This window comes from Bacillus sp. V33-4, assembly GCF_002860225.1.
Taxonomy (GTDB): Bacteria; Bacillota; Bacilli; order Bacillales; family Cytobacillaceae; genus Bacillus_BJ; species Bacillus_BJ canaveralius.
In genome coordinates this window covers 1-56,480 of the sequence record NZ_PGVC01000040.1, presented here as the reverse complement: position 1 = coordinate 56,480, position 56,480 = coordinate 1, and the positions used below count along the sequence as shown (strand labels likewise).

Below are 56,480 nucleotides of genomic sequence, written 5' to 3'. Positions count from 1 at the left end.
TCTCAGCGCCGATGGTAGTTGGGGGTTTCCCCCTGTGAGAGTAGGACGCCGCCAAGCGCATACAAAAGAACAGCCGATGATGGTTGTTCTTTTTTTATTTTCATTAGATACGGAGAAACCATCCGACACACCGTTTCGCTTAATTAATTACGATTATCGCTTAATTCCTGGATTTTCCGCTTAATTAAGCCAAGATTCCGCTTAATTCCTCCGTACTTTCGCGCGAATCACCGGAATTTCCGCTTAATTCTTTTTTATCACTCAATAAATTGTTAGGATTTTCCAATACAATGCCTTGATTTTCTGATTTCTTTAATTCATTCGCAAAAACGCCCAAGTTCGGGAAGTAAGTAACAGTATTTATAAGTACGTCAAAACTAGTTCATGGCAAGATTCAAGGAAAAACTCATCTCCGGCCTGTTATTATTATATTCTGATCGAAGCCGATATGTAGTATAGACATACACTTAATTAGCATGTAATACATACAATGGAGCACTGAGGAATATTCGAAAAATTGTATACAAATACAGTTGTTTGGTGAGAATAGGGGTGTGGAGGTGGAGTATTGAACAATTTGTTAGCGAAGAAACAGACGGGGAAAACATGTGTCGTTTGCGAACAAATAAAATGGAGGGGCATACATCTATACACTTCTTTTATATGTATTGATTGTGAACATGATCTTATTATTACGGATACGGATGATCCTAAATATAAGTACTTTTTGAAACAGTTAAAAAAGATAACTAAACCTGAAATTCATTCATGAAGGCTTCCGAAACGGAGGCTTTCTTTTTTGCCATTTCCATGATGAGGCGTTTGTGCGCCATTTCTTGTGCAGCAAATCTAAACAGAGACAAACGGGTGCGCTCGGGATGTATTATTAAAAAAGGAGCAGCCGAAGGTTTATTTTGATAAAATAGATAAGAATCTTGAATAAGAAATCGGTGATAACATGGATCAAAAAGAAACGCCTTTATTAGAGGCTTTAGTTCGCCATAGTGAAAAGAAGCCGATTTCGTTGCATGTCCCTGGCCATAAGTATGGTTCGTTATTTCCTATAGAAAAAGATTTTGGCTTTGCGAAATTTTTACAGCTTGATGCGACGGAATTGACAGGATTGGATGATCTTCATTCGCCTGAGGGAGTCATTTTGGCGGCAGAAAGGCTCCTGGCTGAATTATACGGTGTCAAAGAGAGCTTTTTTTTAGTTAATGGATCGACGGGTGGCAATCTCGCGATGATATTGGCTGCGATTAAAGAGGACGACATTGTCCTTGTGCAGAGAAATTGCCATAAATCGATTTTAAATGGAATCGAGCTTGCTGGGGGAAATCCCGTGTTTTTAGGGCCGATGCTGGACGAGGAATGGCAGGTTGCCGGAGGAGTATCAATCGAAACTGTAGAAGAGGCCATCTATTTGTATCCGCATGCTAAAGCTATTATCGTCACATATCCAAACTATTACGGTCTTACTTATGACTTAAAAAGTATTATAAATGTGGCTCACCAGCATGATATACCAGTACTTGTTGATGAGGCACACGGTGCTCATTTTATCGCGGGCCGTCCCTTTCCGTTGTCCGCAGTTGAGTTGGGGGCGGATATCACCGTCCAGTCGGCGCACAAGACGCTGCCGGCAATGACAATGGGCTCGTTTTTGCATTTTAATAGTCAACTGTTATCGGTGGACACTTTAAAATATTATTTGCGAGTTATCCAATCGAGCAGCCCTTCTTATCCGATTTTGGCTTCTTTAGACGTAGCCAGGAGCTATTTGGCTTCTTTCAATCAGTATGACCTTGATTACACGGAGAAGGCCGTGAGACTTTTTAAGCAGGAATTATCAAACATAGAAGGGGTAAAGGTTTTGGAGAGCGGCAATGGCGATTTATTAAAATTAACGTTGCAATCAACATGTACCCTGAATGGATTTGATATACAGAAGCGGATGGAGCAGGAAGGTGTATTTGTCGAGCTGGCAGATCCGAATAATGTTCTTTTTGTTCTTCCATTATTAAAACAAGATCAGGAATATCCATTTGCACTGGTTATTGATAAACTGACGAGAGCGCTGAAAAATGAATTCGATCAGGTAAATGAACAAAGGGATGTTTTTTTTAAGAAGAAGCCTGTTTCACCGCTCCTTTTAAGTGGAAAACAGGCAAAAAATTTAGAAATAGAAGAACTGCATTTTAGTGAAGCAGCCGGGCAAATCTGTGCTGAAATGATCGTGCCTTATCCTCCAGGCATTCCTTTACTATATCCTGGAGAATTAATTGATCAAGCAGATATGGAAAGCCTTAACCTCCTTCTCAAAAGTGGAGCGCGGTTCCAAGGGGGAGAGGCTTTGCTGGAAAGAAAAATAAAGGTATACAAAATACAGAAAGAGTTCTCATCTGGGGGTTAAAGAATGAAAAAAGGAATCTTTATTTCGGTTGAAGGTCCAGAAGGGGCTGGCAAGACAACTGTGCTCAGCCTGCTTGCAAAGGAGCTTGAAACGGAAGGCCATAAAGTCATGATGACGAGGGAACCGGGCGGGATTGATATCGCTGAACAGATTCGCAAGGTAATCCTTAATACACATAATACAGCTATGGACCCTCGGACAGAGGCGTTATTATACGCCGCTGCAAGAAGGCAGCATCTCGTTGAAAAAGTGAAACCTGCGCTCGAAGATGGTGCTGTTGTATTGTGTGACCGCTTCATCGATAGCTCGCTCGCTTACCAGGGCTACGCACGAGGACTTGGAATTGATGAAGTATTATCGATTAACCAGTTTGCTATTGAGCAAATGATGCCTTCTGTAACCCTATACTTTGATATTGATCCGGAAGAAGGTTTGGGACGAATCAGCAAAAATGCGGGCAGGGAAGTAAACCGGCTCGATTTGGAAACGATTGAGTTCCATTATAAAGTAAGGGAAGGTTATTATATTTTAATGAAAAGATTCCCTGAAAGAATACACAGAATCGATGCTTCCCAGCCTATTCAAAACGTGTATGAGCAATCAGCAGAAAAAATAAAAAAAACCATCGATAAACCAGTGTGAATTTTTACAGGTTACATATGGAAATAATGAGGGACAGGCATAAAGTTACATTGGTCCAATTTTGTCAATAAAAATTTTCAAGCAGATTTAAGAGCGAAATTCCTATTTTTGTAAAAAGAAGGCTATCAGCAATCGAAATACCTGCTATAATAAGAATAAATGGATTTTCGGAAAAAAATTTGGAAACAAGCCAAACGCTTTTTCCTATTAAGGAGGATGAAAAAATGAAGTTAATCATTGCAGTTGTTCAGGACCAGGATAGCAATCGTTTATCAACAGCTTTAATGGCAAATAATTTCCGGGCTACAAAACTCGCTACAACAGGCGGCTTTTTAAAATCAGGAAATACGACTTTCATGGTCGGTACCGACGATATTCGAGTGGACCGCGCTCTGCAAATCATCAAGGAAAACTGTAAATCAAGAGACCAGCTGGTTGCACCTGTCTCACCGATGGGCGGTAATGCAGATTCGTATGTTCCATACCCGGTAGAAGTTGAAGTAGGCGGGGCAACCGTGTTTGTTCTTCCAGTCGATCAATTTCTCCAATTTTAAGGAAACATCCGGAGGTTTCATTATGAAAATTAACCAAGATATGCGGTTAAATCTCGATAAAGGCCGCCATGAGCAGAAACAGCAAAATGTTGTCGGGATAAAATTCAACGAATACGTTCAAAAGCAAGATCAAAAGATGCAAGTGACACAGCTCCAGCGGCTGATGGGTGATATCGACCAGGCAGGCGACCGGCTGGCCCGGTCACGGACATTTAAGGACTTAGCCAAGTTTAAAGCGCTTGTGAAACGATTTGTTAAGGAAACAGTCGATTTCGGGATGGAACTCAAGCAATCCCACAGTTGGAATCAATTTGGACAGGGCCGTTCCTTAAAAATTGTTGACACGATTGATGACAAGCTAGTCGAACTAACAGACAATGTCATGAAGCAAGAAGAAACATCAATTCATATTTTAGGGAAGATCGGGGAAATCAAAGGACTTCTCATTAATTTATACACGTAAGAGAGTGATTGGATTGGCTAGGACATGGGAGCAATTAGAGGAAATACAGCCGACAGTGTTAAAAATGGTTCAAAACAGCCTGGTAAAGGACCGTGTGGCGCATGCTTATTTATTTGAGGGTGCAAGAGGTACGGGAAAGAAGGACGCAGGCCTGCTTCTGGCGAAAAGCCTTTTTTGTCAAAATCCAGCGAACGGTTATGAACCTTGTGAAAGCTGTTTAAATTGTAAGAGGATTAACAGCGGAAACCATCCTGATATTCATGTAGTTGAGCCTGATGGCCTTTCCATCAAAAAAAGCCAAATTCAAGCACTGCAAGAAGAATTCTCAAAAACGGGCGTGGAATCGAAACGAAAGCTATATTTGATTGTTCATGCTGATCGAATGACTGTAAATGCAGCGAACAGTCTCCTGAAGTTTTTGGAGGAGCCTCATGCTCAAACGTTTGCGATCTTAATCACTGAACAAGCCCAGCAAATATTGCCGACGATTCTCTCTAGGTGCCAAATTATTACATTTAAGCCTTTACCTCCAGAAAAAATGGCGAGCCAGCTTGTTGAAAATGGCGTAACAGCGAGCATGGCGCCGCTGCTTTCCCAGCTGACAAATAATTTAACTGAAGCATTGGAGCTTAGCAATGACGATTGGTTTGCACAAGCTCAAAAAATAGTGTTAAAATTATATGAAGTGCTTAAAAAGAATCCCCTTGAAGCAATGGTCAACCTTCAGGAGAATTGGTTTCTGCACTTTAAAGAGAAAGATCAGCTTGATCGTGGTTTAGATTTACTACTTCTTGTATTTAAGGATTTATTATATATCCAGATCGGAAAGCAGGAGCAGATTGTTTATACAAGCGAAAAATCACGCTTGGAGCAATATGCTTTGCAAACATCGGGACGGCGTCTAATCGAACAGATGACGGCCATTTTAGAAGCAAAAAGAAAGCTGCATGCAAATATGAATCCGCAGCTGTTAATGGAACAGCTTGTGTTAAAATTGCAGGAGGGATCTTCATTTGTATGATGTAGTAGGTGTACGCTTTAAAAAAGCTGGCAAAATATATTATTTTGATCCCGGGGAGCTCTCAATTCAAAAAGGGGACTTCGTTATTGTAGAAACGGTTCGGGGTGTAGAGTACGGGAAAGTAGTGATCGCCCGTAAGCAGGTTGAACAAAATGATGTAGTCCTCCCTCTTAAAAAAGTCTTGAGAATTGCAGATCACAAGGATCGGTTGATTGTCGAAGAGAACAAACAGGCAGCAAAGGAATCATATGATATTTGCTGTGAAAAAGTAAATGGACATCAATTAGATATGAAGCTTGTAGATGTGGAATATACATTTGACCGGAATAAAGTTATATTCTACTTTACAGCGGATGGACGAGTTGATTTTCGAGAGCTAGTCAAGGATTTAGCAGCGATCTTTCGGACTAGAATTGAATTGCGCCAAATCGGTGTTCGGGATGAAGCGAAAATGCTGGGCGGAATTGGCCCGTGCGGAAGAATGCTTTGCTGTTCAACGTTTTTAGGAGATTTTGATCCGGTTTCGATTAAAATGGCGAAAGACCAAAATTTATCGTTAAACCCTACCAAGATTTCCGGTTTATGCGGTCGTCTTATGTGTTGTTTAAAATATGAAAATGATGAGTATGAATTAGCAAAAGAACAGCTTCCGGACTTGGGTGAGTTTATTAAAACCCCTAGTGGACGCGGCAAGGTTGTCGGTTTAAATATATTGGAACGCGTCCTGCAAGTGGAGTTATCTGAACCTGATCGCGTTCTGGAGTACACGCTGGATGAAATTTTAAAAGAAGGCGCTGTCTCGCTACAATCAACAGATTAGTAATAGGAACAAGCGGCTTCAGCTTGTTCATAGGTATCGAGCATTGGAAGCCACAATAGGAACGAGGCTGTTTTTTTAGCCGCAACAAACAAGGCAACACGACAAACATCTTCGAATGACCATCATGGAGCCTTGCAACGGGACGAACATAGTTTCTTCGACTTTGCTATGCTGCAGAAGCATTTTATACTTGGAAGGATGCTTCTGTGACTGGTTTATGACCTTAGGAAGCTAGGAGCCGTAGCTGGACAATGAGGTGGAACGCGTGGATAAAAAAGAAATTTTTGATTCAGTTACAAATATGGAAACTCAGATCGGCCAGTTGTACCGCCAGCTTGGGGAGCTTAAAGTCCATCTTGCGGAAATACTGGAAGAGAATAATTCTTTAAAAATTGAGAATGACCTTTTAAGGCTCCGTCTGGAGAAAACTACAGAAAAAGAGCAGCAAAATGCCGGCAAGGGAAAAGAGGGTGACAGCCATTCGGAACAGGATGGCAAACATCCTCTTGATATTGGTGAAGGCTATGATAACCTTGCCCGCCTTTATCAGGAAGGGTTTCATATTTGCAATTTGCATTTTGGAAGCCCCCGTAAGGAAGGCGATTGCCTGTTTTGTTTATCTTTTTTAAATAAGAAATAAGCTCAGCCTTCCTTATTGCAGGAAGGCTGTTTTTCTCCTGTCATACAACAAAGATCTTTTACATAACAACAAATAGCTCTTGGAGGAACGACGATGGTAATGTTAAAAGATGACGAGAGGCTCGATTATCTTCTGGCAGAAAATTTGCGGATTATTCAGAGCCCGTCCGTATTTTCCTTTTCTTTGGATGCTGCTTTATTGGCAAGGTTTGCATACGTTCCGATCCAAAAAGGGAATCTTATCGACCTCTGCAGCGGGAATGGAGTAATTCCGTTATTTTTGAGTGCACGAACAAAAGGGAGAATTACCGGCGTGGAAATACAGGAACGATTGTATGATATGGCTGTGCGGAGCGTTCGCTATAATAGCCTCGAATCAAGAATCACGATGATACATGGCGATATTAAAGATATGCCAAAGCAGCTCGGCTATGGAAAGTTTGATGTCGTTACATGCAATCCACCTTACTTTCCGACACCATCGAACGCTGAAATCAATGAAAATGAACATTTGGCGATTGCCCGTCATGAAATCCTGTGTACCCTTGAAGACGCTGTGAGCGTTTCAAGCCAGCTGCTCAGGCAGGGAGGAAAGGCTGCTTTTGTTCATCGGCCCGGCAGGCTTCTTGATATAATAACATTAATGAGGCAATACAGGCTCGAGCCGAAGCGGATTCAACTTGTTCATCCGAAGCCTGGAAGTGAAGCGAATACTTTATTGATTGAAGCAACGAAAGACGGGAAACCAGATCTGAAAATCTTGGCGCCGTTATTTGTTTATAATGAGCGAAATGAATATACCCGAGAAGTGAGCGAACTTTTATATGGAGAATAACTGTCATTATTTTTATGTATTAACATGCAATGATGGAAGTTTTTATGGAGGATATACGAACAATTTAAAAAGAAGAGTGAAGCTTCATAATGAAGGGAAAGGGGCAAAATATACAAGAGGCAGAGGGCCGGTGACACTTATTTTTTACAAACAGTTCGCTAATAAAGGTGAGGCGTTGAAAGCCGAATATGATTTTAAAAAATTGCCGAGAAAAAAGAAGGAAGATTTCCTGCTTCAGGAAACAGGAGGGGCATATGTGGCAGCAAAAGAGCTTCCAGAATGAAGAAAGCAAAGGAATCCTGTATCTCGTTCCAACTCCAATCGGGAACCTGGAGGATATGAGTTTTCGGGCAGTTAGAATCCTGAAAGAAATGGATTTCATCGCTGCAGAAGACACGCGAAACACGAAAAAACTATGCCATTACTTTGAAATTGATACTCCATTGATGAGCCACCATGAACATAATAAAGATGTCAGTGGAGAGAAAATTGTGAAACTGCTCAAAAATGGAGCAAAAATTGCCCTCGTCAGTGATGCAGGAATGCCGGCTATTTCGGATCCCGGATATGAACTGGTGAAAAAGGCAACAGAGGAACAGCTTACGGTTGTCTCCCTTCCCGGTGCTAATGCTGCCTTAACAGCCCTGATTGCATCGGGCTTAGCGACTCAGCCATTTTATTTTTATGGCTTTCTGAGCAGGCATAAAAAGGAGAAAAGAAAAGAACTGGAAGAGCTGGGTAAGCAAACAGCTACACTTCTTATCTATGAAGCGCCCCATCGATTAAAAGATACATTACAACTAATGGCAGAAGTCCTTGGCGAGAGAAAGATTGTTCTTTGCAGGGAACTAACGAAAAAATATGAAGAACTGATAAGGGGCACAATCGCTGAAGCGATGGACTGGGCAAACCGTGAAGAAGTAAGGGGTGAGTTTTGCCTTGTGGTTGAAGGCGGATCCGAATCCGCTTCGGATCAACAACTGTGGTGGGATCGCTTAACCATTAAGGAACATATTGAGCATTACATTTCGGAAGGAATGGCTCCGAAAGATGCGATTAAGCAAACAGCGAAGGACAGAAATATTCAGAAACGCGATGTATATCATGTCTATCATATCGAATCATAATAAAAAGAGCTTCTCCATTTATTTGGAGAAGCTTTTGATTATTACTTGGAAAGTTCAAAAGAACTTTGGATTTCTTTTAATAACTGCTCAGCGCCATCACGGCTAAGGATTAATTTTCCGCCTGCAAGAGTTACGTTATCATCGGAAACTTCACCAGTAACATGGCAAGTCATGTTAGGCTTGTACTTTTTCAAGATGATTTTTTCATCATCTACGTAAATCTCTAGAGCATCCTTTTCAGCAATACCGAGCGTACGTCTTAATTCAATCGGAATCACCACACGACCTAATTCATCAACTTTACGAACAATACCTGTAGATTTCATCTTAATTAATCTCCTCTCAACCTTTATCTCTATTTTTATTGGAATTCGTCATAATTCGACAAATTCTTTATTTAATATAATAATACCAGCCTTTCCCATAAACGTCAATTATTTTATTTATAATTCCGAGTGTAATTTTACAACATTTTATAAAAACCTTGATATAAAAAGGTTGTTAACGGTTAAAATTATAAAAAATATAAAAAAAAAATCCTGTAATAAGTAAAATTTATTTATGGCATTTTATCAAAAAAGCTTTAAAGTGTATAATATTTATACTTTTTTCGACAAAAATCTACAAAAATCCGCTTTTCAGACGGCAAGATACAAAAAACTAATGTCATTATATTCCCTCCAGGACGGCTGGTTAAACCTCTAGTCTAAAAAAATATTATTTTTAATAAAAACCAGCGTTATCCATAAAATTTTACATCACATGCTTTGTTGCTTGTAAAGCTCCTTAATTGGTTGCACATTTTCACATTTTTAGGTATATTTTGAGGATATAAGCGGTTATGATGTCTCTAGGCGGACTAGAACATCAGATGGTTGTTAACTTCGCTAAAAAACAGGATAAAACAGCTCAATCAAGGCAGGATATTTAGAGATCTCGTCCCATTGGGCGGGATTTTTTCCTTAGCTGTTCAGGATAGGTTTCATTTATAGTGCTTTTTTAAATAAGGAGGGAATATCCGATGCAGGAAAAATTGAATACATTTTATATTACTACTCCCATTTATTATCCAAGTGGCAATCTCCATATCGGTCATGCCTATACGACAGTTGCGGGCGATGCAATGGCCCGTTATAAACGGCTGCGCGGTTATGACGTGATGTATTTAACCGGAACTGACGAACACGGACAAAAAATTCAGCGTAAAGCTGGGGAAAGAGGGATTACTCCTCAAACATACGTGGACGAAATCGTCGATGGAATCCAGGAGCTTTGGGGCAAACTCGAAATCTCTTACGATGACTTCATCCGTACAACCCAGGATCGCCATAAACAAACGGTGGAAAAGATTTTTGCCAGGCTGGTTGAGCAGGGCGATATTTATTTAGATGAATATGAAGGCTGGTATTGCACGCCTTGTGAATCCTTTTATACGGACAGGCAGCTTGAGAATGGTAACTGTCCCGATTGCGGCCGTCCTGTCGAAAAGGTAAAAGAAGCTTCTTATTTCTTTAAAATGAGTAAATATGCGGATCGGCTCCTCAAATATTACGAAGAAAACCCCGACTTCATCCAGCCGGAATCACGAAAAAATGAAATGATTAATAACTTTATTAAACCTGGTTTGGAAGATTTGGCTGTATCACGAACTACCTTTGATTGGGGCGTAAAGGTACCTGGTGATCCGAAGCATGTTATCTATGTATGGATTGATGCCCTGTCCAATTACATTACCGCGCTTGGCTATGGGACTGAGAATGATGCAAAGTATTTAAATTATTGGCCTGCCGATGTCCATTTAGTTGGCAAAGAGATTGTCAGGTTCCATACAATTTATTGGCCGATCATGTTAATGGCGCTTGATATCCCTCTTCCAAAAAAGGTCTTTGCCCATGGCTGGTTATTAATGAAGGATGGAAAGATGTCCAAATCGAAAGGAAATGTCGTCGACCCTGTTACCTTAATCGATCGCTATGGCCTTGATGCACTCCGTTATTATCTGCTTAGAGAAGTACCTTTTGGGGCGGATGGAGTGTTTACTCCGGAAGGATTTGTGGAGCGAATCAATTTTGATTTGGCGAATGACCTTGGAAATCTCTTAAACCGTACGATTGCGATGATTGAAAAATATTTTGACGGGATTATTCCTTCATATAAAGGTTCCAACGGCGAATTTGACCGGTTGTTGCTCGACGCCAACGTCGATGTGATCGGTAAATATGAAGAAGCAATGGAAAAAATGGAGTTTTCAGTGGCCTTGAGTACAGTTTGGCAGCTTGTCAGCAGAACAAATAAATATATTGATGAAACGCAGCCGTGGGTGTTGGCTAAATCAGAACAGGGCCGGGAACAATTGGCGAGTGTGATGATTCATTTAGCAGAGTCGCTACGCCGGATTGGGATTTTATTAAAGCCATTTTTAACCCGTACACCTGAACGGATTTTTGAGCAACTGAATGTTAACGAAGAAACACTGACTTCCTGGGACAGCCTTGAATCATTTGGCCAAATTCCCGAGGGCACTGCGATAAGAAAAGGGGAGCCTTTATTTCCTCGGCTGGAAATACAAGAGGAGGTCGAGTTTATTAAAGAACAAATGCAAGCCCCATCTGTAACAGCCGAAACTAAGCCTGAAGAAAAGCCGGAGACGGAAGAAATAACGATTGATGATTTTATGAAGGTGGATTTGCGGGTAGCAGAGGTCATTCATGCAGAGCCTGTGAAGAAAACGGATAAGCTTTTAAAGCTCCAGCTTGATTTAGGCTATGAAAAACGCCAGGTTGTTTCCGGGATTGCAAAGTATTATACTGCAGAGGAAATCATCGGCCGAAAAGTCATTTGTGTGACGAATTTAAAACCGGTCAAGCTTCGCGGTGAGCTTTCAGAAGGAATGATTTTAGCTGGAGGAAAAGACGGAGAACTATCCTTGGCTACTGTTGACCAGACTCTCCCGAACGGATCACAGGTAAAATAAAAAAGAATAAAACATAGAATTGTTTCACATGTTACAGCTATAAGGAAACAGTTCTATGTTTTTTATTCTAATATAATAAATTTCATCAATTTAGGCGTCTATATCTTTATATATTCATTACATAAAGTTATTGAATGGATAGTTTTTTAAATTTAATAATTGTAATCAAAAAATAAAATTCTAGTTTAAAGGAGTTTTTAGATTGCTTTTTGACACACATGCCCATTTAAATGCAGAACAGTTTAATGAAGATTTGCCGGAAGTTATTAACAGAGCACTCGAAGCTGGTGTCACAAATATTGTTGTGGTCGGGTTTGACAAACCAACCATCACAAAGGCAATTGAACTTGCTGAAACATATGAGTTTATTCATGCAAGTGTTGGCTGGCATCCGGTTGATGCGATTGATATGACTGCGGAAGATTTACAGTGGCTTGAAGAGCTCGCAGCACACCCAAAGGTTGTGGCGCTTGGAGAAATGGGTCTCGATTATCATTGGGATAAATCGCCTAAAGAGATCCAGAAAGAGGTTTTTCGCAAGCAAATCAGGCTGGCGAAAAAGGTAAAGCTGCCGATCGTTATCCATAACAGGGATGCGACTGCGGACACTGTACAAATCCTTAAGGAAGAGGGTGCAGAGGAAATAGGGGGGATCATGCATAGCTTCAGCGGGAGCGTTGAGATTGCTAAACAGTGTTTGGATATGAATTTTTATATTTCATTGGGTGGTCCCGTAACATTTAAAAATGCCAAAACGCCGAAAGAAGTAGCAGCGGCAATTCCGTTAGACCGTTTGTTAATTGAAACAGATTGTCCGTATTTAACGCCGCACCCATTTCGCGGAAAAAGAAATGAACCGGGTTATGTAAAATTGGTTGCTGAACAAATTGCTGAGATTAAAGGGCTGTCATTGCCGGAGTTTGCTGAGGCTGCAACGGCAAACGCAAAAAAAATATTCGGCATAAATTGATAAGCTTTTTTGTCGATACATGTGAAAGCTTGTCCTATTTTCTTACTATTCTAAAAAGTTCTACATATCTCCTTTCACTCATAGGATAACCATGTCGATAAGTCTTCCTTTCTTTTCCGAAATACATTTTGCATAATAAGAGGTGCGCCCTGAAGGAAAGGTATTTAGGTTGACAGAAGACGAGATAGTTTACTATAATCACTCCGAAGAGAAAAGGAGGCGTTTTTCATCGTAATTGAAACCATGAAAAACCTGTTTTCCAAGTCTTTGAGTAAAAAGAAGTTAGCCGTTATTTCAGCTAGTTTCGTAGTTTTTGCGGCAGCAACCGGATTCTTGTTTTATGAAACTACGAAGAAAACAGTAGCCCTGACGCTGAACGGCGAAGAAAAAGTCATCAAAACACACGCAGCTGAGATAAAAGATATATTCGATGAACTTAACATTGCAGTACGCTCAGAAGACTATGTGTTTCCAGTGGCAAACACAAAGGTTGAAAACAATATAAAAGTGGTTTGGGAACAGGCGAAGCAGGTTCAGATTGTGCAAGGTGAAGAAAACAAGACAGTTTGGACGACAGCCGCGACGGTTGGAGAGCTTTTAAAAGAACACCAGATTGTTTTAAGTGAGCATGATAAGGTTCTCCCAAAGCTTGACGAAAAGATTAAAAATGATCTTGAAATTTCCATTCAAAAAGCCTTTCCTTTAACGCTTATCGATGGAGGTAATAAACTGGAAGTCTGGTCCACTTCGACTACGGTCGCTGACTTTTTAGTGCAGCAAGGTATTCCACTGGCTGATTCAGACCGTGTTGAACCTAATCTAGAAGAGACAATCACAGAAAATGGCGTTGTCAACGTCATTCGAGTTGAAAAAGTCACCGATGTAGTGGAAGAACCAATTAGCTTTGCCATTGAAACAAAGAAAGATGGCAGCCTTGCTCAAGGTACCGAAAAAGTTATTACTGAAGGCGTAAACGGTCTAGTTGCGAAAGAATTTGAAGTGGTGAAAGAAAACGGACAGGAAATTTCCCGAAAATTAATCAGCGAGAAGAAGATTAAAGACAAACAGGATAAGGTCGTAGCCCTCGGAACGAAGATAATCGCCCAGCAAGTATCCCGCCAAGCAGCTCAGTCTGAACCATCAGCGGGCCGGGAGTTTTATGTAGACTCAACAGCATATACGGCCAGTTGCAATGGCTGTTCAGGCGTTACTGCAACCGGGGTTAACCTCAACGCAAACCCAAATGCCAAAGTAATCGCCGTGGACCCAAGTGTTATTCCGCTTGGTACAAAGGTTTATGTGGATGGCTATGGTTATGCTGTTGCTTCCGATACAGGCTCAGCAATTAAAGGCCATAAAATCGATGTCTTCTTTGCTGGAACATCCGAAGCCTATCGCTGGGGCAGAAAAAAAGTAAAGATCAAAATATTAGATTAGGCTTTGATGCAGGGGAGCAATCCTCTGCATTTTGCATTTTAATTAATTTTATTTATAATTGTTAAACAAGCGTAAATGAAGTTTTAGAATGACTTGATCCATGCATTTATGAGTAACACGATGGAGATTTCTTAAATTCTCCATTTCATTTTATGCTGCTTTCTTTTATATAGACGTTTAATGTTACAAAAATGTTTCAGGTTTTTTTCAAAAATAACAAAAAAATTAAAGTTTCAGTGCGGGTTAATACAATCGCGTCTGTAGAGGCGCTTGCGCTTTTCTGTATAATGGAGGAAAAATGAAGATTAAGGAAATTATTGTGGTCGAGGGAAAAGATGATACTACTGCGATTAGAAACGCTGTCGATGCCGATACAATCGAAACTAACGGTTCTGCCATTAATAAAGAAACGATCGAAAAAATTAAGTTGGCCCAAAAAGTCCGCGGTGTCATTGTGTTTACCGATCCTGACTTTCCAGGAGAGAAGATAAGAAAAACGATTGCCGATAATGTACCAGGATGCCGGCATGCTTTTCTCGAAAAATGCGATGCATTGCAAAAGCACGGCAAAGGAGTTGGCGTTGAGCATGCATCACCAGCTGCGATAAGAAAGGCATTAAATGCTGCCCATACAATGAACGGCGAGGTTAGAGAAGAAATAAGCCAGGATGATCTCATCTTAGCAGGTTTAATCGGCGGAGAAGGATCTAAAGAACGTAGAATCAAACTTGGAAAGCTGCTGAAAATTGGCTATACGAACGGTAAACAGCTTCATAAACGGCTAATGATGTTCCAAATTAGCCCGGAGGAGTTCGCCGCTGCGCTGGCAGCAATACGTCAGGAGGAACAACATGAATAAGGATATCGCAACCCCCTTAAGAACACGGGCCATTCTTGAGAAATACGGCTTCTCATTCAAAAAGAGTCTCGGTCAAAATTTTTTGATTGACACCAATATTTTAAAAAATATTGTCGATCATGCCGGATTGACTGACAATACAGGAGTGATCGAAATCGGTCCCGGCATTGGTGCATTGACAGAACAGCTTGCCAGAAACAGCAAAAAGGTAGTCGCCTTAGAAATAGATCAGCGGCTGCTTCCTATTTTGAAAGATACGCTCGGCCCCTATCCGAATACAAAAATAATCCATGGGGACGTTTTAAAAGCCGATGTTAGCAAAATAATTAATGAGGAATTTGCAGGTATTAACGATATTACGGTCGTTGCTAATTTACCGTATTATGTAACTACACCAATTATCATGAAGCTTCTTGAAGAACATCTTCCGATCAGGGGGATTGTCGTCATGCTTCAGAAAGAGGTTGCAGACCGGATATCTGCCAATCCTGGTTCTAAGGACTATGGATCTCTATCAATTGCTGTTCAGTATTATACAGAAGCAGAAACAGTGATGGTCGTGCCCAAAACTGTTTTCGTACCACAGCCAAACGTCGATTCAGCGGTGATTCGTTTAACAAAACGGAATAAACCAGCTGTATCAGTGATTGAAGAAGAATTCTTTTTTTTAGTTACTAGAGCAAGTTTTGCACAAAGGCGAAAAACAATTTTAAATAATTTAACAAGCCAGCTGCCAAATGGAAAAGAGATGAAGGATGAAATTGTGGCCGCTCTCCATGAAGCGGACATTGATCCCGGCCGAAGAGGAGAAACCCTTTCAATCGAAGAATTTGCGCACCTGAGCAACCTACTATACCCGCTTTTCCGCTAAGACCCTTAAGGGTCTTATTTATTTCGGCGTGATAAGCTCCAGCAAAGATGGTTTATCATATGCAGTAGGGTATATGCAGAAAGAACTTCCCTGAACTAAACGCATTTGTCCCCGCTGACTCCCGTAAACAGGCGTTATGAGCTCTATGTCAACCCAATCACAATGAGATAGGAATTTGCATAGCTTATCAGAGAAAGATCTGGGAGTGACGATTATGGATATTAACGTAATGGATATCGTTGGGAGAATTTCTTATCATTGCGACATAATGTTTAGAGTCATCGATATAAAGGAAGAAGCAGGCCGGAAAACAGCTGTGTTGGCAGGAGAGGATGTTCGGCTTATTGCAGATGCTCCCTATGAGGACTTAATCATTATAGATCCATCTAAACGAACAAAATTGGCGCGCGAATTCAGATCGCTTGAAGAACAGTCCTTCAAGCTGTTCCGGCAGGATGTGGACCTGTTGAAACAGAAGCAGGAGTATGATGCAACAGGAGGGTACAGCAAGTCCCACAACTTTTTTCAAATGCCTGGAAGGGTCCTGCATTTAGATGGCGATCCTGTTTATTTAAAGAAGTGCTTACAGCTATATGAAAAGGTTGGCGTTCCTGTATACGGAATCCATTGCGCGGAAAAAGAGATGCCTGACAAAATCGTGCATCTCATTGATTATTACCGCCCGGATATCCTTGTGATAACCGGCCATGATGCTTATTCAAAGGCGAAAGGAAAAATAAATGATTTAAATGCGTACCGGCATTCACGCCACTTCGTCCAAACAGTCAAAGAAGCTAGAAGGAAAATCCCCCATCTGGATCAGTTGGTCATCTTTGCGGGCGCTTGCCAATCCCATTTTGAATCGCTCATCCATGCCGGCGCAAATTTTGCCAGCTCTCCTTCAAGGGTAAATATCCATGCTCTTGATCCTGTCTATATTGTGGCAAAAATAAGCTTTACACCGTTTATGGAAAGAATCAATGTGTGGGACGTGCTGCGAAATACGCTTACCGGACAAAAAGGGTTAGGGGGCATTGAAACGAAGGGTGTATTGCGGACAGGAATGCCATATAAACTCGATCAACTTCAGTAAAAAAATAAGTCGTTCGTTTTAACTAACGACTTATTTTTTGAATAGAACGCACATATTCTTTGTCGAAAAAGGTCAACCTAAAATTGTTGAAATATCGAAGAAAAAGTCAGAGAAAATATATTGACAATCATTTTGAATGACTGTTATAATTTATCTTTTTGTTTGACTTAATTATGTCAGCGTGTTATACTTTACATAGTGAGGTGGACCGAATGCCAAAAACATTATCGGATATTAAAAAAGCACTCGATTCGAATCTAGGTAAAAGACTTTTGCTCAAGGCAAACGGCGGACGCAGAAAAACGATTGAGCGTTCCGGTGTTTTAGCAGAAACATACCCTTCCGTTTTTGTGATTGAATTAGATCAAGATGAAAATGCATTTGAACGTGTATCTTACAGTTATGCGGACGTTTTAACTGAGACAGTTCAAATTACCTTCTATGAAGATGCTTCAAGAAATATTGCCTTAAGTTAATAAGGCCCAAAGCAGGCAGTAAACAATTGTTTACTGTCTTTTATTTTGCCTTTTTTCTGTTCTTGTAAACAAGGCATCAGGGTAAATAAAGGTTCACATCAAATAAACGGGTTTATCAATACTAATAATGCCGCGTGTAAAGAAAGGGGTTGTTTTTCTTGGGCAGAAGAAGAGGGATTATGTCAGAGGGTTTTAAAGAGGAGCTTGCTAAAGATCTTGGGTTTTATGATGTTGTCCAAAGGGATGGTTGGGGCGGAATTAGGGCCAAAGATGCTGGGAACATGGTAAAGCGGGCAGTTGAGCTCGCCCAGCAGCAGCTAGCTGCACGACGATAACACTTCTTACGTTTTGTACCAAGCAGAAATTGTGGATTTACCGCGGTGAAGCCAGGGCGCATGTCCTGGCTTTTTATCATATTGATCGGGCTATTTTGCTTTATCACACGATCAATATGATAAAAGCCAAAGGCTCTTGCTAACCATTTACTTATATTTCGCCATTTTTTTCGGCTAATTTAGTCTTTTTTCAAATACAGAAAAATGATAAAATAAGGTATTTGTGATGATTGTCGGGAATAACGTCTTGAGTTATCCCATTTGTGGTAGAATAGGACAAAATACGGAGATCGTCGAATTTTGTAAAAGTAGGTGGACATAAGTGAAGCTTTTAGTAAAAGCGCCCGCGAAGATTAATTTATCTTTAGATGTTTTACATAAAAGGATGGATGGTTATCATGAGGTGGAAATGATCATGACCACGATTGACCTCGCAGACCGGCTTGAACTGTCCTTATTAGAAAAAAATGAAATTAAAATTATCTCGCATAACCGGTTTGTGCCGGATGACCAGCGGAACCTTGCTTATCAAGCGGCGCGATTATTAAAAGAGCGATACGATGTGAAAAAGGGAGTTTCGATTGCGATCGAAAAGGTTATACCTGTTGCTGCGGGCCTGGCAGGCGGCAGCAGTGATGCTGCGGCAGCGTTAAGAGGTCTAAACAAGCTTTGGGGCCTTGGTCTGACAATGGATGAACTGGCCGAGATTGGCTCAGAGATCGGATCGGATGTTTCTTTTTGTGTATACGGAGGAACGGCCCTGGCGAAAGGCAGAGGAGAAATAATCACGCAGCTGCCTGCACCTCCTACCTGCTGGGTCATTTTAGCGAAGCCGTTCATCGGAGTTTCGACTTCGGATGTTTACCGCCGTCTTGATCTAAAAGGAAAGAAACATCCAAATATTGATAGCATGGTTAACGCAATTGAAAGAAATGACTATAGCGGGGTTTGCCAAAATGTCGGCAATGTTCTTGAGGAAGTGACTTTAAATCTGTATCCGGAAGTAGCCCATATTAAGGAACAAATGAGGCGTTTTGGAGCCGATGCTGTATTAATGAGCGGGAGCGGGCCGACCGTTTTTGGGCTCGTTCAGCATGACTCAAGAATGCACCGGATATACAATGGCTTGCGGGGTTTTTGTGACCAGGTATTTGCCGTTCGAATGCTTGGTGAACCGAACACCCTTGATTAAATCCGTATAATAATGGTATATTATCGGTAGAATATTCGGGTTTGAGGAGGTTCCATTTTGAAATTTCGTCGCAGCGAGCGCCTTATAGATATGACGAACTATTTGTTAGAACATCCGCGGCAGTTAATTCCTTTGACATTTTTTGTGGATCGTTATCATTCTGCCAAATCTTCTATTAGTGAAGATCTGACAATTATTAAACAAACCTTTGAAAAAAGAGGCATCGGATCCCTTCATACTGTTCATGGGGCAGCAGGGGGAGTTAAATACTACGTAAAAGTCAGGAAAGATGAGGCGAAGCCTTTTATAGAGGATCTATGTGCTCTGATCGCAAGCCCGGAACGGCTCCTGCCCGGCGGTTATCTGTACATGACCGATATTTTAAGCGATCCTTCTATCGTCCAAAAAGTCGGGCGTTTATTTGCTTCTGCCTATGCGGAGGCTAATATTGATGTCGTTATGACAGTGGCGACAAAAGGGATTCCGCTTGCCTATGCAGTGGCAAGCCAGCTCAATGTACCGGTAGTGATTGTGAGAAGGGATAATAAAGTTACCGAAGGCTCAACAGTGAGCATTAATTATCTGTCAGGCTCAGCGAAAAGAATTCAAACAATGGTCCTCTCAAAAAGAAGCATGGCAGAGGGGTCAAAGGTATTGATTGTGGACGACTTCATGAAAGCTGGCGGAACGGTTAATGGGATGATCAGTATGCTTGATGAGTTCAAAGCAGAAGTAGCCGGTATTGCCGTTTTAGTAGAATCCGAAAACATAGAAGAGCGGCTGGTAGATGAATATCTGTCGCTTGTCAGGCTCTCTGATGTCGACGTAAAGGAAAAACGGATTAATGTTGGTGAAGGCAATTTTTTTACGATGAATTAGAAATCCTTACAAGGGGGAAATCACATGAAAATTGTACAAACACATGAAGCACCCGCAGCAATTGGTCCTTATTCTCAAGGTATTGTTGTGAATAATTTGTTTTACAGCTCCGGGCAAATCCCGTTAACTGCTGCAGGGATGATGGTCGAAGGTGATATTAAAGCACAGACCCACCAGGTTTTTGCGAATTTAAAAGCTGTATTGAAAGAAGCAGGAGCTTCATTGGAAACAGTTATTAAAGCGACAGTTTTTATAAAAAACATGGATGATTTTGCAGATATAAATGAAGTATATGGGGAGTATTTTTCGCACCATAAGCCAGCTCGCTCTTGTGTTGAAGTAGCAAGACTGCCAAAGGATGCTCTAGTTGAGATAGAAGTAATTGCGCTTGTCAAATAGCTGACAGGCGTTTTTTTATTAATGGAATGAATTTCATAAAGCAATTCTTTAACTGAAAAACGAACAGTTATTGAAAATTAAGATAGTATTATTCGTTTCCTATCGCAATACTCGTGTTTATGTAGACAACTTCATTCTATTTTCGGTTTAGCTTATTACATTGTGAAATTTACTCAATTGCGCGAATTCACCCCAATTTTTAAAAAATTTTTTATTCGCAAAGCAGGAAATTGGGAAGTTTTGTTGAATAACTTAACTAGTTTTCTATCTAGGGAAAAAGGTGGTGAACATTATGGAAGTTACTGACGTAAGATTACGCCGCGTTAATACGGATGGCCGCATGAGGGCTATTGCCTCAATCACTTTGGACAATGAATTCGTTGTTCACGATATCCGTGTTATTGATGGAAACAATGGTTTATTTGTCGCAATGCCAAGCAAACGTACTCCGGACGGGGAGTTTCGTGATATTGCACATCCGATCAATTCGGGAACTCGCGGGAAGATCCAAGAAGCTGTTTTAGCAGAGTACCACCGATTAGGTGAATTAGAAGTCGAATTTGAAGAAGCTGGAGCTTCCTAAAAAGATAAACAGCAAGGGCCTACTTCATGAGTCAGGCTCTTTTTGATGAATAAAACTTCTTATTTATCTTAATTGCGTTTAGCTTCAAATTATAAATACCGATGCCGAAAATTGGCTAAGATAGGAACAAGCGGTTTTAGGCTTGTCTCCGCGATAGGAACAAGCGGTTTAGGCTTGTCTCCGCGATAGGAACAAGCGGTTTAGGCTTGTCTCCGCGACGGGACTAACGGCTTTAGGTTTGTTTTTAAAACACATTCACTTTTCTTTTCAATTTCCCCTGTGACACACCTTTAAACATCATTCCCGCAAAATTTTAAGGCTCACCAGTTTGTTTTATTTCCCATTTCCTGATGACAAAAATATGTACTTTCTGTTCCATCCTTGAAATAAGCCGCTTTTTAAGATATATTCTTAATGGGTAAAAAGGTAAATTGGAGGCTTATAAATGTTAACTAGATATGCCGTAATTTTAGCGGCCGGCCAGGGGACAAGAATGAAATCAAAGCTCTATAAAGTGCTTCATCCTGTTTGCGGCAAACCTATGGTGCAACACGTTGTAGATCAAGTATTAAAACTTAATATAAAAGAAATGGTAACAATCATTGGCCACGGTGCTGAAGACGTCAAGAGCCAGTTGGGTGAAAAAAGCAGCTATGCATTGCAAGCGGAGCAATTAGGGACAGCGCATGCTGTTATGCAGGCGAAAGAAATCTTAAGCGGCAAAGAAGGGGTAACCGTTGTCGTCTGCGGTGACACTCCATTAATAAGGTCGGAAACAATTGAAGCCCTTTTCACGCACCATGAACAGACGGAAGCGAAAGCCACGGTGCTAACTGCCTGGGCCAACGATCCAACCGGGTATGGGCGGATTATCAGAAACGGGGAAGGGTTTGTCGAAAAAATTGTTGAGCATAAAGATGCTTCATTAGAAGAACGAAACATTCACGAAATTAACACTGGTACCTATTGTTTTGACAATAAACATTTGTTTGAAGCACTGCAAAATGTTTCAAATGATAATGTCCAGGGTGAATATTACTTGCCTGATGTGATTGAAATTCTCAAAAAACAAGGCGAAACGGTAAGCGCATATCAAACCGCTGATTTTGGTGAAACACTTGGTGTTAATGACCGGGTTGCACTCGCAGAAGCAGAGCGGCTCATGAAGCTGAGAATTAATGAAGCCCATATGCGAAACGGGGTAACTTTGATTGACCCGCTCAACACTTATATCGGGCCTGATGTCATTATCGGGCAGGACACAGTTATTTATCCGGGGACGATACTGGCGGGAAAAACGGTTGTTGGGGCAGAAAACAAGCTTGGACCGGGAACGGAAATCAAGGATTGTCAAATAAGTGACCATACCGTGATTCGCCAATCCGTCGCGCATGACAGCGTTATTGGCTCGCACGTCAATATTGGCCCGTTTGCCCATATACGCCCGCAATCCGACATTCATGATGAAGTCAAAATCGGCAATTTTGTTGAAATTAAGAAAGCTGTGTTTGGTAAAGCCAGCAAAGCTTCCCATCTCAGTTATATAGGTGATGCAGAGGTTGGCAGCGATGTAAATATTGGCTGCGGATCGATAACCGTAAATTATGACGGGAAAAACAAGTTTTTAACGAAAATCGAAGACGGTGTCTTTATCGGCTGTAACTCAAATCTTGTCGCACCAGTTACTATTGGTAAAGGTGCTTATGTAGCGGCCGGCTCGACGATCACGGAGGATGTTCCAGGTGAAGCATTGTCGATAGCCCGGGCCCGTCAAGTTAATAAAGAGAACTATGTTCAAAATTTAAATATAAAGAAATAAGCCATTTGGAGGTCCCGCATGTCGAACCAGTATTTAGATCCAAACCTTAAAGTTTTTACGCTTAATTCGAACCGGCAGCTTGCAACCGAAATTGCGAAAGTGATCGGTGTGGAGTTAGGGAAATGCTCTGTCACCCGTTTTAGTGACGGTGAAATTCAAATAAACATTGAAGAAAGCATTCGCGGTTGTGATGTATTTGTAATTCAATCTACAAGCCTGCCTGTAAATGAGCATTTGATGGAATTGTTAATCATGATTGATGCGTTAAAGCGCGCTTCGGCGAAAACCATCAATCTTGTCATGCCGTATTACGGTTATGCGCGCCAGGACCGTAAAGCAAGGGCCCGTGAACCAATTACAGCAAAATTGGTGGCAAACCTTCTTGAGAAGGCCGGTGCGACCCGTGTGATCACGCTCGACCTGCACGCTCCGCAAATTCAAGGATTTTTCGATATCCCAATCGATCATTTAATGGGTGTACCGATTTTATCCGAGTACTTTAAAAACAAAAAAGGGCTAAATGATATCGTCATTGTCTCTCCTGATCATGGCGGGGTTACAAGAGCAAGAAAAATGGCGGAACGGTTAAAGGCACCGATTGCGATCATTGATAAACGCCGTCCAAAGCCAAATGTTGCCGAAGTAATGAACATTGTCGGGAATATCGAAGGGAAGGTCGCGATCTTAATTGACGATATAATCGATACTGCCGGAACAATCACCCTTGCTGCCAATGCATTAGTCGAAAATGGTGCATCAGAAGTATTTGCATGCTGTACTCACCCGGTACTATCAGGCCCGGCCATTGATCGGATTGAAAACTCGAAAATCAAGGAGCTTGTTATCACCAATTCAATTGCATTGCCGGAGGAGAAGAAAAGCGGAAAAATCGTTCCTCTTTCAGTTGCACCTTTAATCGGCGAAGCGATTATCCGCGTCCATGAGGAGCAGTCGGTCAGCACCCTTTTTGATTAAAAATTTACGTAAGGCTCTCCTTCTGGGCAAGTGAAGTTGTATGGTTAAATCGGAACAAGTACTTCAGGATATCACCATCAAGTGTTTAGCGACTCTTTATTTAGGGCATTTTTATTAATAGTATTTGCACTACAAATTAGGGAGGGGACTTTTTGATGAGTACAGTCTTGCAGGCAATGGAACGTTCAGATTTTCGCAATTCAAGTTTAAGAGAGCTTCGTGAACAAGGGAATATTCCAGCGGTTGTTTATGGAACGAAAGTTGATAATAAATCAGTTTATATCAGCTCAGCAGATTTAATTAAGACGATCCGCGAAATTGGCAGAAATGGTATCATTTCTTTAGATATTAACGGAAGCAAGCATGAAGTAATCTTAAGTGACTATCAGCATGATCCTTTAAGGAATGAAATTATTCATGCTGATTTCAGGGCGGTTGACATGTCTTCCGAGATACATGCTGAGGTCAGGCTGGTGCTTGTCGGCGACGCCGCTGGTGTTAAGGATGGGGGAGTTATGCAGCAGCCTGTCCACGCTGTTACGATTACGGCGAAACCAAATCAAATTCCGCCAGCAATTGAGGTCGATGTAACCAACCTTCAAATTGGCGAAAACTTAACAATTGGGGATATAACATCCGACCGCAATTATCAAATAAACCATGATCCAGAGGAAGTCATTGTCTCCATTCTCCCTCCAAAACAAGAGGAAGAAGGGGATCAACAGGAAGGCGGTACTCCTGAAAATGAACAAGGCGGACCAGCAAAGCCAAGTGAAGAATAAGACGAAAGCCTTTACTTCTGCACAGCAAGTCGGCAGTAAGTCGCAACAAAACCAGGCGTAACCTCAAGGGTTACGTCTTTTACAGTTTATATATTGCAGAAGCTCGAGTGATAGGGAATTTTAGGTTTGTTTTCGTAATAGGAACAAGCAGTTTGTAGTGTGTTACCAAGGCGTTTGGCACTTTTTAAAAACTTTATAAATTATAGTTTGGGCGTATCGATGTCGAGTTCCAATGTTCAGGACATACTAGTGCCGGCCAATGCCACAGGACCTGACGTGTTTGTCATCCAGCGGGGTGCCGGAGCTGAACAAGAAGCTTGCGTTTTTCTTATAAGGGGTGGGATAATGAAAATCATTGCAGGACTGGGAAACCCGGGTAAACAGTATGAGCAGACAAGGCATAATATCGGCTTCGCGATCATTGATCTTCTGTCTGCGCGTCTTAACATTCCTGTTGACCAATCAAAATTTAAAGGGATATATGGAATTGGCCATGTGAACGGACAAAAGGTAATTCTTTTAAAGCCGCTTACGTATATGAATTTATCAGGAGAATCAATCCGGGCCGTTCTCGATTATTATGATGCCGGTTTGGATGATTTATTGATTATATATGACGATCTCGATTTGCCGGTTGGAAAAATCAGATTGAGGCAAAAGGGAAGTGCCGGTGGCCACAATGGGCTAAAATCAACGATAGCCCATTTGGGATCCCAGGAGTTTAAAAGAATCAGGGTCGGTGTCGGCAGGCCTCCACACGGTATGAATGTGCCCGACTATGTGCTTGGTCGGTTTTTAAAGGAAGAACAGGAAGTTATCGACGAAGTGGCCGGCCAGTGTGCAGATGCATGCGAAGCATGGCTGCAAAAACCATTTCTTCAAGTGATGAACGATTTTAATCAATAACGATTTCATTATTTTGTTATTGTCTTCATACAATAAGCCAAAATGAATAAGTTCCTTCCATCATGTAGATAATAGGACTATTATTAATTGTAATAGGGAGGGACAGGCATGGCTATTCATTACCATTGCCGTCATTGCGGAGTGAAAATCGGCAGCCTTGATAAAATGGCCGTTCACTCGGAAAGTCTCGGCTTCCATAAGCTGACGGATGAAGAGAGGCAAGAGATGATTTCTTACGAACTGACCGGGGATATCAAAATTAAATCGATCTGTGAGGATTGTCAGGAAGGACTCGACAAGAATCCCGATTATCATCAATATGATTTTATTATTCACTAAGCTTTGGAAAGCCATCCAAAGCGTTTTTCTGTTTTAATTAAAACCAACAACCGGTATACGGCAAACAGTTAAAACTTGCTGTACCGCAGAAAACACAACAAGGCAAAGGTGTTTTGAAGAGGAGGCTTTATCAATGCAAGCCATTAAAAGGCTATTAAATAAGCAAGATGATATTCAATCAATCATTAATGGACTGACAGGAGGATTAAGAGAACAGCTTGTGGCCGGTCTTTCCGGTTCAGCAAGGACGATGTTTCTGGCATCGGTGTATGAACGGACGGAGAAGCCGATCCTGGTGATAACACACAATTTGCTCCAGGCACAGAAGCTTTTTGATGATATTGTTCATTTATTGGGAGAAGAGCAAGTTTATTTATTTCCTGCCAATGAATTGATTGCTGCAGAAATGGGAATAGCAAGCCCTGAGCTTAGGGCGCAGCGTTTGGAAGCGCTAAATCATTTAGCTGTCCGGAAACGTGGAATTACTATTGTGCCGATTGCGGGGTTACGCAAAATATTGCCCCCAAAATCGCTATGGAATAAGAGCCGGCTTTCGTTGCAGGTCGGCGATGAAATCCAGTTGGAAGAGATGCTGCATCAATTTATCACAATGGGATATCTTCGCTCCGAAATGGTGTCTGCTCCAGGTGAATTTAGTATTAGAGGCGGAATTATTGATATCTACCCTTTAACCGAAGTTGATCCGCTCAGAATTGAGCTGTTTGATACAGAAATTGATTCGATCCGGACTTTTTCGTTAGACGATCAGCGCTCAAAGGATAAACTCAGTTCTATTTCGATCAATCCGGCAACCGAGCTGCTTTTAGAATCTGAACATTTTGCCCGAATTATTGCAAAACTGGAAACCGGTCTCGCAGGCAGCCTGAAGAAAATAAAGGACGACAAAATAAAAACGTTATTGTCGCAACAAATCGGCTTCGAACTCGAACAGCTAAGAAATGGCCAAAAACCTGAACAAGTATTTAAGTACCTTTCGTTTGCCTATGAAAATGAAAATAGTTTAGTAGATTATCTGCCTGAAAACGGACTCGTTTTTATTGATGAAATAAGCCGGGTTCAAGAGATGAATGACTCACTGGAACGGGAAGAGGCCGAGTGGTACACAAGCCTGCTTGGCGAAGGAAAAGTGATTCATGATGTGAAAATATCGCATCAGCTTCAGCCGCTCCTTCATCAATCACATCGGCCAATCGTTTATATGTCGCTGTTTTTAAGACATGTACCGAATACAAATCCACAGAATATCGTTAATATTTCGTGCAAGCAAATGCAAAACTTTCATGGGCAAATGAATGTGCTAAAAGGTGAGGTTGAGCGCTGGAGGAAAGGCAATTATTCAATCATTTTTCTCGGACCTGATAAAGAAAGAGTAAAAAAGCTTGAACGTGTTCTTGAGGATTATCAAATAGAAGCGACAATCATTCATCATGATCATGACTTAATACAGGCAAAAGCCCAGATCGTTGAAGGAAATCTGCATACTGGCTTTGAGCTGCCGATTCAAAAAATCGCTGTTATTACAGAAGAAGAGCTTTTTAATAAACGACCTAAAAAGCCGTCGCGCCGGCAAAAGCTTTCCAATGCAGAGCGAATTAAAAGCTATTCGGAACTAAGGGTCGGGGACTATGTGGTCCATGTAAACCATGGAATTGGTAAATATTTGGGTATTGAAACACTTTTAATCAATGGCTTGCATAAAGATTATCTGCATATTCGCTATCAGGGGAGCGACAAATTGTATGTTCCCGTTGAGCAAATTGACCTTGTCCAGAAATATGTTGGTGCAGAAGGAAAAGAACCAAAAATTTATAAACTGGGCGGGAGCGATTGGAAACGGGTTAAGAAAAAAGTTCATGCGTCCGTTCAAAATATTGCTGATGATTTAATTAAGCTGTATGCAGAACGCGAAGCTGCCAGGGGTTATGCGTTTGCGCCGGATGGTGACATGCAGAGAGAGTTCGAGACTGCATTTGCTTATCAGGAGACGGTTGATCAGCTGCGTTCAATTCACGAAATTAAAAAGGATATGGAGCGGGAGCGCCCGATGGATCGCCTCCTATGCGGCGATGTGGGCTATGGGAAAACAGAAGTGGCCATTCGAGCCGCTTTTAAAGCGATAGCTGATGGTAAGCAAGTAGCGTTTCTCGTTCCAACAACGATTCTCGCTCAACAGCATTTTGAAACGCTGCGTGAGAGATTTCAGGATTATCCGATTAAGATAGGCCTTCTAAGCCGTTTTCGGACGCGGAAACAGCAAACGGAAACGTTGAAAGGACTTAAGGCTGGCATAGTTGATATCGTTGTGGGCACACATCGGATTCTTTCAAAAGATGTCACCTACCGCGATCTCGGCCTGTTGATTATAGATGAAGAGCAGCGATTTGGCGTAACACATAAAGAAAAGATTAAACAACTGAAAACCAATGTCGATGTTTTAACATTAACAGCAACTCCGATTCCGCGCACCCTCCACATGTCGATGCTTGGAGTAAGGGATCTTTCTGTTATTGAAACGCCACCTGAAAACCGCTTTCCTGTCCAAACCTATGTAATGGAGTACAATGGCGGCCTGGTCAGGGAATCAATTGAGAGAGAGCTGGCCAGAGGCGGTCAAATCTATTTTCTTTACAACCGGGTTGAAGATATTGAAAGAAAAGCGGAGGAAATTTCGATGCTTGTTCCAGATGCCCGCGTTGCTTATGCTCACGGACAAATGTCCGAAAATGAACTCGAATCAGTGATGCTTGGTTTCCTTGAAGGTGAATTTGATGTTCTCGTCAGTACGACGATTATTGAGACGGGAGTGGATATACCAAACGTTAATACATTGATCGTGTATGATGCTGATAAAATGGGTCTTTCCCAGCTTTACCAGCTGAGAGGACGGGTGGGCCGCTCAAACCGGGTCGCATACGCTTATTTCACTTATCGAAAGGATAAGGTATTAAGCGAAGTAGCAGAAAAGCGGCTGCAGGCCATTAAAGAATTTACGGAGCTCGGCTCTGGCTTCAAAATTGCGATGCGCGATTTATCGATTCGCGGGGCCGGGAATTTATTAGGGGCAGAGCAGCATGGCTTTATTGATTCTGTCGGGTTTGATTTATATTCCCAAATGCTGAAGGAAGCCATTGAAGAACGAAAAGGCGATTACGAAGTAACGAAAACATCTTCAATTGAGATTGATGTGGAAGTAGATGCCTATATCCCTGACACGTATCTGTCGGATGGCCATTTAAAAATTGAGATGTATAAACGATTCAGGGGGATTGAATCCCTTGAAGATTTACAAGAATTACAGGATGAAATGAGGGACCGTTTCGGAGATTATCCTGATGAAGTTTCCTACCTGTTTCAAATTGCTGAGATGAAGGTCCTCGCTCAGCAGTCGGGTGTAGAGCTGATCAAACAAACAAAACACGAAGTGTTAATTTTACTTTCTGAAAAAGGAAGCAGTCGGATTGATGGGCAAAAACTTTTTCAGTTAAGCAGCAAGTACGGCAGAATGATCGGACTGGGAATGGATGGGCAGAAGCTGAAAATGGTTCTTCATATTAAAGGGATCGAAGCAAAGGAATGGTTAAATGCTGCATTCGTGATGATTAATGGCCTTCATGAAGCCAGTAAAGACCATGTTGGACAGTAATTCTCTATGGAAAAGATTTCATTTGTAACCAAATTGTAATGATAACGATGTTTTATCCGGTTTGGACGGGGGTATTTTATCCGTGTGCAGCTATTCTGACTGGTATGATTAACCGTATTTGCCATCTTTATCACAAAGGAGAAAAAAATGAAGTCTGTGTATAGAACTCTTCTTATGAAAGATACTAAGTTCAAACTTGGTGATGTTTTCATATTAAGGCAACATGAATCATGGCCAATAAAAAAAAATCATCATATGAAAGTGGGGCAACAGTGAATGAAAGCAACGGGAATAGTGCGTCGAATTGATGATTTGGGTCGTGTCGTCATCCCTAAAGAAATTCGCAGAACACTGCGAATCCGCGAAGGGGACCCATTAGAGATTTTTGTGGATCGTGATGGAGAAGTCATCTTGAAAAAATATTCCCCAATCAGCGAATTGGGAGATTTTGCGAAAGAATATGCTGAAGCGTTATATGATAGCTTGGGAAATCCAGTTTTAATTTGTGACAGGGATACTTATATAGCCGTTGCAGGCGGTTCAAAGAAGGATTATTTAAACAAAAATATCAGTGATCTCGTGGAAAAAACAATGGAAGACCGTAGCTCTGTCCTGACCAACCAGCAATCGACTGTGTCTTTGGTTGATGGGAATGAAGAACCTGTTTCAGCTTACACGATCGGCCCAATTATAGCAAATGGTGATCCTATTGGCGCAGTCATGATTGTTGCCAAAGAAGGATCTCTTGGTGAAGTGGAACAGAAAGCAGTAGAAACGGCTGCAGGCTTTCTGGCAAGGCAAATGGAGCAATAATATATAGGGTGGGAAAAATAATTCTCAGATGAAAGGGGTAGCAATAAATGCTGCCTTTTTTCTTTTACATAAAATTGAGGCAAAATTGGTTTGATCAACACAGCCTTTTTCACTATGTTATAATTATCGATATTCCATTTTTGGAAGGAGAGGGGCGATGAAGCCCGGAAACGATTCAAAACAATTATTAAGAGGGGCATTCATTCTTACCGTTGCCGCTCTGTTAACGAAAATACTAAGTGCCGGCTATCGGATTCCTTTTCAAAACATTACCGGTGATATCGGTTTTTACATATATCAACAAGTTTACCCATTTTATGGACTGGCACTGATCCTGTCCACTTATGGTTTTCCGGTTGTGATTTCGAAGCTTTATACTGAACGGAAGTGGGATAAAGAGCCTGCGGCAGGGCCAAGGCTTCTGATCTTCTCGTTTATCTATTTGTTTATTTTCGGCTTGATTGCGTTTTTTGGTCTATATTTTCAGGCGGAGTGGATTGCAGCTTCAATGGGTGATCACAAGCTTGCCGGTCTTTTTCGAATTATCTCATTTGTTTATTTACTGTTTCCATTTATCGCTGTTTTACGTGGGTATTTTCAAGGGCAGGGCAATATGGTGCCGACAGCTGTTTCGCAGGTTGGTGAACAGTTATTAAGGGTTATAACGATCCTGCTGCTGGCCATTCTGTTGACGGAAAAAGGATTTTCCCTCTACCATATAGGCGGTGGGGCAGCATTCGGGTCTATTACTGGTGGAATTGCTGCAGCTATCATTCTCGGATATTTTTTCATCTATAAAAGAAAGCAACAAAAGTTATGTAGAATTTCATTTAGTTATCATGAATGGACAGAAGCAAAAGATATAGCGAAAGCATTAACGGTTCAGGGATTTGCAATCTGTATTTCGGGAATGTTGCTTATTTTTCTGCAGCTGGCAGATTCGTTGAATTTATATTCCCTGCTTGTCAGTTCAGGGATTGATGGAGATGAAGCGAAAAAGCTCAAAGGAATCTATGATCGCGGGCAGCCGCTCCTCCAGCTGGGGACTGTGGTTGCCACTTCTTTATCTTTATCGCTCGTTCCGCTTATTGCAAGCAGCGCTTTTCGTCACAAAAAGGAACTTTTAAAGGAAAAAATCGCATTAGCCTTGCAAATCAGCATTGTTGCCGGAGCTGGAGCTACTTTTGGCTTATCCGTCATTATCCGGCCCGTTAACCAAATGCTGTTTGAAAATACATTAGGCTCAAATGTTTTAGTCCTTTTAAGTTTAATCATTTTGATGAGTTCGGTCATCATTACGATTTCAAGTGTATTGCAGGGGCTTGGCTTTTCGCTCTATCCGGCTGTCGTCATTTTATTGGGGTTCGCCGGGAAATGGATGTTGAATATTTGGCTTGTGCCTGTTTTTGGAACGATGGGTGCAGCTCTTGCTTCGAATATTTCACTTGTATTCATGTTAATACTGATGATTGTAAAATTAAGAAATGAAACAGGGATCACCTTTTTGCCAGCCCGTTTCTACTTGATTACCGGATTTGCGCTGGCTGTGATGGTCGCGGCATTAAAAGTCTTCCTCTGGGGAACTGGCGCTATTGGCTTTTCAGGTGAAACAAATCGAATCGGCGCTGCTGCCCAGGCACTGCTCGGCGCCGGGCTTGGCGGTTTTCTTTATTTGTCAGTTATTTTAAAAAGATCTGTTTTCAAAGAGGAGGAGCTCGTACTGTTCCCGCTTGGGAGCAGGCTGGCGTGGTTATTGCCTAACAGGAACAGGAGACGAAGCGAATGAATAAGAAGATTGTTGTTGTCGGCCTTGGTGCCGGAGATATCGACCAACTTCCACTCGGGATTTATAATAAGCTTATCCAGGCAGATGTTGTTTACTTAAGAACAAGGGAACATCCGGTTGTGCAAGCGCTTGAAAAAGAGGGTGCGGTGTTCCGCTCTTTTGATTCAATTTATGAAAAACACGAGCAATTTGAGGATGTTTATCATGAAATTGCAGAGACATTGTTTGCATCAACAGAAAAAGATCCGCTCATTTATGCGGTGCCTGGACATCCTCTCGTTGCTGAAAGAACCGTCCAGCTTTTGCTCGAAGGTGGAAGCAGCCGGGGGATTGAGATAGAAATAGGCGGTGGCCAAAGCTTTATTGATTCGCTGTTTCAAGCTGTCCGCATTGATCCGATTGAAGGCTTTCAGCTTTTAGACGGAACCGACTTACAGAAAGATGCATTGCAGATCACCCAGCATATCATGATTGCTCAAGTGTATGACCAATTCGTCGCTTCCAATGTGAAGCTGACCTTGATGGAGCTGCTGCCTGATGATTACGAAGTCGCGATTGTGACCGCAGCGGGCAGCGCAAATCAACAGATTAACAAGGTGCCGTTATTTGAACTGGACAGGGAAATTGGCTTAAACAATTTAACTACGGTCTATGTGCCACCCGTTGCCCGCGAAGAGATTTTATATAAGCAATTCAGCAAACTCCGCCAGGTTATTGCCGAGCTGCGCGGACCGAATGGCTGCCCGTGGGATAAAAAACAAACTCATCAATCGTTAAAAAAATACTTAATAGAAGAATCGTATGAATTAATTGAAGCGATTAACCTAAATGACATAGACAACATCATTGAAGAGTTGGGTGATGTGCTTCTTCAAGTGATGCTCCATGCCCAGATCGGCGAAGATGAGGGTTACTTTTCAATCACGGATGTCATTGAAGGAATAACGGCAAAGATGATTCGACGCCACCCCCATGTTTTTGCTGAAATAAATGCGGACACAGAGGCTGAAGTATTAAAAAACTGGCAAAAAATCAAGGAACAAGAGAAAGGAACATCAACATCACGGCTCGATGGAATCGGCAAAGGTCAGCCCAACTTGTTAAAAGCTGAATCGCTGCAGCGGGAAGCGGCTAAAGTCGGATTTGACTGGCAGGAGATAACGCCGGCCTGGGAGAAGGTAAAAGAAGAAGTTTGCGAACTTGAAGCAGAGTTAACAAAAACCAGTCCGGACGAGAATTTAATCAAGGAATATGGAGATTTGCTTTTTGCCCTAGTCAATGTGGCCCGTTTTTTTGCTATAAATCCGGAAGAGGCGCTTTTTGAAGCGAACCAAAAGTTTATCAGGAGATTTTCCTATATTGAAAATAAAGTGGCCGAAAGCGGTCGGACATTTGAGGATTTTACGTTGGCAGAATTGGATTATTACTGGGATGAAGCAAAAAAAGCAGGTTTATAATGATGATGGAAGGGGAGAGTGAGAAAGATGCGGTTGGATAAGTTTTTGAAGGTTTCACGGTTAATTAAAAGGCGGACTTTGGCAAAGGAAGTATCCGATCAAGGAAGGATATTGATAAACGGCCAGCAGGCTAAAGCGAGTTCAACAGTTAAAGTTGGCGATGAATTAAAAATCCGATTCGGGCAAAAGCTCGTTACCGTAAAAGTTGAGCGGCTTCAGGAAATGAGCCGAAAGGAAGAAGCGGCCGAAATGTATACGATTCTCAAGGAAGAGAATGCCGGTGCTTCAGGAAACGAATAGTCTTGAACCGGAATGAAACCAGATTGTTCTAACTTGGACACTTTCCTCATAGACATGTACAAAAAGGTTGTACTATGTGATTCGGGGGATGGATAATGAGCCAATATTATGATCAAAATGCAGGTAAAAACACAACAGTACAAGAGCATGATGTCATCATGAGAGGAAGAAGGCTTCTTGAGATAACGGGTGTGAAGCAGGTGGAAAGCTTCGATAATGAGGAATTTTTGCTCGAAACGGTGATGGGCTTCTTAGCCATTAAGGGGCAAAACCTGCAGATGAAAAACCTGGATGTTGACAAAGGGGTCGTGTCCATTAAAGGCAAGATTTTTGACCTCGTATACTTGGATGAGCAGCATGGGGAGAAGGCTAAAGGGCTCTTTAGCAAGTTATTTCGATGACTCTCTCCACCCAATTCGTGACGATGATTACGATGATTGGAATGGGCAGCCTGTTTGGCGCCTGTCTTGATACTTATAACCGTTTTTTGCATCGTTCGGCAAGAAAGCGTTGGATCGTTTTTATCCATGATATTCTATTCTGGCTCCTGCAGGGGCTGGTTATCTTTTATGTTTTATATCTCATTAATCACGGAGAAATAAGATTTTACATTTTTATCGCCTTGCTCTGTGGTTTTGCTGCTTACCAAAGCTTATTCAAAAAGTTTTATTTAAAGCTGCTGGAAATAGCTATCGCAATCGTCATTGCGGTGTATAAAATTGTTGTGAAAAGCATCGAACTGCTGATATTCAGACCGTTGAAATCACTGGTATTATTTTTAATTTCAATCATCTTATTGTTGGCAAGAGGTGTTTTTTCTCTTGCCAAACTCGGGCTGTCCATTTTATTATTTATAACAAAGGTATTTTGGAAGCCAGTTAAGCTGTTATTTCTCTTTGTTTGGAAACTTTTACCGAAAAATGTTAAAAAAATCGTCGAGAAGTTATATAATAATCTAAAAGGGTTTTGCGTTCGGATCAAGAATTATATTGAGACAGTGCGAAATAGATGGAAGAAAACGAAATGATAAGGAGGCCGACAACATGAGTGCCATCAGAAAACGAAAAGTTGCAAGAATCCAAACAACCTATGCGAAACAGCAGGAAACGGCAGAACTCTCTGCCCAATCACGGCGTAAACTTCTTTTCAGGCGGCTGGCTGCTTTTTTTGTTTTGGCCATTATCATCTCTTTTTCGATGATTTCAACACTCATCGCCCAATCTTCCACTATTGAAGAAAAACAAGTGGAAAAAGAGAAGCTGCTGCAACAGCTTGCGAAATTGGAAAAAAACCAGGTTGTGCTTGAAGAAGAAATCGTCAAGCTCCATGATGATGAGTATATTGCGAAGCTGGCAAGAAGGGAGTATTTTCTTTCAGATATTAATGAAATCATTTTTCAACTACCGGAAGATAAAAAGGTAAATTCTTCTGAAGAGTAGGTTTATTGACACTCTTTTTTTTAGTTTTGTATAATATAGAATAAGTATGATTTTTTTATATCCTTAAGGAGGAAACATCTTTTTATGTCAATTGAAGTAGGCAGCAAGTTACAGGGAAAGGTAACAGGGATTACAAATTTCGGAGCGTTTGTGGAGCTGCCGGATGGATCAACTGGTTTAGTGCATATCAGTGAGGTTGCTGATAACTATGTTAAGGACATCAATGATCACCTGAAGGTAGGCGATCAGGTTGAGGTAAAAGTTATCAATGTCGAAAAGGATGGAAAGATTGGTTTATCCATCAAAAAAGCAGTAGACAGACCAGAAGCATCAAAACCACAATCTTATTCGCCACGTCCACCGCGCCAGGGAGGCCCTCGGCCAGGCGGTCCCCGTCAAGGGAGAGCCAACGATCAACGTGTGAACAGCAGAGGCGAAAACTTTGAATCAAAAATGGCCCGCTTCCTAAAAGACAGTGAAGACCGTTTATCATCTTTAAAGCGCAACACAGAATCTAAGCGTGGAGGCAGAGGTGCCAGAAGAGGTTAACTTGCTGCTTATTTAAATAGATAGCAGGTTCTATCCGCTACTAATATATATTTATGAAGACAGGCTGTTCCCGGGCTTGTCTTTTTTACATAAAAAAAAGAAGCTCCAGAGTAATGACGCTCGGGAGCTTCTTTGGTTACTATGCTGCTGCTTATCGTTGCGTTTAATGTATGACCCGTACGGGATTCGAACCCGTGTTACCGCCGTGAAAGGGCGGTGTCTTAACCGCTTGACCAACGGGCCGTCATATTAGATATGGTAGCGGCGAAGGGGATCGAACCCCCGACCTTACGGGTATGAACCGTACGCTCTAGCCAGCTGAGCTACACCGCCATAGATTTTTTGGCACAAGAAATATAATACATAGTAAAAAAGGCTATGTCAACTAGATTTTCAGAGGAAAATGTCGCCTGCCAAATACATATTGTCGTGAAATATTTCTATCAGATAATAACGCTGAATTTAATCATGCATCACAGGTCGATAAATGAGAAATTAGCCTCTAATCGACCTGGATAAAAATGCTCAGGCACATTCATTATTAAAGAATTTTCGATGAATGAGTCGAACGAAATTTAATGGGTTGTCCGGCATTTTGACAAACTTTTATAAACGACACTCTTATAATTGTGGCAATAATATGAAAACGAGGAGTGGGGTTTATGGGAAAGGTCGAACGGAATCTGATAGAACCCGTCGCGGAGGTAAATTTTGAAGGTCCTAAAATAGAACTCGCCAATGGTTTACATAAATTTCAATTAAAACTCGAAGCGTTTTTTCTGAAAAACGGTTTCCTTTTGCTGTTGATTGGATTCTTGCTGGGGAGAGCGCTGATATTGGCACAGCTTACACCATTCAGCCTTGCTTTTTTTGCGGCAGTTTATTATGTCAGGAGGGATAAGGCTCCGCTGGCGCTCATTGGCGTCCTGGCAGGTGCAGCGACTTTATCCATAACGGAGGCGGCAATTACCGGGGGAATAGCAGCCCTTTTTTTAATCGTTTTTCGGATCACAAAGAAATGGTTAAAAAATGAACTGAAAGCAATGCCGCTCTATGTCTTATTTGTTTTATTAAGCGGAAAGCTAGCTTCCGGATTCGTGATCACCGGGCAGATCACTCTTTTTGATGGACTGATGTCCGGAGTCGAAGCCAGTCTTGGCTATATCTTGACCTTAATTTTTTTACAGAGCCTTCCGTTGTTGTCGCCAAGTAAACGGAGGCAATCACTCAAAACAGAGGAAATTGTCTGCTTGATTATTATGCTTGCATCTGTGATGACAGGAACAATTGGCTGGTCGGTTTATGATCTATCTGTCGAACATATTATGTCACGCTATCTTGTTCTGTTGTTTGCGTTTGTGGCCGGAGCGACTGTAGGCTCGACAGTTGGTGTAGTAACAGGCTTGATCTTTAGCCTTGCCAACGTTACGAGTTTTTTCAATATGAGCCTGCTCGCATTTTCCGGCCTGCTGGGCGGCCTTTTAAAAGAAGGCAAAAAGATAGGGGTGGCAATTGGTTTATATATTGCAACCCTGCTGATCGGCATGTATGGAGAAGGTGGAGAACTGCTGACAACGACCATTCTGGAAACATCGGCAGCTGCTTTTTTATTCTTTCTAACTCCATCGGCATTGACATCGAGGCTTGCCAAATATATTCCGGGAACTCCCGAATATGCGGCAGAACAACAGCAATATATGAGAAAAATGCGGGATGTGACAGCGCAGCGCGTTGCCCAGTTTTCAACTGTTTTCCAATCTCTGTCACGAAGCTTCTCTTCCTTTGATGAATCGATGGCGGAGCGAGACTCTTCCGACCGGGAATTGGATTATTTTTTAAGCAATGTAACCGAAAAGACTTGCCAGACTTGTTTTAAGAAAGAGCATTGCTGGACGAGAAACTTTAATACAACCTATGATTACATGAAGGAAATTATGATGGAAATGGATCAAAATGCTGGAATTGTTTCGCAAGGGCTGACAAGGGAATGGGACAAGCATTGCTCGAGGTCGAAAAAAGTTTATGAAGTGATGCAGCAGCAGTTAACGTATTACCAGGCCAATCAACGCTTGAAAAAACAAGTCCAGGAAAGCCGAAGGCTCGTAGCAGACCAACTGTTAGGTGTTTCTGAAGTAATGGGTGATTTTGCAAAAGAGATTCAACGGGAACGGGAAAATCATCACAAGCAGGAAGAATTAATTCTTGATGCGCTCCGGGATTTTGGCATTCAAATTGAACAAGTCGAAATATATAGCCTGGAGCAGGGCAATGTCGATATTGATATGGCGATTCCGTACTGCAATGGGCATGGGGAATGTGAAAAGCTGATTGCCCCAATGCTGTCTGACATTTTGGAAGAAACGATTGTCGTGAACAAGGAAGAGTGCGGCAGCTATCCAGGCGGTTTATGCCAGATTACTTTTCGGTCTGCAAAAGCTTACATGGTTGAAACCGGCGTAGCACATGCGGCAAAGGACGGTGGTTTTGTTTCGGGTGATAGCTACTCGATGATCGAGCTCGGGACAGGGAAATTTGCAATTGCGATCAGCGATGGCATGGGAAACGGGGAAAGGGCCCATTCCGAAAGCCAGGAAACATTGTTGTTATTGCAGCAAATTTTGCAATCAGGCATTGAAGAAAAAGTAGCGATAAAATCAGTAAACTCGGTTTTATCCTTAAGGACCACAGACGAAATTTTTTCAACCTTGGATCTTGCCATGGTTGATTTGCAAAATGCCGCAATTAAATTCCTGAAAATTGGCTCAACTCCCAGTTTTATTAAGAGGGGCAGCAAAGTGATCAAGATTCAGGCAAGCAACCTTCCAATGGGATTTCTTCACGAATTTGAGGTCGATGTTGTCAGTGAACAACTCAAAGCCGGAGACCTTCTTATTATGATGAGTGATGGTGTGTTTGAAGGGCCGAAGCACGTCGAAAACTATGATCTATGGATGAAAAGAAAAATCCAGGAGCTGCAAACGGATGACCCGCAACAGGTTGCTGATTTAATTATGGAAGATGTGATCCGTTCCCGGACGGGTTTAATCGAGGACGATATGACAGTAGTTGTCGCGAAGATTCAACATAACACGCCGAAATGGTCGTCGATACCTGTTCAAGGCATTCGCAAAAGGGCCTGACCCCACAAAATTGCGTCTCTTCAGGAATATGTATAAATCCCTTCATTGTCGTCGAAAATGGTAACAATTCGAAGACGGAGGGGAACTCTATGAAAACGGGAACGTTAAAACAAATTTTACTTATTACTGATGGATGTTCGAATCACGGGGAAGACCCGGTCGCTATGGCGGCGTTAGCAAAGGAGCAGGGAATAACGGTCAATGTCATTGGAGTTATGGAACAGGATGTAATAGATGAACAGGGTATGAAGGAAATCGACAATATTGCGATGTCGGGAGGCGGCGTCAGTCAGGTCGTCTATTCCCAACAGCTGTCACAGACCGTGCAGATGGTAACGAGAAAAGCAATGACTCAAACACTGCAGGGTGTTGTTAATAAGGAGTTGCAGCAAATTCTTGGCCGCTCGCAAACAGTTGAGGATCTCCCGCCTGAGAAAAGAGGAGAGGTTATGGAGGTTGTTGACGAGCTGGGCGAGACGGTTGAATTAGAAGTGTTGATTCTTGTCGACACAAGTGCAAGCATGAAACATAAGCTTCCAACAGTAAAAGAAGCATTGTTGGACTTGTCCCTCAGCTTGAATGCCCGTACAGGCGATAATCAATTTTCGGTATTTGTATTTCCCGGGAAAAGGAATGATGTCGAAAAATTATTGGATTGGACACCAAAGCTTGAATCTCTGACAAGCATTTTTTCAAAGCTATCGACAGGAGGAATGACTCCTACCGGCCCGGCGCTCCGCGAAGCACTAACGTCATTCAAGAAAAAACGTTCGTTAAGGAGTCTGCTTTCTCGTGATGATGAACAATTCTTTGAAGAATCAATTTAAAGTAACCCCGGGTATGATCGTAAAAGGGAAATGGCACGGAAACCGTTATACAATCATAAAAGAGCTTGGCTGTGGAGCTAATGGGATTGTTTATTTAGCGGAATTTCAAAATCAGCATGTTGCAATCAAAATGAGCGAAAATGGAATGTCGATAACCTCAGAGGTCAATGTGTTAAAATCGTTTGCAAAGGCCCAGGGTTTAGCCCTTGGGCCTTCTTTACTCGATGTTGATGATTGGGAAACGAAAGCAGGCAAAATCTCTTTCTATACGATGGAGTATATCCATGGGCCGGATTTTATGTCCTTTATACAGCAAAAAGGGAAAGCGTGGGTAAGCGTCTTAGTGCTCCAGCTTCTATCAGACCTTGAAAAGCTCCATCAAAAAGGCTGGGTATTTGGCGACTTAAAGCCGGAAAACTTAATAATTACCGGTCCTCCTCCGACAATCAGGTGTATTGATGTTGGCGGAACAACGATTCAAGGAAGAGCGATTAAAGAGTTTACCGAGTTTTATGACAGGGGCTACTGGGGTTTGGGGTCCCGGAAAGCAGACCCAGCGTACGATTTGTTTGCGGCTGGAATGATCATCATTAATAGCGCCTATCCAAAAAGATTTGTAAAAACAACAGGGGGGCTTAACCAGCTGATTTCTGCGATCAGGCAAAAAAATGAACTTCAAAGCTATGAAAACATCATTAAGAAGGCTCTTGAAGGGCAATATCAATCGGCAGCAGCTATGAGGCATGATATTATAGAGATAAACCGCCGCGATAAAAACAAAGCCGTTCCTCATGCGGTTGGCAGCCGGGGGACTCGCCAGGCGCGGAGCCGCCAGACCTATAAAAAACAAAAAAAGAAGGGCAATTTAACCGAGACGGTCTTAGTTATTTTTGTTATTTTTATTCTGTATGCTGTTTACGTGTATGGGCAAATTTTATGAAACCTTTTTTTGTTTAACACGTACAAACTAACAATAAGGAACTTTTTATTTGTTTGTTGAACATGGCATAAGGGTAAATGGAACTAAATATTTTGGAAAGCCTAAGGAAGATTAAAAATGTTAGAAAAAAAGGTAGAGGATTTTCTTAAAAGCCATCGGCAAAATTTGCGAGGCAAGCGGATTCTGATTGGAGTCTCAGGCGGACCTGACTCTCTCGCTTTGCTTCATTATCTATGGAGCAGGCAGGCGAGCTGGGGACATACTGTTATGGCTGCTCATGTCGACCATATGTTCCGTGGAGAGGTATCATATAAAGAAGCGATGTTTGTAAAGGAGTTTTGTTTTCAGCGCAATATCCCATTTGAAATGGCGCAAATTAACGTAGCTGAATATATGGAGAAAACCGGGAAAAGTTCGCAAACAGCGGCGCGTGATTGCCGCTACGATTTTTACGAACAAGTAATAAACAACAACGATGTCGACCTTCTTGCACTTGGTCATCATGGCGATGACCAAATTGAAACGATACTGATGAGGCTTACACGTGGAAGCACAGGAATGGCAAGAGCTGGTATTTTGTTTAAACGTCCATTTGCCAATCGGGAAATTATCAGGCCGTTTTTGTGTGTTTCCAAGCAGGAAATTGAGGGTTATTGTCAGAGGCATCACCTGGAGCCGCGCCGGGATCACAGTAACGACAAAAGCATTTATTTACGAAACCGGTTTCGGATAAACGTCCTGCCATTCTTAAAAGATGAAAACCCACGCGTTCACGAGCAATTCCAGCGTTTTAGCGAGGAACTAAAGGACGATGAAGAGCTGTTGCGCGAATTAACTGTCCAAAAAATGAATACAGTAATCAAGAACAAGGATCCCGGCAAACTCACAATCGACCGCAAAACGTTTCGCGCAATGCCAATGCCTTTACAAAGGAGAGGGATTCAACTAATATTAAACTATCTTTATCAGGAAAAACCTGCTTCTCTTTCTGCTATACATATTGATCAAGTTCTTTCGCTGTTTAACAGCCCTCAACCTTCCGGAACACTGGATTTCCCTAACGACTTAAAAGTTGTCCGTTCTTATGATAATTGTCATTTTCAGTTTGAAAAGGCCGAAATACATCCTTTTTATATAGAAATTACAAAAACAGGAACAGTCAATTTGCCAAATGGAGGGGTTATCACAATAGAAACCGTCGAAGACTGCGAGTCCGATAACGGCTTGGACCGTTTTTGTTTTCAAAGCGGTGCTGTCCAATTCCCGATTATCATCAGGACCAGGAAGAATGGTGATCGTATGTCGATCAAAGGGATGACAGGGACAAAAAAGATAAAGGCTGTCTTTATTGATCGTAAGATTCCGCTGTCCGAACGGGAAGAATGGCCAATTGTAACGGATAAGGATGGCAATATCATCTGGCTGCCCGGCTTGAAAAAATCAAGCCTGCCTATTAAGAAATCCGACGATGCAAGCTATATCCTGTTAACATATAAAAAGCAATGATCTTCTAGGGGGCACACCATTTATGCACAATGATATTGAGAAAGTTCTAATTTCGGAAAAGGAGATCCAGGAAAAAATAAAGGATCTTGCCTTCGAGTTAACAGCAGAATATCAAGACCGTTTTCCACTGGCGATCGGTGTTTTAAAGGGAGCTTTGCCTTTTATGGGCGATCTCTTAAAACGAATTGATACCTATCTTGAAATGGACTTTATGGATGTTTCAAGCTATGGCAATGCGATGGTTTCTTCCGGTGAAGTAAAAATCTTAAAGGATTTAGACACATCGGTTGAAGGCAGGGATATTTTAATTATCGAAGATATTATCGACAGCGGCTTAACACTGAGCTATCTGGTTGAGTTGTTTCGCTACCGAAAAGCAAAATCAATCAAGATTGTCACGCTGCTTGATAAGCCATCCGGAAGAAGGGCTGATATTAGCGCTGATTATGTAGGATTTATCGTTCCTGACGAGTTTGTAGTGGGTTACGGTCTCGATTATGCAGAAAAGTATCGTAACCTTCCATATATTGGGGTTTTAAAACCGGAGGTATACAGCAATAATGTTTGAGCAAAAGCTATGAAGAGGAATTTCAGGCTGTCAAGAGAAACAAGCATTCACATAAGGGTTATTCCTTGTATCGACATGATTTTCTATGATACTATTTTATATAGTTTGTTTACTGTGGGAGGAGGTAAGAGATGAATCGGATCTTCCGTAATACCATCTTTTATTTATTAATATTTTTAGTCATTATTGGGGTTGTTAGCTTTTTTAGCGGCAGCAACGAACCAACAAAAGATATATCTTACGACACATTTGTAGAGCACCTGGAAAACGGAAAGATAGAGAATCTTTCGACAGAGCCTGTAAGGGGCGTTTATGAGGTGCGCGGACAGCTCGAAGGATATAAAGAAGACGAGTATTTCCTGACTTATGTTTGGCCGAGTGACACTATTCTTGACCGCATTAACGAAGCGGCCGCGGCCGGGGAAATTGATGTAGTTAACATCATGCCTGCCAAAGAAACGAGCGGCTGGGTAACATTCTTCACGTCGATTATTCCGTTTGTTATCATCTTTATCTTGTTCTTCTTCTTGCTGAACCAGGCTCAGGGCGGCGGCAGCCGGGTCATGAACTTTGGTAAAAGCAAGGCGAAGCTTTACAACGAAGATAAGAAAAAGGTCCGTTTCAAAGATGTTGCGGGTGCGGATGAAGAAAAACAAGAGCTTGTTGAAGTGGTTGAATTTTTAAAAGATCCCCGCAAATTTGCGGAACTTGGAGCACGTATTCCGAAAGGTGTCCTGTTAGTGGGCCCTCCAGGTACAGGGAAAACCCTGCTTGCTCGGGCTGTAGCCGGTGAAGCGGGCGTTCCGTTCTTCTCAATAAGCGGATCGGATTTTGTTGAAATGTTTGTCGGGGTTGGTGCATCCCGTGTTCGTGATTTATTTGAAACGGCTAAAAAAAATGCGCCGTGTATTATTTTTATTGATGAAATTGATGCAGTCGGACGCCAGCGCGGTGCCGGTTTAGGCGGAGGCCATGATGAGCGGGAGCAAACGTTGAACCAGCTCCTTGTTGAAATGGATGGTTTTGGTGCAAATGAAGGGATTATCATCATTGCAGCTACAAACAGACCTGACATTTTAGACCCGGCGTTATTGCGTCCAGGACGTTTTGACCGGCAGATTACGGTTGACCGGCCGGATGTTATTGGGCGGGAAGCGGTCCTCAAGGTTCATGCCCGCAATAAACCGCTTGAGGAGTCGGTAAACTTAAAGAGCATTGCTGCGCGGACACCGGGATTCTCCGGAGCTGATTTAGAAAATCTATTGAATGAGGCTGCGCTTGTAGCGGCCCGTCGAAACAAGAAGAAGGTTGACATGGAAGATATCGATGAAGCGACAGATCGGGTCATTGCCGGTCCGGCGAAAACGAGCCGTGTCGTTTCACAAAAAGAACGTAAAATTGTTGCCTTCCATGAAGCGGGACATACCGTTATCGGTTTAATGCTTGATGAAGCTGAAACCGTTCATAAAGTGACGATTGTACCTCGTGGACAGGCAGGCGGTTATGCAGTGATGCTGCCGAAAGAGGATCGTTATCTTATGACAAAGCCCGAGCTGCTTGACAAAATTGTTGGTTTGCTGGGCGGGCGTGTAGCCGAAGAAGTTGTCTTTGGCGAAGTGAGCACAGGAGCTCATAATGACTTCCAGCGTGCAACAGCAATCGCACGCCGGATGGTAACAGAATATGGGATGAGCGATAAGCTGGGGCCGCTTCAGTTTGGTCAAGGTCAAGGCGGACAGGTTTTCCTTGGCCGTGATATCCATAATGAGCAAAACTACTCTGATAAGATTGCTTATGAAATCGATCTTGAAATTCAGCGGATCATTAAAGATTGTTATGAAAAAGCAAAAAATGTTTTAACAGAAAATCGCGACAAGCTTGATTTAATAGCCACTACGCTATTGGAAGTTGAAACACTTGATGCTGAACAGATAAAATATTTGGTCGAGAACGGCAAATTGCCTGAACGTCCGGTTTCGCCTGCTGAAACAGGAGATAACGGCGATATCAAGGTGAATATTAATAGTAAAAAGGATGACGAACTTCCTCCTCAAGACCATGAGGGTATCAAGGAAATTCCAGTAGGAAGCGATCTGGATTCACCAAGAGATATTGATGAAGACCGCCGCAATTCGTAAATGAAACTGGTTCGCTGAACGTTTTACAATACTAAATATAAGATAGGGTGCTCTTAAAAAGGGCATCCTTTTTTTTGCTTCATTATAAAATCCTCGGTTATGGAGCAATTCTAGTCCACTGTGATATGTTATTTTCGCAACCTTTTTGGAATCTGTGATATGATGGGCAATGAAAAAACGAATATACAATGAAGTGGTGAGTCTGTTGATCTTTGTTTTTGATATTGGAAATACGAATATGGTACTCGGAGTTTTTGCCGGCGATGAGTTAAAGCACCATTGGCGGATAGAAACGAATCGTTCCAAAACCGAAGATGAATATGGAATGCTTATAAAATCCTTGTTTGAACACGAAAAACTTTCTTTTTCAGAAATAGATGGAATCATTATCTCTTCAGTTGTACCACCGATCATGTTTGTTCTCGAAAGAATGTGCCAAAAGTATTTTAACCTAAAGCCTCTTGTTGTTGGACCAGGCATTAAAACAGGTTTGAATATTAAGTATGAAAATCCCCGGGAAGTTGGGGCAGACCGGATTGTTAATGCAGTTGCGGCCATACATGAATATGGGAGCCCGCTTATTATTGTCGACTTTGGAACCGCAACCACCTATTGCTATATTAATGAGCGTAAACAGTACATGGGAGGCGCAATTGCCCCGGGAATTAGCATCTCAACAGAAGCGTTGTATTCCAAAGCAGCGAAGCTGCCGAGGATTGAAATTGTCAGGCCTGATGAAATTGTCGGAAAAAATACCGTTGCCGCAATGCAGGCAGGGATTTTTTACGGTTATGTTGGCCAAGTTGAGGGAATTGTTAAAAGAATGAAGCTTCAAAGCCGGCAAGATCCGCATGTTATTGCCACTGGCGGACTGGCTAACTTAATCGCGAAAGAATCTGAAATAATTAACATTATCGATCCGTTTTTGACTCTGAAGGGACTGCAATTAATTTATAAGCGAAATATGGGGAGTCTAAAAAATGGACCAGAAGTTCCCGGCTTGGAAATCGAAAGGGGTTAACATAGGAATGAATGATTATTTAGTTAAAGCACTCGCTTTCAATGGGCAAGTGCGTGCATATGCAGTAAAAAGTACAGACATGGTCAGCGAGGCCCAGCGCCGCCACCATATGTGGCCGATTGCATCCGCCGCTTTAGGCAGAACGATGACAGCAGCAACCATGATGGGCGCGATGCTAAAAGGCGAGGACAAACTGACGATAAAAATAGAAGGCGGAGGTCCGATCGGACTGGTGCTTGTAGATAGCAACGCGAAGGGCCATGCACGGGGTTATGTATCTAATCCGCATGTTCATTTTGACTTAAACGAAAACGGGAAGCTGGATGTCCGCAGAGCAGTCGGGACAGAAGGAACCCTTACCGTTGTCAAAGATCTCGGAATGCGCGAACATTTTTCGGGCCAGGTTCCGATCATTTCCGGAGAGTTGGGAGAAGATTTCACTTATTATTTAACAACATCAGAACAGGTACCGTCCTCTGTCGGAGTCGGTGTGTTGGTGAATCCGGATAATTCCGTTTTGGCCGCGGGCGGGTTCATTCTTCAGGTTATGCCTGGTGCTGAAGATGATACGATTACATTTTTAGAAAACAGGCTGAAAGAAATTCCGCCAGTTTCAAAACTGATTAAACAAGGCCTGTCGCCGGAACAGTTGTTGGAAGAGCTTTTTGGCAAGGATAATGTAAAATTCCTTGAGACGCTTCCTGTATCATTTCAATGTAACTGTTCCAAGGAACGATTCGCTGCTGCTATTATTAGCTTAGGAGCGTCTGAAATCAATGATATGATTGAAGAAGATGGCAAAGCGGAAGCACAATGCCATTTCTGCAACCAAAGCTATCATTTCACAAAAGAAGAGCTTGAGGAGCTTAAAGCAGAATCAAAATAAGCTTGAATGTTGGGGGAAGAACGTTGGGGAAAAAGCAGATGTGGTGGGTAATCGCCGGCTTGATTGGTTTTAATATTTTCACATTATTATTTTTCCTTGGGCGACCTTTATCTGGTGCCGATGATGAAGCCGTTGCAACGATTGGAAATGAATCAATAACAAGAGAAGATTGGCTGCAGGAAATCGAAGCAAGTCACGGGAAAGATATTTTGTCCGCGCTTGTTGATGAAAAAGTGGTTGAGCAGCTTGCGGGGAAATACAACATTGAGATTCCAAAGGAAGAAATCGACAGGGAATTGTTAATGATCAAAACAATATACCGTACCTATGATGGCCAAACAGCCGATGACAAGCAGTTAAGGCGGCAGGTAAAACATCAACTAGCACTCGAAGAACTTTTAACTAGGGACGTCGTGGTCAAGGAAGAGGACTTAAAAGCATTTTATGATCAAAACAGCGGCTCATTTAATATTCCTCCTTCGTATCACGTCTCACAGATTGTCGTGAAAACGAAAGAGGCTGCGAACGAGACGATCAAGGAGCTGGAACAAGGTTCAAGTTTTGCCGCATTGGCGATGGAGCGGTCAATCGATGAATTTTCCGCCAACAAAGGCGGGGATCTTGGGTTTGTTAGTGAAGCGGATGGCCGGCTCGACAGATCGATGATTGAACATGTTCAGAATCTGAAAGTTGCAACTTGGAGCAAACCGGTCAAATCGGCGGAAGGCTATTCTATCTTGTTTGTACACGAACAAATTCCTGGAAAGAAGTATTCTTATGATGAAGTAAAATCAGAAATAAGACGGCAGCTTGCTCTTGAGCAAATGGACATGCCGGCATCCGCGAAACCTTTCTGGGATGAGGCAGACGTAGATTGGTTTTACGGAGACACGGAAAATTAGCGGGACTTATGAAAGCCTATCTTTGAGGAAAGAAGGCTTTTAATCATGATTGCCGGAAATACGTTTTAAAAATTCGCAAAATAATTGACAGCCGCCATAAAGATTGGTAAATTTTAATAAAACCAATAAAAATACTCGGACTAAGGGGTGGAAGCAGTGGTACGTGTGGCAAATTCGATTGCTGATTTAGTCGGGCAAACCCCGATCGTAAAACTAAACCGTTTGGGTGAAGAAAACAGTGCAGAGGTCTATTTAAAGCTTGAGTATATGAATCCGGGCAGCAGTGTAAAAGACCGGATTGCCCTCGCTATGATTGAAGCCGCGGAAGAAAAAGGGGCCTTAAAGGCAGGCGACACGATTATTGAACCGACCAGCGGAAATACAGGGATCGGCCTGGCGATGATTGCGGCTGCTAAAGGTTACAAAACAGTAATTGTTATGCCGGAAACAATGAGCATGGAACGGAGAAACCTATTGCGTGCATATGGTGCGGAGTTGGTTCTGACTCCTGGTCCTGAAGGAATGGGTGGCGCAATTCGCCAAGCTGAAGAGCTTTCTAAAGAAAAAGGATATTTTATGCCACAGCAATTTAAAAATGAGGCGAATCCTGAAGTTCACAAAAGAACGACAGGAAAAGAAATTGTCGAGCAAATGGGCGACCAGCTTGATGCTTTTATATCAGGCATCGGCACAGGCGGCACGATTACAGGTGCAGGACAAGTGCTCCGTGAACAATATCCGGATGTGAAAATTTATGCTGTCGAGCCGACGGACTCACCGGTATTATCCGGAGGAAAGCCAGGCCCGCATAAGATCCAGGGAATTGGTGCAGGTTTTGTACCAGATATTCTCGACACAGAAATCTATGATCAAGTGATCCAAGTAACGAACGATCAAGCTTTTGAATATGCGCGCCGTGCTGCAAAAGAAGAAGGAATCCTCGGTGGAATTTCTTCAGGAGCGGCGATCTATGCAGCTCTTAAAGTAGCAAAAGAGCTTGGTGCAGGCAAAAAGGTCTTAGCGATTATCCCAAGCAACGGAGAACGCTATTTAAGCACCCCTTTGTACCAATTTGAAACCGAATAATTTTTGAAGGCAAAAGCATAGTGCTTTTGCCTTTTATAATATAAAATATTAGCCTAGCTGATTTTTACGAATGAAAGCTGTACCTTCTTCATGTATGATGGAAAAAGAGATGATTTTGGAGGAACGGCCAATGAAACAGCTTAAAATTTTTTCAAAAACTATTCCTTATACGATTGAACGGTTTTTTAACCAATACAGTTGTTTAACGAGGGAACTGAGCCATCACGTCCTCCTCGAGAGCGGACGCGGCGGGCGTTACAGCATCGCGGGTTTACTTCCGGAGACGATCTGTTACGGTAAAGGGAATGAGCTGTTAATCCAGACAGGAGCGGGAACGGAAACGCTTCAAGGAAATCCGCTTCATCTGTTAAGATCCTGGATGAGTCATTATATTATCGAGACTGCGCCTGGACTCCCTGACTTTCAGGGCGGGGCGATGGGCTTCCTAAATTACGATTATGCACGGCAAATTGAACGGCTTCCTGCTAATGCTGTTGATGACTTATTGATACCAGATATTTATTTTTTGATTTATAAAGAGTGGTTTGTCTTTGATCATGACAGGAATGAATTATTCCTGCTCAGTTTATATGAAGAAGGAGAATACCGGGAAGCGGAAAAGAGGGTAGAGTTCTGGGAACAGCAATGGTCTTCCGGTCCAGAGAGTATCAATAAGGCGAGCTGGTTAATAAAGACAGATAATTTAGCAATGTCATTATCGGAAGCGGATTTTATTGAGGCTGTCGAAAAGATTCAGCGCTATATTTCCCGGGGTGACGTGTTCCAGGTTAATCTGTCAGTTCGCCAGTCAAAACCTCTTCAAGTCTCGGCTCTCGATGTATATGCAAAGCTGAGGCTGCTGAATCCTTCCCCATATATGGGGTATTTCCACACGCCGGACTTTCAGCTTGTCAGTGCTTCCCCAGAGCTTCTTGTTAAAAAGCAAGGGTTGGAAGTGAGTACCCGTCCGATCGCCGGGACTCGCTCTCGAGGGAAAGATAAAGATGAGGACCGCGCACTTGCCGGCGAATTAATAGAGAATGAAAAGGAACGTGCCGAGCATGTGATGTTGGTGGATTTAGAAAGAAACGATCTGGGGAGAGTATGTGAATACGGTTCGGTTGAGGTGAACGAGTTTATGGTCATCGAAAAATACTCGCATGTTATGCATATCGTTTCTAACGTCCGCGGTAAGCTGGTTGATGGCAAAGATGGATTTGATTTGATTGATGCGGTTTTTCCGGGAGGGACAATCACTGGCGCGCCGAAGATTCGTACGATGGAAATTATTGAAGAGCTTGAACCTGTAAGCAGGGGACCGTATACCGGATCGATGGGATGGATCGGCTTTAATGGAGATCTGGAATTAAATATTATTATCCGGACGATGCTCGTCAAAGATGCAATCGCCCATGTTCAGGCCGGAGCTGGAATTGTCATCGATTCAAATCCAAAAAATGAGTATAAAGAAGCGTTAAAAAAAGCGTTTGCCCTCTGGAAAGCAAAAGAAATGGCAGAAGGTGTTGTGCATGATCTTAATGATTGATAACTATGATTCCTTTACATATAATCTGGTTCAGTACTTAGGAGAATTCGGAGAAAAACTTGTCGTTAAAAGAAATGATGAAATAACATTGGCGGAGATTGAAAAGCTGAAGCCAAAATTCCTGATGATTTCACCAGGACCATGCAGTCCGAATGAGGCGGGAATCAGCCAAGATGCGATCCGCCATTTTGCCGGAAAAATGCCGATTTTTGGCGTTTGTCTCGGGCATCAGTCGATTGCCCAGGTGTTTTACGGAGAAGTCGTTCAAGCAGAACGCCTGATGCACGGCAAAACTTCTGAAGTTTTTCATGATGGAAAAACGATCTATACCGGGATTCCCAACCCTTTTTCAGCAACGAGATACCATTCGCTTATCGTGAAAAAAGACACCCTTCCTGATTGCTTTGAAATCTCAGCCTGGACCGAAGCGGGAGAAATAATGGGAATCCGCCATAAAGAGCATCCAATTGAAGGTGTTCAGTTCCACCCTGAATCGATCATGACCAAGCATGGAAAAAAACTGCTGGAAAATTTTCTGGTTCATTATCAGGATGCCGGTTCAGTCCTCAGCGTCGGTACGGGAAGGTCACAGGGATGTTGATATATAAAAATGGCGATCTTATAAAAAAAGAAGATATCACGATTTCTCCTTTTGACCATGGCTTTTTATATGGAATCGGGCTGTTTGAGACAATCAGGGTTTACGAACGCCATCCCTTTTTGCTCGATGACCATCTTGAACGACTGAACCGCGGCCTCAAGGCCCTTAACATTAACGCACATTATTCGCGGCAGGAAATCAACGACGCTATACAAGTCGTTTTAAAGGTAAATGGTTTTGAAAATGCCAATATCCGCATAAATGTATCAGCTGGAACTGGAGAAATTGGGCTGCAAACAGATGCTTATCCGCAACCTAATCTTTTGATATTTGCAAGGCCGCTTCCTCCAGCGGGCCGCATCCTCGAAAAAAAAGCAGTGCTCTTAAAACTAGCTAGAAATACACCTGAAGGTGCGGAACGGCTAAAATCACACCATTTTTTAAATAATGTCCTCGCCAAACGCGAACTGGGTGATGATCAGGATGTCGAAGGAATATTTTTAACAGGCAAAGGGTATTTGGCCGAAGGAATTGTTTCGAACCTTTTTTGGTTTATCGGAGATACCCTGTTCACTCCATGTGTACAGACGGGGATATTAAATGGAATTACGCGGCAATATATTCTTCGGCTCGCGGATGTGCTTGGTTATAAAACCGAAGAAGGCTTTTTCACGCCAGGGGATGCGGAGAAAGCTGAAGAGATGTTTATTACGAATTCGATTCAGGAGCTCGTCCCCCTCTCATCTTTTAACGGACAACGATTAATTGGGAGCGACGGTCAGTTTGTTTCTCTTCTGCATCAAAAATACCGAAAAGGCTGCCAATCTTTATGGAGCAGGAAAGAGCTTGGATAGGAGGCATTTCAATGACGGGACAACATAAAATACAAGCTGGTCCTTACACACTTAACTATGAAAAGAAAACGGTCGTGATGGGCATTTTAAATACCACGCCGGACTCGTTCTCGGATGGCGGACGTTTTCATACGGTCAAAAACGCGGTGAAGCGTGCAGAAGAAATGGTTGCACATGGTGTGGATATCATCGATATCGGCGGTGAGTCGACAAGGCCCGGAGGCAATCCGGTCAGCCTGGAGGAAGAGCTTGATAGAGTGATTCCGGTTATTGAAGCCGTTTCAGCAGCGGTGAAGGTCCCGATTTCGATCGATACGTACAAAGCAGAAACAGCAAGGCGCGCCATAAACGCGGGCGCCCATATTATAAATGATATATGGGGCGCAAAGGCGGATAAGCATATGGCTTCTGTCGCTGCTGAATGTGATGTACCGATCATTTTAATGCACAATCGGGATAATCTTGATTACCGGTATTTCGTTCGCGATGTGACCAATGATTTGTATGAAAGTATTACGCTAGCAAAACAAGCGGGAGTGAAAGACGAAAAAATCATCCTTGATCCAGGCATCGGATTTGCGAAAGATTTTTCGCTTAACCTTGAAATGATGCGTAATTTGGATAAACTCGTTGGCTTGGGTTATCCTGTGTTGCTCGGAACATCAAGGAAATCGATGATTGGGCAGGTTCTCGATCTTCCTGTCACAGAACGAATGGAAGGAACTGCTGCAACCGTCTGTTACGGTATTCAGATGGGCTGTCAGATGATCCGTATCCACGATGTGATGGAAATGACCCGGGTGGCGAGAATGATGGACGCCCTGATCGGAAAAGGAGAGCATCATGGATAAAATTTTTGTTAACAAGATGGAGTTTTACGGTTATCACGGAGTTTTCCCTGAAGAAACAAAGCTCGGCCAGCGGTTTATCGTCGATCTTTCTGTCGAATTGAATTTAAAGAAAGCCGGAAAAAGTGACAGCCTTGATGATTCAATCAACTATGCAGAGCTGTATCAAGCTTGTCAAGAAGTCGTCGAAGGAAAACCATTTAAGCTGGTGGAAGCGGTCGCCGAAACGATTGCTGCACGTATTCTCGGACAATTTCAAGCCGTAACGCATTGCACTGTGAAGGTAATTAAGCCTGATCCCCCGATTCCGGGCCATTATCAATCGGTTGCTGTTGAAATCACAAGGGGAAGATAAAAAAATGGAAAACACTGCCTTTATCGGTTTAGGATCCAATATTGGAGATCGAGCCGAATATTTAAGAAAAGCGATTGTCCATTTAGAAAACCATAAAGAAATTCATGTGGTAAATATTTCGTCGATTTATGAGACAGACCCAGTTGGCTATTTGGAACAACAAAATTTTTTAAACTTAGTAATCCAAATATCGACAGGGTTGAACCCTGTTGAACTATTGGCTGTCTGTTTAAATATCGAACAAATCCTTGGCAGGAAAAGGGAAATATTATGGGGACCCCGGACAATAGATCTTGACATTCTCCTCTATAACCAAGAAAATATTGAAACAGAGAAACTAATCATTCCTCACCCTCGGATCCAAGAAAGAGCTTTTGTGCTCATACCTCTGCTTGAGGTTGGCCGCAGCAGTATGCCGCCGGTCGTGGACATCCAGATACTTGAATTTTGGTTGGAAGGATTATCTGACAAAGAAGGAGTTCGAATATGGAAGCAGAAAAATGGGGAAGACGTATTCGCGCTTTTCGAAAGCTAAAAGGGTTTACACAAGACGGTTTTGCTAAAGGCCTCGGTGTTTCAGTATCCATCCTCGGCGAAATAGAAAGAGGTAACCGAATGCCCACGGAGGAGTTTCTTCACCGTGCAGCCCATCTTTTAAATATAAACAGAGAAGAACTAACTCCACCTGAGGATCACGATAGAGAAGATCAATCTTAAAAAGGAGGTAAAAAAATGCTTAAAATCGGTGATATCACCATGAAAAACCCTGTAGTTCTTGCCCCGATGGCCGGTGTATGCAATTCAGCATTCAGGCTGACGGTCAAGGAATTCGGAGCAGGGCTTGTCTGCGCTGAAATGGTCAGCGATAAAGGGATCGTATTCCAAAATGAAAAAACAATGGACATGCTTTATATTGATGAGCGTGAAAAGCCATTAAGCCTGCAGATATTTGGTGGTGAAAAAGAAACTTTAGTCCAGGCTGCCAAGTATGTCGATCGAAATAGCAATGCGGATATTATTGATATAAACATGGGTTGTCCAGTCCCGAAAATTACAAAATGTGATGCGGGAGCTAAATGGCTGCTTGACCCAAATAAAATTTATGAAATGGTTTCTGCCGTTGTCGATGCGGTCGAAAAGCCGGTAACGGTAAAAATGCGCATCGGTTGGGATGAAGATCATATTTATGCAGTCAAAAACGCTCAAGCAGTCGAAAGGGCCGGCGGAAAAGCGGTTGCCGTTCATGGACGGACTCGTGTACAAATGTATGAAGGTACTGCAAATTGGGATATAATCCGGGAAGTAAAGCAATCAGTCAACATTCCGGTTATCGGAAATGGTGATGTACAAACCCCTCAAGATGCAAAACGGATGCTTGATGAAACCGGAGTAGACGGTGTTATGATCGGCAGGGCTGCACTCGGTAATCCGTGGATGATTTATCGCACCGTTAACTATCTGGAAACAGGGGAATTAATGGACGAACCGCCTGTTCGGGAAAAAATCGATGTATGTATTCTTCATCTGGACCGCTTGATTGCTTTGAAAAATGAAGACATTGCCGTCCGTGAAATGAGAAAGCATGCAGCCTGGTACTTAAAAGGAATCCGTGGCAATGCCAGAGTCCGCAACGCGATTAATGAATGCAACACACGAGATGAACTTGCTGCACTCTTAAACAATTTAGTAGTTGAGATTGAAAGCAAGCAGGAGATTCACTCTCAGGTTGGTTAAGTTTGACACTGAGACGTTCTTTTTCTATAATACCTGTATTGCAAAAAGAAACTGCCAGTGCCTATACTGGCAGTTTTATTCTATTTATTTGCTTTTTGATGTCTGTTTTTATAAGTTTGTGTAAAATAATATAGTATCTATTGAAATCGGTGTATATACTGAGCTGTATATAAAGTGACTTTTAATATGGAGTGGATGAGCGTGAGTGAAGAGTTAAATGACCAATTGCGTGTGAGAAGAGAAAAAATGAATAGTCTCCGTGAAAAAGGATTTGATCCTTTCGGAAAAAGATTTGAGCGTTCCCATAATGCCCGGGATTTAGTTGATCGATATGACGAGCTTGAAAAAGATGAATTAGAAGCCAAAGACATTTCCGTTACGATCGCCGGCCGGGTCATGACGAAACGAGGAAAAGGAAAGGCGGGTTTTGCCCATCTGCAGGACTTAACAGGGCAAATCCAAATTTATGTCAGACTAGATGCAGTAGGAGAGGAGCAATACGAGCTCTTCGACACAACTGATCTTGGTGACATTGTCGGCATTACCGGAACGTTATTCAAAACAAAGGTAGGAGAATTATCAGTTAAAGCGGAGAGCTTTGAATTACTGACAAAATCACTTCGGCCATTGCCAGATAAATTCCATGGTTTAAAGGATGTTGAACAAAGGTACCGCCAGCGCTACCTGGATTTAATTATGAGCCAGGAGAGCAAGACGACATTTATTGCACGCAGCCGCATTATTCAGTCGATGCGCCGCTATTTGGATGACCACGGCTACTTGGAAGTAGAAACACCGATGATGCACAGTATTGCGGGCGGAGCTTCCGCACGGCCGTTTATAACCCATCATAATGCGCTCGATATGCCATTGTTTATGCGAATCGCGATTGAGCTTCATTTAAAACGTCTTATCGTCGGTGGTATGGAAAAAGTATATGAAATCGGCCGCGTTTTCCGAAATGAAGGAGTTTCAACCCGGCATAATCCTGAATTCACAATGATTGAGCTCTATGAAGCCTATGCTGATTATCGCGATATTATGAGCTTGACAGAAAACTTGATCGCGCACATTGCCAAAGAAGTTACCGGCTCAACAACCGTCCAATATGGCGACTATGAAGTGGATTTAAAGCCTGAATGGACCCGTCTGCACATGGTTGATGCGATTAAAGAATTTACCGGAGCAGATTTTTGGAAACAGATGAGTATTGAAGAAGCAAGGCAGCTTGCGAAAGAACATAATGTGGAAATCAATGAAAATATGCAATATGGCCATATCGTCAATGAGTTTTTTGAACAAAAAGTAGAAGAAAAGCTTATTCAACCTACTTTTATATATGGGCATCCAGTGGAGATTTCTCCGCTGGCTAAAAAGAATGATCAAGACCCACGCTTTACAGATCGCTTCGAATTATTTATTGTCGCTCGCGAACATGCGAATGCTTTTACAGAGCTAAACGATCCAATCGACCAGCGCGAACGCTTCGAAGCGCAGCTTAAAGAACGTGAGCAGGGTAATGATGAAGCCCATATGATGGATGAAGACTTTGTTGAAGCTTTGGAGTACGGCATGCCTCCCACCGGCGGCTTGGGAATTGGAATCGACCGTCTTGTCATGCTGTTAACGAACTCACCTTCGATAAGGGATGTTCTGTTGTTCCCGTTAATGAGACACAAATAAACAGATGGTAAAGCTAAAGGGGCTGTCCCAAAAGTGGTATTTCAGCCGAAGTCTTAAAAAAATAAAACCCAAGAATGCTGTTAAATCAACATTCTTGGGTGTTTAATTTGAGTGCATTTTACTCTAAAATGGACTTTTTAGACAGCCCCTTTTATTTTAAAGACGAATAGCAATGAAGATAAAAATTCGCGGGAAAATTTCTCTTGTGCTATTTCGATTAAAATGTATTGCCACCTCGGAATAAAGGTGTTATATTATTATCTGTTGCCTGTGAGACGGAAAGCAACGAAGCAAGAAACAACAAAAAAATTATTGACTTTCGAATTGAAACCTGATAGTATTAAAAAGTCGCCTTGAGCGACAAACGAGTTATTTATTGCTCTTTGAAAACTGAACAAGCAAGCAAAAACGTCAACGTTAAGTTTATTTTTATT

58 protein-coding genes and 2 tRNA genes are annotated in these 56,480 nt (G+C 42.2%); 57 read left to right on the top strand and 3 right to left on the bottom strand.

From position 1 onward, the window contains the following. The 12 genes from CVD23_RS22015 to rsmI form a co-directional block, all read left to right on the top strand. Positions 1–184: hypothetical protein (locus tag CVD23_RS22015; protein ID WP_219619930.1), on the top strand; the 184-nt coding region annotated here is incomplete at its 5' end. Between the two features lie 384 nt (positions 185–568). Next, positions 569–772, top strand: a complete 204-nt coding sequence (locus CVD23_RS15125; RefSeq protein WP_101666474.1) for a sigma factor G inhibitor Gin — start codon at positions 569–571, stop codon at positions 770–772. A gap of 186 nt (positions 773–958) precedes the next feature. Then, positions 959–2,413, top strand: a complete 1,455-nt coding sequence (locus CVD23_RS15120; protein WP_101666473.1) for an aminotransferase class I/II-fold pyridoxal phosphate-dependent enzyme — start codon at positions 959–961, stop codon at positions 2,411–2,413. 3 nt (positions 2,414–2,416) lie between these two features. Then, positions 2,417–3,055, top strand: coding sequence for a dTMP kinase (gene tmk / locus CVD23_RS15115; RefSeq protein WP_101578966.1), 639 nt, complete (start codon positions 2,417–2,419; stop codon positions 3,053–3,055). A 224-nt stretch (positions 3,056–3,279) separates the two neighbouring features. Next, positions 3,280–3,609 (top strand): cyclic-di-AMP receptor, encoded by a 330-nt coding sequence (locus tag CVD23_RS15110; protein ID WP_101578965.1) that lies wholly within the window; start codon positions 3,280–3,282, stop codon positions 3,607–3,609. A 22-nt stretch (positions 3,610–3,631) separates the two neighbouring features. Further along, positions 3,632–4,072 (top strand): YaaR family protein, encoded by a 441-nt coding sequence (locus tag CVD23_RS15105; RefSeq protein ID WP_101666472.1) that lies wholly within the window; start codon positions 3,632–3,634, stop codon positions 4,070–4,072. A gap of 13 nt (positions 4,073–4,085) precedes the next feature. Then, positions 4,086–5,093, top strand: coding sequence for a DNA polymerase III subunit delta' (gene holB, locus CVD23_RS15100; protein WP_101578963.1), 1,008 nt, complete (start codon positions 4,086–4,088; stop codon positions 5,091–5,093). Next, positions 5,086–5,913 (top strand): PSP1 domain-containing protein, encoded by an 828-nt coding sequence (locus CVD23_RS15095; RefSeq protein WP_101666471.1) that lies wholly within the window; start codon positions 5,086–5,088, stop codon positions 5,911–5,913. The genes holB and CVD23_RS15095 overlap by 8 nt, the downstream gene beginning before the upstream one ends. Positions 5,914–6,178: 265 nt before the next feature. Continuing rightward, the gene (yabA, locus tag CVD23_RS15090) at positions 6,179–6,553 is read left to right on the top strand and encodes a DNA replication initiation control protein YabA (RefSeq protein ID WP_101666470.1); all 375 of its coding nucleotides are present in this window, start codon (positions 6,179–6,181) and stop codon (positions 6,551–6,553) included. Positions 6,554–6,646: 93 nt separating this feature from the next. After that, positions 6,647–7,387, top strand: coding sequence for a tRNA1(Val) (adenine(37)-N6)-methyltransferase (locus CVD23_RS15085; protein WP_101578960.1), 741 nt, complete (start codon positions 6,647–6,649; stop codon positions 7,385–7,387). Further along, complete coding sequence (locus tag CVD23_RS15080) at positions 7,377–7,670, top strand: GIY-YIG nuclease family protein (RefSeq protein ID WP_101578959.1); 294 nt, start codon at positions 7,377–7,379, stop codon at positions 7,668–7,670. The genes CVD23_RS15085 and CVD23_RS15080 overlap by 11 nt, the downstream gene beginning before the upstream one ends. Then, a complete protein-coding gene (gene rsmI, locus CVD23_RS15075; protein WP_101578958.1) occupies positions 7,642–8,514 on the top strand; it encodes a 16S rRNA (cytidine(1402)-2'-O)-methyltransferase in 873 nt (290 codons plus the stop codon). The genes CVD23_RS15080 and rsmI overlap by 29 nt, the downstream gene beginning before the upstream one ends. 41 nt (positions 8,515–8,555) lie before the next feature. Here the strand turns inward: rsmI and CVD23_RS15070 are convergent, their stop codons facing one another. Then, positions 8,556–8,846 carry an AbrB/MazE/SpoVT family DNA-binding domain-containing protein gene (locus CVD23_RS15070; protein WP_180955677.1) on the bottom strand — a complete coding sequence of 97 codons (291 nt, stop codon included), beginning with the start codon at positions 8,844–8,846 and terminating at the stop codon, positions 8,556–8,558. A 689-nt stretch (positions 8,847–9,535) separates the two neighbouring features. Here CVD23_RS15070 and metG point away from each other — a divergent pair. From metG to CVD23_RS14940, 26 genes are all read left to right on the top strand, one after another. After that, entirely contained in the window at positions 9,536–11,488 is a 1,953-nt protein-coding gene (metG, locus tag CVD23_RS15065) for a methionine--tRNA ligase (protein WP_101578956.1), read from the top strand. A gap of 202 nt (positions 11,489–11,690) precedes the next feature. After that, entirely contained in the window at positions 11,691–12,458 is a 768-nt protein-coding gene (locus CVD23_RS15060) for a TatD family hydrolase (protein WP_101578955.1), read from the top strand. A gap of 243 nt (positions 12,459–12,701) precedes the next feature. Next, positions 12,702–13,895 (top strand): G5 and 3D domain-containing protein, encoded by a 1,194-nt coding sequence (locus CVD23_RS15055; RefSeq protein WP_101578954.1) that lies wholly within the window; start codon positions 12,702–12,704, stop codon positions 13,893–13,895. Positions 13,896–14,193: 298 nt separating this feature from the next. Then, positions 14,194–14,754 (top strand): ribonuclease M5, encoded by a 561-nt coding sequence (gene rnmV / locus CVD23_RS15050; RefSeq protein WP_101578953.1) that lies wholly within the window; start codon positions 14,194–14,196, stop codon positions 14,752–14,754. Continuing rightward, complete coding sequence (rsmA, locus tag CVD23_RS15045) at positions 14,747–15,625, top strand: 16S rRNA (adenine(1518)-N(6)/adenine(1519)-N(6))-dimethyltransferase RsmA (RefSeq protein WP_101666469.1); 879 nt, start codon at positions 14,747–14,749, stop codon at positions 15,623–15,625. The genes rnmV and rsmA overlap by 8 nt, the downstream gene beginning before the upstream one ends. Before the next feature lie 214 nt (positions 15,626–15,839). Beyond that, entirely contained in the window at positions 15,840–16,718 is an 879-nt protein-coding gene (gene yabG / locus CVD23_RS15040; protein WP_101578951.1) for a sporulation peptidase YabG, read from the top strand. A gap of 212 nt (positions 16,719–16,930) precedes the next feature. Continuing rightward, positions 16,931–17,194, top strand: a complete 264-nt coding sequence (veg, locus tag CVD23_RS15035; RefSeq protein ID WP_101578950.1) for a biofilm formation stimulator Veg — start codon at positions 16,931–16,933, stop codon at positions 17,192–17,194. A 158-nt stretch (positions 17,195–17,352) separates the two neighbouring features. Next, a complete protein-coding gene (locus tag CVD23_RS15030; protein ID WP_101578949.1) occupies positions 17,353–17,529 on the top strand; it encodes a small, acid-soluble spore protein, alpha/beta type in 177 nt (58 codons plus the stop codon). Positions 17,530–17,851: 322 nt separating this feature from the next. Next, on the top strand, positions 17,852–18,721 hold the full coding sequence (gene ispE, locus CVD23_RS15025) for a 4-(cytidine 5'-diphospho)-2-C-methyl-D-erythritol kinase (protein WP_101666468.1): 870 nt from the start codon (positions 17,852–17,854) through the stop codon (positions 18,719–18,721). Positions 18,722–18,778: 57 nt separating this feature from the next. Then, positions 18,779–19,600, top strand: a complete 822-nt coding sequence (gene purR / locus CVD23_RS15020) for a pur operon repressor (protein ID WP_101578947.1) — start codon at positions 18,779–18,781, stop codon at positions 19,598–19,600. 24 nt (positions 19,601–19,624) lie between these two features. After that, positions 19,625–19,999, top strand: a complete 375-nt coding sequence (gene ridA, locus CVD23_RS15015; RefSeq protein ID WP_101666467.1) for a 2-iminobutanoate/2-iminopropanoate deaminase — start codon at positions 19,625–19,627, stop codon at positions 19,997–19,999. Between the two features lie 292 nt (positions 20,000–20,291). Then, a complete protein-coding gene (gene spoVG, locus CVD23_RS15010) occupies positions 20,292–20,582 on the top strand; it encodes a septation regulator SpoVG (protein ID WP_003347151.1) in 291 nt (96 codons plus the stop codon). A 445-nt stretch (positions 20,583–21,027) separates the two neighbouring features. Beyond that, positions 21,028–22,401, top strand: a complete 1,374-nt coding sequence (gene glmU, locus CVD23_RS15005; protein WP_101666466.1) for a bifunctional UDP-N-acetylglucosamine diphosphorylase/glucosamine-1-phosphate N-acetyltransferase GlmU — start codon at positions 21,028–21,030, stop codon at positions 22,399–22,401. Positions 22,402–22,419: 18 nt separating this feature from the next. Continuing rightward, positions 22,420–23,376 carry a ribose-phosphate diphosphokinase gene (locus CVD23_RS15000; protein ID WP_101666465.1) on the top strand — a complete coding sequence of 319 codons (957 nt, stop codon included), beginning with the start codon at positions 22,420–22,422 and terminating at the stop codon, positions 23,374–23,376. A 155-nt stretch (positions 23,377–23,531) separates the two neighbouring features. Continuing rightward, the gene (locus CVD23_RS14995) at positions 23,532–24,158 is read left to right on the top strand and encodes a 50S ribosomal protein L25/general stress protein Ctc (RefSeq protein ID WP_101666464.1); all 627 of its coding nucleotides are present in this window, start codon (positions 23,532–23,534) and stop codon (positions 24,156–24,158) included. A gap of 345 nt (positions 24,159–24,503) precedes the next feature. Then, positions 24,504–25,064: an aminoacyl-tRNA hydrolase gene (gene pth, locus CVD23_RS14990; protein WP_101578942.1), complete on the top strand. Its 561-nt coding sequence runs from the start codon at positions 24,504–24,506 to the stop codon at positions 25,062–25,064. Positions 25,065–25,172: 108 nt separating this feature from the next. Next, on the top strand, positions 25,173–25,403 hold the full coding sequence (locus tag CVD23_RS14985) for an anti-sigma-F factor Fin family protein (protein WP_101578941.1): 231 nt from the start codon (positions 25,173–25,175) through the stop codon (positions 25,401–25,403). A 133-nt stretch (positions 25,404–25,536) separates the two neighbouring features. Continuing rightward, positions 25,537–29,067, top strand: coding sequence for a transcription-repair coupling factor (gene mfd / locus CVD23_RS14980; protein WP_101578940.1), 3,531 nt, complete (start codon positions 25,537–25,539; stop codon positions 29,065–29,067). Positions 29,068–29,343: 276 nt separating this feature from the next. Beyond that, positions 29,344–29,880 carry a stage V sporulation protein T gene (gene spoVT / locus CVD23_RS14975; RefSeq protein WP_101578939.1) on the top strand — a complete coding sequence of 179 codons (537 nt, stop codon included), beginning with the start codon at positions 29,344–29,346 and terminating at the stop codon, positions 29,878–29,880. 157 nt (positions 29,881–30,037) lie between these two features. Continuing rightward, positions 30,038–31,666, top strand: a complete 1,629-nt coding sequence (locus tag CVD23_RS14970) for a putative polysaccharide biosynthesis protein (protein ID WP_101666463.1) — start codon at positions 30,038–30,040, stop codon at positions 31,664–31,666. Continuing rightward, a complete protein-coding gene (gene mazG, locus CVD23_RS14965; protein ID WP_101666462.1) occupies positions 31,663–33,123 on the top strand; it encodes a nucleoside triphosphate pyrophosphohydrolase in 1,461 nt (486 codons plus the stop codon). The genes CVD23_RS14970 and mazG overlap by 4 nt, the downstream gene beginning before the upstream one ends. A 27-nt stretch (positions 33,124–33,150) precedes the next feature. Continuing rightward, a complete protein-coding gene (locus CVD23_RS14960) occupies positions 33,151–33,423 on the top strand; it encodes an RNA-binding S4 domain-containing protein (RefSeq protein ID WP_101578936.1) in 273 nt (90 codons plus the stop codon). 95 nt (positions 33,424–33,518) lie between these two features. Continuing rightward, complete coding sequence (yabP, locus tag CVD23_RS14955) at positions 33,519–33,824, top strand: sporulation protein YabP (protein ID WP_101578935.1); 306 nt, start codon at positions 33,519–33,521, stop codon at positions 33,822–33,824. Beyond that, positions 33,821–34,450 carry a spore cortex biosynthesis protein YabQ gene (gene yabQ, locus CVD23_RS14950; protein ID WP_101578934.1) on the top strand — a complete coding sequence of 210 codons (630 nt, stop codon included), beginning with the start codon at positions 33,821–33,823 and terminating at the stop codon, positions 34,448–34,450. The genes yabP and yabQ overlap by 4 nt, the downstream gene beginning before the upstream one ends. Before the next feature lie 16 nt (positions 34,451–34,466). Next, positions 34,467–34,862 (top strand): FtsB family cell division protein, encoded by a 396-nt coding sequence (locus CVD23_RS14945; RefSeq protein ID WP_101666461.1) that lies wholly within the window; start codon positions 34,467–34,469, stop codon positions 34,860–34,862. Between the two features lie 84 nt (positions 34,863–34,946). Beyond that, complete coding sequence (locus CVD23_RS14940; RefSeq protein ID WP_101578932.1) at positions 34,947–35,411, top strand: S1 domain-containing RNA-binding protein; 465 nt, start codon at positions 34,947–34,949, stop codon at positions 35,409–35,411. 171 nt (positions 35,412–35,582) lie between these two features. On the opposite strand, the gene CVD23_RS14935 is transcribed toward CVD23_RS14940, so the two are convergent. After that, positions 35,583–35,654 (bottom strand) — tRNA-Glu (locus tag CVD23_RS14935). A 13-nt stretch (positions 35,655–35,667) separates the two neighbouring features. Continuing rightward, positions 35,668–35,744 (bottom strand) — tRNA-Met (locus CVD23_RS14930). Between the two features lie 329 nt (positions 35,745–36,073). Between CVD23_RS14930 and spoIIE the strand changes: the two genes are divergently transcribed. The 19 genes from spoIIE to lysS all read left to right on the top strand — a co-directional run bounded on the left by spoIIE (position 36,074) and on the right by lysS (position 56,046). After that, positions 36,074–38,551, top strand: a complete 2,478-nt coding sequence (gene spoIIE / locus CVD23_RS14925) for a stage II sporulation protein E (RefSeq protein ID WP_101666460.1) — start codon at positions 36,074–36,076, stop codon at positions 38,549–38,551. Further along, entirely contained in the window at positions 38,509–39,378 is an 870-nt protein-coding gene (locus CVD23_RS14920) for a vWA domain-containing protein (protein WP_257985636.1), read from the top strand. The genes spoIIE and CVD23_RS14920 overlap by 43 nt, the downstream gene beginning before the upstream one ends. Next, positions 39,347–40,318 (top strand): protein kinase domain-containing protein, encoded by a 972-nt coding sequence (locus CVD23_RS14915; RefSeq protein WP_101666459.1) that lies wholly within the window; start codon positions 39,347–39,349, stop codon positions 40,316–40,318. The genes CVD23_RS14920 and CVD23_RS14915 overlap by 32 nt, the downstream gene beginning before the upstream one ends. Positions 40,319–40,435: 117 nt before the next feature. Next, complete coding sequence (gene tilS, locus CVD23_RS14910) at positions 40,436–41,824, top strand: tRNA lysidine(34) synthetase TilS (RefSeq protein WP_101578928.1); 1,389 nt, start codon at positions 40,436–40,438, stop codon at positions 41,822–41,824. Between the two features lie 22 nt (positions 41,825–41,846). After that, on the top strand, positions 41,847–42,392 hold the full coding sequence (gene hpt / locus CVD23_RS14905; RefSeq protein WP_101578927.1) for a hypoxanthine phosphoribosyltransferase: 546 nt from the start codon (positions 41,847–41,849) through the stop codon (positions 42,390–42,392). Positions 42,393–42,523: 131 nt separating this feature from the next. Further along, entirely contained in the window at positions 42,524–44,530 is a 2,007-nt protein-coding gene (gene ftsH, locus CVD23_RS14900; RefSeq protein WP_101578926.1) for an ATP-dependent zinc metalloprotease FtsH, read from the top strand. Positions 44,531–44,699: 169 nt separating this feature from the next. Further along, the gene (locus tag CVD23_RS14895) at positions 44,700–45,551 is read left to right on the top strand and encodes a type III pantothenate kinase (protein WP_373270836.1); all 852 of its coding nucleotides are present in this window, start codon (positions 44,700–44,702) and stop codon (positions 45,549–45,551) included. Between the two features lie 7 nt (positions 45,552–45,558). After that, complete coding sequence (gene hslO / locus CVD23_RS14890; protein ID WP_101578925.1) at positions 45,559–46,437, top strand: Hsp33 family molecular chaperone HslO; 879 nt, start codon at positions 45,559–45,561, stop codon at positions 46,435–46,437. 23 nt (positions 46,438–46,460) lie between these two features. Beyond that, positions 46,461–47,339, top strand: coding sequence for a peptidyl-prolyl cis-trans isomerase (locus CVD23_RS14885; RefSeq protein ID WP_101578924.1), 879 nt, complete (start codon positions 46,461–46,463; stop codon positions 47,337–47,339). A 156-nt stretch (positions 47,340–47,495) separates the two neighbouring features. Then, positions 47,496–48,425, top strand: coding sequence for a cysteine synthase A (gene cysK / locus CVD23_RS14880; protein WP_101578923.1), 930 nt, complete (start codon positions 47,496–47,498; stop codon positions 48,423–48,425). Between the two features lie 130 nt (positions 48,426–48,555). Next, entirely contained in the window at positions 48,556–49,971 is a 1,416-nt protein-coding gene (locus CVD23_RS14875) for an anthranilate synthase component I family protein (protein WP_101666458.1), read from the top strand. After that, complete coding sequence (gene pabA / locus CVD23_RS14870) at positions 49,955–50,572, top strand: aminodeoxychorismate/anthranilate synthase component II (RefSeq protein WP_101578921.1); 618 nt, start codon at positions 49,955–49,957, stop codon at positions 50,570–50,572. The genes CVD23_RS14875 and pabA overlap by 17 nt, the downstream gene beginning before the upstream one ends. Next, entirely contained in the window at positions 50,566–51,426 is an 861-nt protein-coding gene (gene pabC, locus CVD23_RS14865; RefSeq protein ID WP_101666457.1) for an aminodeoxychorismate lyase, read from the top strand. Before pabA ends, pabC begins: the two co-directional genes overlap by 7 nt. An 11-nt stretch (positions 51,427–51,437) precedes the next feature. After that, positions 51,438–52,277 carry a dihydropteroate synthase gene (folP, locus tag CVD23_RS14860; protein WP_101666456.1) on the top strand — a complete coding sequence of 280 codons (840 nt, stop codon included), beginning with the start codon at positions 51,438–51,440 and terminating at the stop codon, positions 52,275–52,277. After that, positions 52,270–52,629, top strand: coding sequence for a dihydroneopterin aldolase (gene folB, locus CVD23_RS14855; RefSeq protein WP_101578918.1), 360 nt, complete (start codon positions 52,270–52,272; stop codon positions 52,627–52,629). The genes folP and folB overlap by 8 nt, the downstream gene beginning before the upstream one ends. 4 nt (positions 52,630–52,633) lie before the next feature. Further along, positions 52,634–53,164 (top strand): 2-amino-4-hydroxy-6-hydroxymethyldihydropteridine diphosphokinase, encoded by a 531-nt coding sequence (gene folK, locus CVD23_RS14850; RefSeq protein ID WP_101578917.1) that lies wholly within the window; start codon positions 52,634–52,636, stop codon positions 53,162–53,164. Next, positions 53,116–53,346 carry a helix-turn-helix domain-containing protein gene (locus tag CVD23_RS14845; RefSeq protein ID WP_101578916.1) on the top strand — a complete coding sequence of 77 codons (231 nt, stop codon included), beginning with the start codon at positions 53,116–53,118 and terminating at the stop codon, positions 53,344–53,346. The genes folK and CVD23_RS14845 overlap by 49 nt, the downstream gene beginning before the upstream one ends. 15 nt (positions 53,347–53,361) lie before the next feature. After that, positions 53,362–54,363, top strand: a complete 1,002-nt coding sequence (gene dusB, locus CVD23_RS14840; protein WP_101578915.1) for a tRNA dihydrouridine synthase DusB — start codon at positions 53,362–53,364, stop codon at positions 54,361–54,363. 186 nt (positions 54,364–54,549) lie between these two features. Beyond that, positions 54,550–56,046 carry a lysine--tRNA ligase gene (lysS, locus tag CVD23_RS14835; protein WP_101578914.1) on the top strand — a complete coding sequence of 499 codons (1,497 nt, stop codon included), beginning with the start codon at positions 54,550–54,552 and terminating at the stop codon, positions 56,044–56,046. Positions 56,047–56,480: the final 434 nt, after the last annotated feature.

Coding starts and splice junctions, on each gene's coding strand:
- CVD23_RS15120 (WP_101666473.1), top strand. CDS start 959: ATGGATCAAAAAGAAACGCCTTTATTAGAGGCTTTAGTTCGCCATAGT.
- tmk (WP_101578966.1), top strand. CDS start 2,417: ATGAAAAAAGGAATCTTTATTTCGGTTGAAGGTCCAGAAGGGGCTGGC.
- CVD23_RS15110 (WP_101578965.1), top strand. CDS start 3,280: ATGAAGTTAATCATTGCAGTTGTTCAGGACCAGGATAGCAATCGTTTA.
- CVD23_RS15105 (WP_101666472.1), top strand. CDS start 3,632: ATGAAAATTAACCAAGATATGCGGTTAAATCTCGATAAAGGCCGCCAT.
- CVD23_RS15085 (WP_101578960.1), top strand. CDS start 6,647: ATGGTAATGTTAAAAGATGACGAGAGGCTCGATTATCTTCTGGCAGAA.
- CVD23_RS15080 (WP_101578959.1), top strand. CDS start 7,377: ATGGAGAATAACTGTCATTATTTTTATGTATTAACATGCAATGATGGA.
- rsmI (WP_101578958.1), top strand. CDS start 7,642: ATGTGGCAGCAAAAGAGCTTCCAGAATGAAGAAAGCAAAGGAATCCTG.
- metG (WP_101578956.1), top strand. CDS start 9,536: ATGCAGGAAAAATTGAATACATTTTATATTACTACTCCCATTTATTAT.
- CVD23_RS15055 (WP_101578954.1), top strand. CDS start 12,702: ATGAAAAACCTGTTTTCCAAGTCTTTGAGTAAAAAGAAGTTAGCCGTT.
- rnmV (WP_101578953.1), top strand. CDS start 14,194: ATGAAGATTAAGGAAATTATTGTGGTCGAGGGAAAAGATGATACTACT.
- rsmA (WP_101666469.1), top strand. CDS start 14,747: ATGAATAAGGATATCGCAACCCCCTTAAGAACACGGGCCATTCTTGAG.
- yabG (WP_101578951.1), top strand. CDS start 15,840: ATGGATATTAACGTAATGGATATCGTTGGGAGAATTTCTTATCATTGC.
- veg (WP_101578950.1), top strand. CDS start 16,931: ATGCCAAAAACATTATCGGATATTAAAAAAGCACTCGATTCGAATCTA.
- ridA (WP_101666467.1), top strand. CDS start 19,625: ATGAAAATTGTACAAACACATGAAGCACCCGCAGCAATTGGTCCTTAT.
- spoVG (WP_003347151.1), top strand. CDS start 20,292: ATGGAAGTTACTGACGTAAGATTACGCCGCGTTAATACGGATGGCCGC.
- glmU (WP_101666466.1), top strand. CDS start 21,028: ATGTTAACTAGATATGCCGTAATTTTAGCGGCCGGCCAGGGGACAAGA.
- CVD23_RS15000 (WP_101666465.1), top strand. CDS start 22,420: ATGTCGAACCAGTATTTAGATCCAAACCTTAAAGTTTTTACGCTTAAT.
- CVD23_RS14995 (WP_101666464.1), top strand. CDS start 23,532: ATGAGTACAGTCTTGCAGGCAATGGAACGTTCAGATTTTCGCAATTCA.
- pth (WP_101578942.1), top strand. CDS start 24,504: ATGAAAATCATTGCAGGACTGGGAAACCCGGGTAAACAGTATGAGCAG.
- CVD23_RS14985 (WP_101578941.1), top strand. CDS start 25,173: ATGGCTATTCATTACCATTGCCGTCATTGCGGAGTGAAAATCGGCAGC.
- mfd (WP_101578940.1), top strand. CDS start 25,537: ATGCAAGCCATTAAAAGGCTATTAAATAAGCAAGATGATATTCAATCA.
- spoVT (WP_101578939.1), top strand. CDS start 29,344: ATGAAAGCAACGGGAATAGTGCGTCGAATTGATGATTTGGGTCGTGTC.
- CVD23_RS14970 (WP_101666463.1), top strand. CDS start 30,038: ATGAAGCCCGGAAACGATTCAAAACAATTATTAAGAGGGGCATTCATT.
- mazG (WP_101666462.1), top strand. CDS start 31,663: ATGAATAAGAAGATTGTTGTTGTCGGCCTTGGTGCCGGAGATATCGAC.
- CVD23_RS14960 (WP_101578936.1), top strand. CDS start 33,151: ATGCGGTTGGATAAGTTTTTGAAGGTTTCACGGTTAATTAAAAGGCGG.
- yabP (WP_101578935.1), top strand. CDS start 33,519: ATGAGCCAATATTATGATCAAAATGCAGGTAAAAACACAACAGTACAA.
- yabQ (WP_101578934.1), top strand. CDS start 33,821: ATGACTCTCTCCACCCAATTCGTGACGATGATTACGATGATTGGAATG.
- CVD23_RS14945 (WP_101666461.1), top strand. CDS start 34,467: ATGAGTGCCATCAGAAAACGAAAAGTTGCAAGAATCCAAACAACCTAT.
- CVD23_RS14940 (WP_101578932.1), top strand. CDS start 34,947: ATGTCAATTGAAGTAGGCAGCAAGTTACAGGGAAAGGTAACAGGGATT.
- spoIIE (WP_101666460.1), top strand. CDS start 36,074: ATGGGAAAGGTCGAACGGAATCTGATAGAACCCGTCGCGGAGGTAAAT.
- CVD23_RS14920 (WP_257985636.1), top strand. CDS start 38,509: ATGGTCGTCGATACCTGTTCAAGGCATTCGCAAAAGGGCCTGACCCCA.
- CVD23_RS14915 (WP_101666459.1), top strand. CDS start 39,347: ATGATGAACAATTCTTTGAAGAATCAATTTAAAGTAACCCCGGGTATG.
- tilS (WP_101578928.1), top strand. CDS start 40,436: ATGTTAGAAAAAAAGGTAGAGGATTTTCTTAAAAGCCATCGGCAAAAT.
- hpt (WP_101578927.1), top strand. CDS start 41,847: ATGCACAATGATATTGAGAAAGTTCTAATTTCGGAAAAGGAGATCCAG.
- ftsH (WP_101578926.1), top strand. CDS start 42,524: ATGAATCGGATCTTCCGTAATACCATCTTTTATTTATTAATATTTTTA.
- CVD23_RS14895 (WP_373270836.1), top strand. CDS start 44,700: ATGAAAAAACGAATATACAATGAAGTGGTGAGTCTGTTGATCTTTGTT.
- hslO (WP_101578925.1), top strand. CDS start 45,559: ATGAATGATTATTTAGTTAAAGCACTCGCTTTCAATGGGCAAGTGCGT.
- CVD23_RS14875 (WP_101666458.1), top strand. CDS start 48,556: ATGAAACAGCTTAAAATTTTTTCAAAAACTATTCCTTATACGATTGAA.
- pabA (WP_101578921.1), top strand. CDS start 49,955: ATGATCTTAATGATTGATAACTATGATTCCTTTACATATAATCTGGTT.
- pabC (WP_101666457.1), top strand. CDS start 50,566: ATGTTGATATATAAAAATGGCGATCTTATAAAAAAAGAAGATATCACG.
- folP (WP_101666456.1), top strand. CDS start 51,438: ATGACGGGACAACATAAAATACAAGCTGGTCCTTACACACTTAACTAT.
- folB (WP_101578918.1), top strand. CDS start 52,270: ATGGATAAAATTTTTGTTAACAAGATGGAGTTTTACGGTTATCACGGA.
- folK (WP_101578917.1), top strand. CDS start 52,634: ATGGAAAACACTGCCTTTATCGGTTTAGGATCCAATATTGGAGATCGA.
- CVD23_RS14845 (WP_101578916.1), top strand. CDS start 53,116: ATGGAAGCAGAAAAATGGGGAAGACGTATTCGCGCTTTTCGAAAGCTA.
- dusB (WP_101578915.1), top strand. CDS start 53,362: ATGCTTAAAATCGGTGATATCACCATGAAAAACCCTGTAGTTCTTGCC.
- lysS (WP_101578914.1), top strand. CDS start 54,550: ATGGAGTGGATGAGCGTGAGTGAAGAGTTAAATGACCAATTGCGTGTG.